This is a genomic window from Bacillus mobilis (assembly GCF_001884045.1).
Lineage (GTDB): Bacteria > Bacillota > Bacilli > Bacillales > Bacillaceae_G > Bacillus_A > Bacillus_A mobilis.
In genome coordinates, this window is record NZ_MACF01000068.1 from 1 (window position 1) to 57,671 (window position 57,671).

At 36.7% G+C, this 57,671-nt stretch carries 60 protein-coding genes, 1 pseudogene and 1 other annotated feature (1 of these 62 running past the window's edge); of the genes and pseudogenes, 36 read left to right on the forward strand and 25 right to left on the reverse strand.

All coding sequences use genetic code 11. From position 1 onward, the window contains the following. Positions 1-193, forward strand: a pseudogene (locus BAQ44_RS31270) (hypothetical protein); the annotation flags it as partial. Here BAQ44_RS31270 and BAQ44_RS10190 read toward each other — a convergent pair. Next, positions 162-953, reverse strand: coding sequence for a phosphotransferase (locus BAQ44_RS10190; protein WP_071721597.1), 792 nt, complete (start codon positions 951-953; stop codon positions 162-164). The pseudogene BAQ44_RS31270 and the gene BAQ44_RS10190 sit on opposite strands and share 32 nt — an antisense overlap. Before the next feature lie 364 nt (positions 954-1,317). Between BAQ44_RS10190 and cspA the strand changes: the two genes are divergently transcribed. Next, positions 1,318-1,521, forward strand: coding sequence for an RNA chaperone/antiterminator CspA (gene cspA, locus BAQ44_RS10195; protein ID WP_000301522.1), 204 nt, complete (start codon positions 1,318-1,320; stop codon positions 1,519-1,521). A 120-nt stretch (positions 1,522-1,641) separates the two neighbouring features. Here cspA and BAQ44_RS10200 read toward each other — a convergent pair whose 3' ends face one another. Then, entirely contained in the window at positions 1,642-1,827 is a 186-nt protein-coding gene (locus BAQ44_RS10200; protein ID WP_061676507.1) for a hypothetical protein, read from the reverse strand. Positions 1,828-2,111: 284 nt separating this feature from the next. Between BAQ44_RS10200 and BAQ44_RS10205 the strand changes: the two genes are divergently transcribed. The 7 genes from BAQ44_RS10205 to BAQ44_RS10240 all read left to right on the forward strand — a co-directional run bounded on the left by BAQ44_RS10205 (position 2,112) and on the right by BAQ44_RS10240 (position 12,890). Further along, positions 2,112-2,693, forward strand: coding sequence for a competence protein ComK (locus tag BAQ44_RS10205; RefSeq protein WP_071721598.1), 582 nt, complete (start codon positions 2,112-2,114; stop codon positions 2,691-2,693). Between the two features lie 388 nt (positions 2,694-3,081). Continuing rightward, positions 3,082-3,666 carry a DUF4306 domain-containing protein gene (locus tag BAQ44_RS10210; protein ID WP_071721599.1) on the forward strand — a complete coding sequence of 195 codons (585 nt, stop codon included), beginning with the start codon at positions 3,082-3,084 and terminating at the stop codon, positions 3,664-3,666. 356 nt (positions 3,667-4,022) lie between these two features. Further along, on the forward strand, positions 4,023-4,616 hold the full coding sequence (locus BAQ44_RS10220) for a TVP38/TMEM64 family protein (RefSeq protein ID WP_071721601.1): 594 nt from the start codon (positions 4,023-4,025) through the stop codon (positions 4,614-4,616). A 56-nt stretch (positions 4,617-4,672) separates the two neighbouring features. Then, complete coding sequence (gene lepB, locus BAQ44_RS10225) at positions 4,673-5,236, forward strand: signal peptidase I (protein ID WP_071721602.1); 564 nt, start codon at positions 4,673-4,675, stop codon at positions 5,234-5,236. A 116-nt stretch (positions 5,237-5,352) separates the two neighbouring features. Beyond that, a complete protein-coding gene (addB, locus tag BAQ44_RS10230) occupies positions 5,353-8,868 on the forward strand; it encodes a helicase-exonuclease AddAB subunit AddB (RefSeq protein ID WP_071721603.1) in 3,516 nt (1,171 codons plus the stop codon). Further along, the gene (gene addA / locus BAQ44_RS10235; protein WP_071721604.1) at positions 8,865-12,590 is read left to right on the forward strand and encodes a helicase-exonuclease AddAB subunit AddA; all 3,726 of its coding nucleotides are present in this window, start codon (positions 8,865-8,867) and stop codon (positions 12,588-12,590) included. Before addB ends, addA begins: the two co-directional genes overlap by 4 nt. Before the next feature lie 12 nt (positions 12,591-12,602). Next, on the forward strand, positions 12,603-12,890 hold the full coding sequence (locus BAQ44_RS10240) for an RNA polymerase alpha subunit C-terminal domain-containing protein (protein ID WP_071721605.1): 288 nt from the start codon (positions 12,603-12,605) through the stop codon (positions 12,888-12,890). Between the two features lie 48 nt (positions 12,891-12,938). Here the strand turns inward: BAQ44_RS10240 and gerPF are convergent, their stop codons facing one another. From gerPF to BAQ44_RS10275, 7 genes are all read right to left on the reverse strand, one after another. Further along, positions 12,939-13,154, reverse strand: a complete 216-nt coding sequence (gene gerPF, locus BAQ44_RS10245) for a spore germination protein GerPF (protein ID WP_001141570.1) — start codon at positions 13,152-13,154, stop codon at positions 12,939-12,941. Positions 13,155-13,196: 42 nt separating this feature from the next. Further along, positions 13,197-13,583 (reverse strand): spore germination protein GerPE, encoded by a 387-nt coding sequence (locus tag BAQ44_RS10250; protein ID WP_061676293.1) that lies wholly within the window; start codon positions 13,581-13,583, stop codon positions 13,197-13,199. Between the two features lie 15 nt (positions 13,584-13,598). Next, a complete protein-coding gene (gerPD, locus tag BAQ44_RS10255; protein ID WP_001052807.1) occupies positions 13,599-13,793 on the reverse strand; it encodes a spore germination protein GerPD in 195 nt (64 codons plus the stop codon). 6 nt (positions 13,794-13,799) lie between these two features. After that, entirely contained in the window at positions 13,800-14,414 is a 615-nt protein-coding gene (gene gerPC / locus BAQ44_RS10260) for a spore germination protein GerPC (protein WP_071721606.1), read from the reverse strand. Between the two features lie 68 nt (positions 14,415-14,482). After that, the gene (gene gerPB / locus BAQ44_RS10265; protein WP_001012508.1) at positions 14,483-14,689 is read right to left on the reverse strand and encodes a spore germination protein GerPB; all 207 of its coding nucleotides are present in this window, start codon (positions 14,687-14,689) and stop codon (positions 14,483-14,485) included. Positions 14,690-14,703: 14 nt separating this feature from the next. Next, the gene (gerPA, locus tag BAQ44_RS10270) at positions 14,704-14,925 is read right to left on the reverse strand and encodes a spore germination protein GerPA (protein ID WP_001111187.1); all 222 of its coding nucleotides are present in this window, start codon (positions 14,923-14,925) and stop codon (positions 14,704-14,706) included. 97 nt (positions 14,926-15,022) lie between these two features. Beyond that, entirely contained in the window at positions 15,023-15,202 is a 180-nt protein-coding gene (locus BAQ44_RS10275) for an aspartyl-phosphate phosphatase Spo0E family protein (RefSeq protein WP_029437819.1), read from the reverse strand. Between the two features lie 246 nt (positions 15,203-15,448). On the opposite strand from BAQ44_RS10275, the gene BAQ44_RS10280 reads away from it, so the two are divergent. Further along, a complete protein-coding gene (locus BAQ44_RS10280; RefSeq protein WP_071721607.1) occupies positions 15,449-16,348 on the forward strand; it encodes a fumarylacetoacetate hydrolase family protein in 900 nt (299 codons plus the stop codon). Between the two features lie 33 nt (positions 16,349-16,381). Here the strand turns inward: BAQ44_RS10280 and BAQ44_RS10285 are convergent, their stop codons facing one another. Then, positions 16,382-16,666, reverse strand: coding sequence for a hypothetical protein (locus BAQ44_RS10285; RefSeq protein ID WP_071721608.1), 285 nt, complete (start codon positions 16,664-16,666; stop codon positions 16,382-16,384). 110 nt (positions 16,667-16,776) lie between these two features. Continuing rightward, positions 16,777-17,967 (reverse strand): ornithine aminotransferase, encoded by a 1,191-nt coding sequence (rocD, locus tag BAQ44_RS10290; RefSeq protein ID WP_000616654.1) that lies wholly within the window; start codon positions 17,965-17,967, stop codon positions 16,777-16,779. Positions 17,968-18,117: 150 nt separating this feature from the next. On the opposite strand from rocD, the gene BAQ44_RS10295 reads away from it, so the two are divergent. Then, entirely contained in the window at positions 18,118-18,483 is a 366-nt protein-coding gene (locus BAQ44_RS10295; protein WP_071721609.1) for a YisL family protein, read from the forward strand. A gap of 58 nt (positions 18,484-18,541) precedes the next feature. On the opposite strand, the gene BAQ44_RS10300 is transcribed toward BAQ44_RS10295, so the two are convergent. Beyond that, the gene (locus BAQ44_RS10300) at positions 18,542-19,096 is read right to left on the reverse strand and encodes a DUF2777 domain-containing protein (protein WP_063260217.1); all 555 of its coding nucleotides are present in this window, start codon (positions 19,094-19,096) and stop codon (positions 18,542-18,544) included. Positions 19,097-19,336: 240 nt separating this feature from the next. On the opposite strand from BAQ44_RS10300, the gene asnB reads away from it, so the two are divergent. The 4 genes from asnB (at position 19,337) to BAQ44_RS10320 (ending at position 24,279) form a co-directional block, all read left to right on the forward strand. Next, positions 19,337-21,184 carry an asparagine synthase (glutamine-hydrolyzing) gene (gene asnB / locus BAQ44_RS10305; protein ID WP_071721610.1) on the forward strand — a complete coding sequence of 616 codons (1,848 nt, stop codon included), beginning with the start codon at positions 19,337-19,339 and terminating at the stop codon, positions 21,182-21,184. 187 nt (positions 21,185-21,371) lie between these two features. After that, positions 21,372-22,331, forward strand: coding sequence for a ferrochelatase (gene hemH, locus BAQ44_RS10310; protein WP_071721611.1), 960 nt, complete (start codon positions 21,372-21,374; stop codon positions 22,329-22,331). Between the two features lie 58 nt (positions 22,332-22,389). Continuing rightward, positions 22,390-23,856 (forward strand): catalase KatB, encoded by a 1,467-nt coding sequence (katB, locus tag BAQ44_RS10315; protein WP_063260220.1) that lies wholly within the window; start codon positions 22,390-22,392, stop codon positions 23,854-23,856. 117 nt (positions 23,857-23,973) lie between these two features. Continuing rightward, positions 23,974-24,279 carry a hypothetical protein gene (locus BAQ44_RS10320; protein ID WP_071721612.1) on the forward strand — a complete coding sequence of 102 codons (306 nt, stop codon included), beginning with the start codon at positions 23,974-23,976 and terminating at the stop codon, positions 24,277-24,279. A gap of 228 nt (positions 24,280-24,507) precedes the next feature. Here BAQ44_RS10320 and BAQ44_RS10325 read toward each other — a convergent pair whose 3' ends face one another. Beyond that, a complete protein-coding gene (locus tag BAQ44_RS10325) occupies positions 24,508-25,740 on the reverse strand; it encodes an ammonium transporter (RefSeq protein WP_071721613.1) in 1,233 nt (410 codons plus the stop codon). 213 nt (positions 25,741-25,953) lie between these two features. Between BAQ44_RS10325 and BAQ44_RS10335 the strand changes: the two genes are divergently transcribed. From BAQ44_RS10335 to BAQ44_RS10345, 3 genes are all read left to right on the forward strand, one after another. Continuing rightward, positions 25,954-27,255, forward strand: a complete 1,302-nt coding sequence (locus tag BAQ44_RS10335) for an alpha-amylase family glycosyl hydrolase (protein WP_071721614.1) — start codon at positions 25,954-25,956, stop codon at positions 27,253-27,255. A 47-nt stretch (positions 27,256-27,302) separates the two neighbouring features. Further along, entirely contained in the window at positions 27,303-27,530 is a 228-nt protein-coding gene (locus BAQ44_RS10340) for a hypothetical protein (protein WP_071721631.1), read from the forward strand. Between the two features lie 308 nt (positions 27,531-27,838). Further along, positions 27,839-28,741, forward strand: a complete 903-nt coding sequence (locus BAQ44_RS10345) for a helix-turn-helix domain-containing protein (RefSeq protein ID WP_071721615.1) — start codon at positions 27,839-27,841, stop codon at positions 28,739-28,741. Positions 28,742-29,242: 501 nt separating this feature from the next. Here BAQ44_RS10345 and BAQ44_RS10350 read toward each other — a convergent pair. Beyond that, entirely contained in the window at positions 29,243-29,734 is a 492-nt protein-coding gene (locus tag BAQ44_RS10350) for a YajQ family cyclic di-GMP-binding protein (protein ID WP_061678717.1), read from the reverse strand. Between the two features lie 359 nt (positions 29,735-30,093). On the opposite strand from BAQ44_RS10350, the gene BAQ44_RS10360 reads away from it, so the two are divergent. After that, positions 30,094-30,948, forward strand: a complete 855-nt coding sequence (locus BAQ44_RS10360) for a CvfB family protein (RefSeq protein ID WP_000281274.1) — start codon at positions 30,094-30,096, stop codon at positions 30,946-30,948. Positions 30,949-31,001: 53 nt separating this feature from the next. Here BAQ44_RS10360 and prsA read toward each other — a convergent pair whose 3' ends face one another. Then, on the reverse strand, positions 31,002-31,859 hold the full coding sequence (gene prsA / locus BAQ44_RS10365; protein WP_063260225.1) for a peptidylprolyl isomerase PrsA: 858 nt from the start codon (positions 31,857-31,859) through the stop codon (positions 31,002-31,004). Positions 31,860-31,987: 128 nt separating this feature from the next. Beyond that, a complete protein-coding gene (locus BAQ44_RS10370) occupies positions 31,988-32,119 on the reverse strand; it encodes a DUF3941 domain-containing protein (protein WP_001120851.1) in 132 nt (43 codons plus the stop codon). 100 nt (positions 32,120-32,219) lie between these two features. Between BAQ44_RS10370 and BAQ44_RS10375 the strand changes: the two genes are divergently transcribed. Further along, the gene (locus BAQ44_RS10375) at positions 32,220-33,077 is read left to right on the forward strand and encodes a YitT family protein (RefSeq protein ID WP_061678719.1); all 858 of its coding nucleotides are present in this window, start codon (positions 32,220-32,222) and stop codon (positions 33,075-33,077) included. 25 nt (positions 33,078-33,102) lie between these two features. Here the strand turns inward: BAQ44_RS10375 and BAQ44_RS10380 are convergent, their stop codons facing one another. The 3 genes from BAQ44_RS10380 to BAQ44_RS10390 form a co-directional block, all read right to left on the reverse strand. Next, the gene (locus tag BAQ44_RS10380) at positions 33,103-33,300 is read right to left on the reverse strand and encodes a DUF3813 domain-containing protein (protein ID WP_000527404.1); all 198 of its coding nucleotides are present in this window, start codon (positions 33,298-33,300) and stop codon (positions 33,103-33,105) included. Next, a complete protein-coding gene (locus BAQ44_RS10385; RefSeq protein ID WP_000516816.1) occupies positions 33,301-33,441 on the reverse strand; it encodes a hypothetical protein in 141 nt (46 codons plus the stop codon). Positions 33,442-33,546: 105 nt separating this feature from the next. Then, a complete protein-coding gene (locus BAQ44_RS10390; protein WP_071721617.1) occupies positions 33,547-34,356 on the reverse strand; it encodes a Cof-type HAD-IIB family hydrolase in 810 nt (269 codons plus the stop codon). A 492-nt stretch (positions 34,357-34,848) separates the two neighbouring features. On the opposite strand from BAQ44_RS10390, the gene BAQ44_RS10395 reads away from it, so the two are divergent. Together BAQ44_RS10395 and clpB are read left to right on the forward strand one after the other, a co-directional pair. Further along, positions 34,849-35,028 (forward strand): YjzC family protein, encoded by a 180-nt coding sequence (locus BAQ44_RS10395; RefSeq protein WP_000531421.1) that lies wholly within the window; start codon positions 34,849-34,851, stop codon positions 35,026-35,028. Between the two features lie 211 nt (positions 35,029-35,239). Then, positions 35,240-37,840 carry an ATP-dependent chaperone ClpB gene (gene clpB / locus BAQ44_RS10400; protein WP_071721618.1) on the forward strand — a complete coding sequence of 867 codons (2,601 nt, stop codon included), beginning with the start codon at positions 35,240-35,242 and terminating at the stop codon, positions 37,838-37,840. 37 nt (positions 37,841-37,877) lie between these two features. On the opposite strand, the gene BAQ44_RS10405 is transcribed toward clpB, so the two are convergent. Beyond that, positions 37,878-38,060, reverse strand: coding sequence for a YjzD family protein (locus BAQ44_RS10405; RefSeq protein ID WP_001211113.1), 183 nt, complete (start codon positions 38,058-38,060; stop codon positions 37,878-37,880). Between the two features lie 156 nt (positions 38,061-38,216). On the opposite strand from BAQ44_RS10405, the gene BAQ44_RS10410 reads away from it, so the two are divergent. The 7 genes from BAQ44_RS10410 (at position 38,217) to BAQ44_RS10440 (ending at position 44,302) form a co-directional block, all read left to right on the forward strand. Next, positions 38,217-38,951, forward strand: a complete 735-nt coding sequence (locus tag BAQ44_RS10410) for a lipase family protein (protein ID WP_071721619.1) — start codon at positions 38,217-38,219, stop codon at positions 38,949-38,951. Positions 38,952-38,980: 29 nt separating this feature from the next. After that, complete coding sequence (locus BAQ44_RS10415; RefSeq protein WP_116758356.1) at positions 38,981-39,853, forward strand: NAD-dependent epimerase/dehydratase family protein; 873 nt, start codon at positions 38,981-38,983, stop codon at positions 39,851-39,853. A gap of 53 nt (positions 39,854-39,906) precedes the next feature. Next, positions 39,907-40,083, forward strand: a complete 177-nt coding sequence (locus BAQ44_RS10420; RefSeq protein WP_001986215.1) for a ComZ family protein — start codon at positions 39,907-39,909, stop codon at positions 40,081-40,083. Between the two features lie 231 nt (positions 40,084-40,314). Then, complete coding sequence (gene fabH / locus BAQ44_RS10425; protein ID WP_001100533.1) at positions 40,315-41,247, forward strand: beta-ketoacyl-ACP synthase III; 933 nt, start codon at positions 40,315-40,317, stop codon at positions 41,245-41,247. 31 nt (positions 41,248-41,278) lie between these two features. Further along, on the forward strand, positions 41,279-42,517 hold the full coding sequence (gene fabF, locus BAQ44_RS10430) for a beta-ketoacyl-ACP synthase II (protein ID WP_000412652.1): 1,239 nt from the start codon (positions 41,279-41,281) through the stop codon (positions 42,515-42,517). Positions 42,518-42,623: 106 nt separating this feature from the next. After that, positions 42,624-43,412, forward strand: coding sequence for a DUF2268 domain-containing putative Zn-dependent protease (locus BAQ44_RS10435; protein ID WP_071721620.1), 789 nt, complete (start codon positions 42,624-42,626; stop codon positions 43,410-43,412). A gap of 143 nt (positions 43,413-43,555) precedes the next feature. Next, positions 43,556-44,302, forward strand: a complete 747-nt coding sequence (locus BAQ44_RS10440; protein WP_071721621.1) for a YjbA family protein — start codon at positions 43,556-43,558, stop codon at positions 44,300-44,302. 309 nt (positions 44,303-44,611) lie between these two features. Here BAQ44_RS10440 and trpS read toward each other — a convergent pair whose 3' ends face one another. After that, complete coding sequence (gene trpS, locus BAQ44_RS10445; RefSeq protein ID WP_061678727.1) at positions 44,612-45,601, reverse strand: tryptophan--tRNA ligase; 990 nt, start codon at positions 45,599-45,601, stop codon at positions 44,612-44,614. A gap of 75 nt (positions 45,602-45,676) precedes the next feature. Continuing rightward, positions 45,677-45,893, reverse strand: a binding site (T-box leader). A gap of 105 nt (positions 45,894-45,998) precedes the next feature. Continuing rightward, entirely contained in the window at positions 45,999-46,379 is a 381-nt protein-coding gene (locus tag BAQ44_RS10450) for a DUF3899 domain-containing protein (RefSeq protein ID WP_061678728.1), read from the reverse strand. A gap of 319 nt (positions 46,380-46,698) precedes the next feature. Between BAQ44_RS10450 and BAQ44_RS10460 the strand changes: the two genes are divergently transcribed. The 5 genes from BAQ44_RS10460 to BAQ44_RS10480 all read left to right on the forward strand — a co-directional run bounded on the left by BAQ44_RS10460 (position 46,699) and on the right by BAQ44_RS10480 (position 52,390). After that, positions 46,699-48,330 (forward strand): peptide ABC transporter substrate-binding protein, encoded by a 1,632-nt coding sequence (locus tag BAQ44_RS10460; protein WP_061678729.1) that lies wholly within the window; start codon positions 46,699-46,701, stop codon positions 48,328-48,330. 127 nt (positions 48,331-48,457) lie between these two features. Beyond that, positions 48,458-49,387: an oligopeptide ABC transporter permease gene (opp3b, locus tag BAQ44_RS10465; protein WP_063260236.1), complete on the forward strand. Its 930-nt coding sequence runs from the start codon at positions 48,458-48,460 to the stop codon at positions 49,385-49,387. Next, complete coding sequence (opp3C, locus tag BAQ44_RS10470) at positions 49,384-50,400, forward strand: oligopeptide ABC transporter permease (protein WP_063260237.1); 1,017 nt, start codon at positions 49,384-49,386, stop codon at positions 50,398-50,400. The genes opp3b and opp3C overlap by 4 nt, the downstream gene beginning before the upstream one ends. 18 nt (positions 50,401-50,418) lie before the next feature. After that, a complete protein-coding gene (locus BAQ44_RS10475) occupies positions 50,419-51,462 on the forward strand; it encodes an ABC transporter ATP-binding protein (RefSeq protein ID WP_000854348.1) in 1,044 nt (347 codons plus the stop codon). Then, complete coding sequence (locus BAQ44_RS10480) at positions 51,455-52,390, forward strand: ABC transporter ATP-binding protein (RefSeq protein ID WP_000166352.1); 936 nt, start codon at positions 51,455-51,457, stop codon at positions 52,388-52,390. The genes BAQ44_RS10475 and BAQ44_RS10480 overlap by 8 nt, the downstream gene beginning before the upstream one ends. A 132-nt stretch (positions 52,391-52,522) precedes the next feature. Here BAQ44_RS10480 and BAQ44_RS10485 read toward each other — a convergent pair whose 3' ends face one another. Continuing rightward, positions 52,523-53,968, reverse strand: a complete 1,446-nt coding sequence (locus tag BAQ44_RS10485) for an MATE family efflux transporter (RefSeq protein WP_071721622.1) — start codon at positions 53,966-53,968, stop codon at positions 52,523-52,525. Positions 53,969-54,320: 352 nt separating this feature from the next. On the opposite strand from BAQ44_RS10485, the gene BAQ44_RS10490 reads away from it, so the two are divergent. Continuing rightward, on the forward strand, positions 54,321-55,967 hold the full coding sequence (locus BAQ44_RS10490; RefSeq protein WP_063260239.1) for a peptide ABC transporter substrate-binding protein: 1,647 nt from the start codon (positions 54,321-54,323) through the stop codon (positions 55,965-55,967). A gap of 28 nt (positions 55,968-55,995) precedes the next feature. On the opposite strand, the gene BAQ44_RS10495 is transcribed toward BAQ44_RS10490, so the two are convergent. Beyond that, positions 55,996-56,199, reverse strand: coding sequence for a hypothetical protein (locus BAQ44_RS10495; RefSeq protein ID WP_071721623.1), 204 nt, complete (start codon positions 56,197-56,199; stop codon positions 55,996-55,998). A gap of 592 nt (positions 56,200-56,791) precedes the next feature. Between BAQ44_RS10495 and spx the strand changes: the two genes are divergently transcribed. Then, complete coding sequence (spx, locus tag BAQ44_RS10500; protein WP_000258267.1) at positions 56,792-57,187, forward strand: transcriptional regulator Spx; 396 nt, start codon at positions 56,792-56,794, stop codon at positions 57,185-57,187. Positions 57,188-57,236: 49 nt separating this feature from the next. Here spx and BAQ44_RS10505 read toward each other — a convergent pair whose 3' ends face one another. Continuing rightward, positions 57,237-57,671: the 3' portion of a TerC family protein gene (locus tag BAQ44_RS10505; RefSeq protein ID WP_071721624.1), read on the reverse strand. Its footprint extends 240 nt past the window's final position; the window shows 435 of its 675 coding nt (coding positions 241-675); its start codon lies beyond the right edge, outside the window; its stop codon occupies positions 57,237-57,239.

Genomic DNA, 57,671 nt, shown 5'->3' on the forward strand with positions numbered 1-57,671 from the left:
CGGAAGGGGCACCTCTTTGAAGGGTGCCCCTTATTATTTTTTAAACGATGCGCGAGTAAATGAAAATATATCGACGATTATTTCGATATATCAACGATTATTTCAATATATCGACGATTCGACAAAGGATATCGACTTACCGACAAAAAAAGACAATATGATTACATCCACTCAGCTCCATGATCACGAATAAACGCCATATCTTTTTCATAATGCTCTAAATGTCCTTCATCAATCATTCTTTGGAAATTCACATCGCCTTCTTGTGCTTTTCTTTTCATATATGTACATAACGCTTCTAATCGTAGTAACACCATTCCTAAGTAATCTTCGTCCATACTTTTACCATAGGACTGGACAAACAATTGTACTCTTTCTTTCATACGATCAGCATGTTGTGCTGATTCATAATGAACTGCCTCGCCTGATTCTGTATAATACACTCTACTTAAAGGCACACAAGTATAAAGTGTATAAGCGATATCCCAAATTCTTGGACCAGGAGCAGCAACATCGAAATCAATAATGCCTACTGGTTTTTCTTGATTAAAAATAATATTGTATATGGCAAAATCGTTATGGCATACAACTTCAATATTATTTGGAGTACAATCCATCGGTTTCCAATCATCTAATAAAGGAAAATCACTTACAGCATCATGGTACAGGCGAAGCATCTTTGCTATTTCTTTTAAAACATCATTAGACCGCATAGATTCTTTTAACGGATAATTCCCAGCTTCTCCTTCAATAAAGGATAAAATTTCTCTATCTTTTTCATCTACACCTAAAAACTTTGGAGCATGATGAAACCCTTTGTTTTCTAAGTGTTGTAATAATGTATGAATGTTTGCGCTACCTGGCTTTAATTCTCGCCGAACAGTATTTTCAGAACGATATACATTTGATACATTTCCCCCTGTAAGCTTTTCTTCGTTGGTGTAGTTCGACATATAATCCCCTCCAATATAATTATATTGTAACACTTCAGAACAAAGGTGTAATCGCATTCAAATGATGTGTGTGTTCATTTTAAAGTGAAATCCACACATACTAAAATCAATTATTTACGAATGTACAATCCAGTTGATTTGTCAGTTATTTTCAAAAAAGATTGTACATTTTATTTTAATGTGCTATGATAGTCCCAGTTGAATAGTTAAATTAAGCAATCCATATGTTATCAAGTGCTGAAAACGAACGAGAAAAAGTATGTGAGAATTAGTTTATGTTTCGTATTTGATAATGTGTGGATTCTTTTTTTAGACAGGAAGACTAAAAATTTAAAAATTTGTATTTTCTTAGGAGGAAATAATCATGGCAGTAACAGGACAAGTAAAATGGTTTAACAACGAAAAAGGCTTCGGTTTCATCGAAGTTCCAGGCGAAAACGATGTATTCGTACATTTCTCTGCAATCGAAACTGAAGGTTTCAAATCTTTAGAAGAAGGTCAAAAAGTTAGCTTCGAAATCGAAGAAGGTAACCGTGGACCTCAAGCTAAAAACGTAATCAAACTATAATTTTATAGTTTATTATGGAAAAAAGGGATGGCTGCTGCCATCCCTTTTTTTGTTATAATATACGATGGAATAGTATACAAAACGAAGAAGAGTAAAAGGCTTTCCAAAATGGAAGGCCTTTTACTCTTCTATTCCAATCTGTTTCTTTTCGCGTTTCTTACACTCAGGGCATTTCGATTTTCGAAAAGGCTTTACGAAGAATAGTAGAATGAAAAATAAGCCGAATATAATGCTGGATGAGTTTTTCACGATCACAATGCTGCTATTTTTCATTTGAATCGTTGGTTGAATTTCTTTTTCTTCCATAGTGGACCTCCATATATTGGATTTATCTTTTAATTATAGCAAAGTTAATTGTCGTAATGATGCGAAATGAGGAAGCAGTTGTAAATATTTATAGATAGTATAAATACATTTTGTATCGGTTTTTTATTTAAAAATCACTATATAATTATTTTATAATTTAAAAGATGTTTGATAAATGATAAAGTATTGTAAAAAAGCGGAATCTGTAAACCATTTCCTTTTCATAGATGCTAAAATTATATATGCAGCTGCTAATATAAATGGAAAAAAGGAGACAGTAGAATATGGAAAGTAAAGTAGAACGTTATGTTGAAAACTATGTGGTAAATAAAAATACAATGGCCTTACTTCCTGTTATTCTAAGTGAGAAGAAAATTGTTACACGAGTTGTTGAGAGGGAAGATTCCTTTTTCGTATTTCAAAAGCCTCTAGATATTATAGAAAGAAGTTGCCGCAAGCATGGTTCTAGTTTCTTAGGCAGAAAAGAAGGAACGAAAGAGTTAACTCATATTACACATAAAGCACCGATTGCGATTAGTCCGACAGATCAACTTTATTTTTTCCCCACTTATTCATACTCTAGAAAAGAGTGCGCTTGGTTGTCTCATTTTTATATTGAAAGTAATAAAGAGTCAAAGGACGGAAATGTTATTGTTAGATTTATAAATGGCTTTGCTGTGAAATTAGAAATATCAAAAAGTAGTTTTGAAAATCAACTAAATCGTACGGCAAAATTGCGTACTGAATATGAAGATCGTAGGAAAAAACAAGGGAGCCCCTGTTTTAAAGAGATAGATCAAAGGGATGAATCAACATTGAGGCCAGCTTATGAGAAAGTGTATTTTGTTAGAGAAGAGGATGTATGAGAGGAAAAGGATGGGGTGACTCATCCTTTTTTGATTTTATCCCGCTTTAATGGGCAGTAAGACCCCCACCTCAAAATTCAGCGAAAGCAAAGAAGTTAGGTGGGGGGCGGGCTGCCCATTAAAGTCCGATTGGTGAGGGCTAATAGTCAGTGGCGGATGAAGAAAACCCCCACTGATTAAAGTTTCACTTTATTATATATATCGTCACGCTGTAAGCTTCATAAAAAAGAAAATTCGGAAGATTTTGTTCTTTAGTGGTTTGGAATAGTGTAAAATTACATTAACAGTGTAATTTTACTTCATATATTTATTACACTGTTAATATATATCATTTTACATTAGTGGCATACATGATATTGCTTACCTTATTGTATAAAAAGGAGATGGTATGTTGAAAAGGACTATGTTATTTTGGGCGCAATATATTCTTGTTTTGCCTATACTATTGCTTACCTTTATGTTTACTGGTTTTGTTGGTAGTCAGTTAATGATAGGGGCTGACAAACAATATTTTATTTTTACGCCTCAAAATGCAACAGAATATAGTCAAATTAGTGAAATTGATAAATTCCTATTTTCTTTTTCAATTCAACCAGCTGTCACCATAGTATTTCTACTGTCGATCGTGTATGTACTGACACTTCTTGTTTTTCAAATTATGGAATGCAAGAAGCAAAGAAAGATATTACACAGCTTGCAATATATGATTCTTATCCCAATTTTTCTTTACGTGTGGTTAGGAACGATGAAGTTTTCCGCAGTTGATTTAACGTGGATAGATAATTGGAAAGATTATCTTATATTCACTCCTGCAACTATAACGAATGAGCAAGATATATATATGATTGATAAGTTTCTATACAAATTTCGAATGTTACCTATTCGGAGTACAGTATTAATACTATCTTTTATATACATGTTGATCCTAATTGTGATTGACAGTGTACGTTTGTTGAAAAAATGTAAGAAATAGAAAATAGAAAAGGATCATTGTTTGAAGGTAAATGATCCGCTGCTACTTATTTTTGTATAGGTAGAAATAACCCTACATGCAGTAGGATTATTCTTATGAAAAAGATTAATTATTACTTTCTCTATTTTCTTCTTTTTTATAATAATCATTGAGTGATAATCTGGGCACATTGTCTAAACTGACTTCATATCTTGTCGAATATTGATAGATTATCATAGCATAATAATGAAGGAATTCTAATGAAAGATATGGAAACTTAATAATTACATCTCCATATGTCGTATCTACCATTTCCTCTTTCATATAGGCAATGATACAGTAGAGGTAGTACTTAGAGTAAAGGGGTAAAGTGTAGAATGGATTTTCAGACAATCAAAGAGTATTTTTCACCAGAAAATATGGATCATATTGTTGAAAGTTATAAAGCGTTCGGACCACTTCTTGGTATTGGTTTACCGATGATAGAAGCGTTGATTCCGGCATTGCCACTCATCGTATTTGTACTGGCGAATGCTGTTGCATTTGGATTTTGGCTCGGTTTTCTTTATTCTTGGCTTGGATCAGTAATGGGTGCTTTGCTTGTCTTTTTCATTATCCGCCATTTTGGCCGAAGTCGTTTCTTTTCTTTTGTAAATAAGCATGAGAGAGTACGGAAGGCAATGGGATGGATTGAAAGGAAAGGGTTCGCGCCGATTTTCGTTATATTTTGTTTTCCGTTTACACCGTCTGCGCTTATAAATGTTGTTGCTGGTTTATCTCGCATTAGTATAAAACAGTTTGGCCTTGCGCTCGCGTTCGGAAAACTTGTAATGATTTTTATTTTAACGTATATCGGCCATGATTTAATGTCATTTATTCATAATCCGGTGAAATCAGTCATTGTAGCAATTGGTATTTTTATTTTATGGTATGTCGGCAAGAAAATCGAAGTAAAGTTAGAACTACAGTAAGAATAGTCTTCTTTGTAAAGGAAAGCTTCATTATTAAAGGATAAGGGGAGAAGCGGATGAAGAAAACTTTGAAAAAAGAAGGCATAGAGTGGATACGAACAATTTTAATTGGTGTATTATTAGCTGTATTTTTTCGAACGTTTTTCTTTTCAACGTACGTTGTAGAGGGGAAGTCAATGATGCCAACATTGCAAGATGGCAATATGCTCGTTGTAAATAAGGTGAGTTATCAAGTGGGGGACTTGAACAGGTTTGATGTTGTTGTGTTTCATGCGAATAAAAAAGAGGACTATGTAAAACGAATTATCGGTTTACCTGGGGATCAAATTGAATATAAGCATGATAAACTATATATAAACGGACAATTCTTGGATGAACCTTATTTAGAGACGTATAAGAAAGAGATAAATGGACGACAACTAACAGGTGATTTTAAACTAGAAGAGTTAACGAAAGAAAAGTCGGTACCACCTGGATATATTTTTGTAGTAGGCGATAACCGCCTCGGAAGCTGGGATAGTAGACACTTTGGATTTGTAAAAGCTGATACAGTTGTCGGTAAAGTTGATTTACGATATTGGCCAATTCAAGAGGTGCAAACGAATTTTTCAAAAGGTTGATATAATAGGTAGAAGTATAGTAAAAGACAAACTACTCCGTTTGTCTTTTTTCGTGTCCTATAATACAATTATAGTAGCAAACTAACGTTCGTTATGTAAGTGAAAGGTGGGGTTACATGTCACTTCGATTTGTGATTGGTAGAGCGGGAAGTGGAAAAAGTACACTTTGTTTACACGAAGTGCAAGAAGAGTTAAAGCAGCGCCCAAGAGGGGAAACAATATTATATCTTGTGCCAGAACAGATGACATTCCAAACGCAGCAGGCGTTAATTGGTAGTGAGGATGTTAGAGGTTCTATTCGGGCACAAGTTTTTAGTTTTTCACGGTTAGCGTGGAAGGTGCTGCAAGAAGTTGGCGGAGCGAGTCGTCTTCACATTGATGAAGCGGGCGTACATATGCTACTTCGTAAAATTGTAGAGTCTCGTAAAGATGGATTATCAGTGTTCCAAAAAGCAGCGGAGCAAAACGGTTTCTTTGAACATCTTGGTAGTATGATTGCGGAGTTTAAACGTTACAACGTGACGCCATCTAACGTATATGAAATGTGGCAACAATTAGATGCACATAGTAGCAGTGCCGAACAAAAGCTATTAGCGAATAAAGTGTATGATCTACAACTATTATATGATGATTTCGAACGTGCTTTAATCGGAAAATATTTAGATTCAGAAGACTACCTGCAATTGCTAGTGGAAAAGCTTCCGCAATCTGAATATGTAAATGGGGCTGAAATTTATATAGATGGATTTCATTCTTTCTCACCGCAAGAACTAGAAATTGTAAGACAGCTTATGATTTGCGGAGCGAGAGTTACAATCACGTTAACGATAGATGAAAAAACGTTAGCGCAGCCAGTAAATGAACTAGATTTATTTTATGAAACGACGTTAACATATGAAAAAATAAAGCAAGTAGCACGTGAAGAGAAGATAGAAATTGAAAAAACGATTCCACTTATGGAACAACCACGTTTTCATTCGCAAGCATTAGCGCATTTAGAAACGCATTATGAAGCGCGTCCGAATGAAAAGTTTTACGGGGAAGCAAGTGTAACGATTCATACAGCAGCGAATTTACGAGCTGAAGTAGAAGGTGTTGCCCGTGAAATTCGTAGACTTGTGGCGGATGAAGACTACCGTTACCGAGATATTGCGGTTCTTCTTCGTAATGGAGAAAGTTATTACGATGTGATGCGAACGTTATTTACAGATTATAATATCCCGCACTTCATCGATGAAAAACGCCCGATGTCACATCATCCGCTAGTAGAATGTATTCGTTCTGCACTAGAGATTATTAGCGGGAATTGGCGTTATGATGCAGTGTTTCGCTGTGTGAAAACAGAGCTTTTATATCCATTAGACGTAAGAAAAGAAACGATGCGCGAAGAGATGGATGAGTTTGAAAACTACTGTTTAGCGTACGGTGTACAAGGGAAGAGATGGACTTCAGAAGATCCGTGGATGTATCGCCGCTATCGTTCTCTTGACGATACAGACGGGATGATTACAGACAGTGAACGTGAAATGGAAGAGAAAATAAATCGACTACGCGACGTTGTAAGAACGCCTGTTATTCGTATGCAAAAAAGGCTGAAGCGTGCGGGAACAGTTATGCAAATGTGCGAAGCTGTTTACTTATTTTTAGAAGAGCTTGATGTTCCGAAAAAGCTAGAAGCATTACGTGTTCGTGCAGAAGAGAGCGGAGATTTCTTATTCGCGACAGATCATGAGCAAGTATGGGAAGAAGTAATGAGTCTTCTTGATACGTTCGTTGAAATGCTTGGCGAAGAGAAAATGTCACTTTCTATGTTCACAGATGTTATGTCGACAGGTCTTGAGGCGCTTCAATTCGCAAACATTCCGCCGTCATTAGACCAAGTGTTAATTGCGAATATTGATCGCTCTAGATTATCAAATGTGAAAGCAACATTTGTCATTGGCGTGAATGAAGGTGTGATTCCGGCAACACCGATGGATGAAGGTATGCTTTCTGATGAAGAAAGAGATGTTCTTAGCGCTGCAGGTATTGAATTAGCACCAACGACGAGACAAACTTTACTAGAAGAACAGTTTGTTATGTACCAAATGGTAACGAGAGCGACTGAGAAATTATATATTTCTTGTCCGCTAGCAGATGAAGAAGGAAAGACTTTACTTGCGTCTAGCTTTATTAAGAAAATAAAAAGAATGTTCCCTGATGTGAAAGATACATTTATTACGAATGACGTAAATGATTTATCACGTTCGGAACAAATTTCATACGTAGCAACGCCAGAAGTAACGTTGTCCTATGTAATGCAGCAACTTCAAACGTGGAAACGATACGGATTTGAAGGGAATTTAGACTTTTGGTGGGATGTATATAACTTCTACGTTACTTCAGATGAATGGAAGCAAAAAAGTAGCCGCGTATTATCAAGCTTATTCTATCGAAATCGTGCGCAAAAGCTAAGTTCAGTTGTAAGTAGAGATTTATACGGAGACACAATAAAAGGAAGCGTCTCTCGTATGGAACTATTTAACCGTTGCGCATATGCTCATTTCGCGCAGCACGGTTTATCGTTAAGAGAGCGTGATATTTTCAAACTGGATGCACCGGATATTGGCGAGCTATTCCATGCAGCGCTGAAGAGAATTGCAGACAGGCTATTACGTGAAAATCGTACTTGGGCAGATTTATCAATAAAAGAGTGTGAGCATCTTTCTGCTTTAGTAATAGAAGAAATTGCACCGTTATTACAAAGACAAATTTTATTAAGTTCAAACCGTCATTTCTATTTAAAACAAAAACTACAACAAATCATTTTCCGTACGTCAATCATTCTTCGTGAGCACGCGAAATCAAGCGGTTTCGTACCAGTTGATTTAGAAGTGCCATTCGGTATGGGCGGTACAGGATCACTTCCGCCGATGGAATTCTCATTACCAAATGGTGTGAAGATGGAAGTAGTTGGGCGTATTGACCGTGTTGATAAGGCAGAAGATGAAAGTGGTACGTTCCTACGTATTATTGACTATAAATCAAGCTCAAAAGCGTTAGACTTAACGGAAGTATATTACGGATTGGCACTTCAAATGTTAACGTATTTAGATGTTGTTACTTCAAATGCACATACGTGGATGAAAAAAGGCGGCACGGCATCACCGGCTGGTGTGCTGTACTTCCATATTCATAACCCGATTGTTGAGATGAAGGGTGATGCATCTGAAGCGGAAATCGAAAAAGAAATTTTAAAGAAATTTAAAATGAAAGGACTCGTGCTAGGCGATGCTGATGTTGTTCGTTTAATGGATAACAAACTTTCAACAGGAAGCTCTGATATTATTTCTGCGGGTCTGAAAAAAGACGGTAGCTTTAGTGCGCGTTCGAGCATTGCAAGTGAACAAGAGTTTAACGTATTGCAAAAATACGTACACCATACGTTTGAAAATATCGGAAAAGATATTACAGAAGGCGTTATTGATATTGCTCCTTACAAAAAGGGGAATAAAGCGGCATGTACGTTCTGTAACTTCAAATCTGTTTGTCAGTTCGATGAATCACTTGAAGATAATCAATTCCGTACGCTAAAAGATATGAAAGATAGCGAAGCGATGGAGAAAATTAGAGAGGAGGTTGGCGGAGAATGATTGAAAATTGGCCTAAAAAACCAGAAGGTAGTCAGTGGACAGATGACCAGTGGAAAGCAGTTGTAGCGAACGGACGTGATATTTTAGTCGCAGCAGCAGCTGGATCAGGGAAAACAGCGGTATTAGTTGAACGTATTATTAAAAAGATTATAAGTGAAGAAAATCCAGTCGATGTCGACCGCCTGCTCGTTGTAACATTTACGAATGCAGCGGCGCAAGAGATGAAAAATAGAATTGGGGAAGCGTTAGAAAAAGTATTAATTGATGAGCCAGGCTCTCAGCACGTAAGAAAGCAGCTGAGCCTATTAAATAAAGCATCTATTTCGACGATCCATTCCTTTTGTTTACAAGTAATTAGAGGATACTACTACATGCTTGATGTTGATCCTCGTTTTCGCATTGCGAATCAAACAGAAAACGAATTATTAAAAGAAGAAGTATTAGATGACATATTAGAAGCAGAGTATGGAATTGAAGATAATACGATATTCTTTGAACTCGTTGATCGTTATACGAGTGATCGTAGTGATGATGACTTACAGCGTATGATTTTAGCGCTTCATACAGAATCAAGAGCGCATCCAAATCCGGAAAAATGGCTCGATAAATTAGTAGAAGCATACGACGTGGAAGGAAAAACAATTGAAGATTTAGTGTATGCTTCTTACTTATTGGAAGATGTGAAATTCCAGATTGAAACAGCAGAACAGCATATTCGTAAAGCAATCGAACTCGCAATGCTTCCTGATGGCCCGGCGCCTCGCGTTGAAACCTTGCAAGCTGATGCAGTTTTACTTGGAACGTTATCATCAGCTGCTCGTGAATCGTGGACAAGCGTTTATGAAGCGATGCAAAACGTATCTTGGCAAACGTTAAAGCGTATTAAGAAAAGTGATTACAATGAAGATATTGTAAAACAAGTAGACTCTCTTCGTAATAAAGCGAAAGATGAAGTGAAGAAATTACAAGAAGAGTTATTTAGTCGCAAACCTGAAAGTTTCTTACGAGATTTTCAAGATATGCATCCTGTATTAGAAAAACTCGTACAGCTTGTAAAAGTATTTACAGAGCGTTTCCAAGCGATGAAACGAGATAAAGGAATGGTCGATTTCACAGATTTAGAGCATTTCTGTTTACAAATTTTAAGTGAACAAAGTGAAAACGGTGAAATGAAGCCATCAGCAGTAGCGCTTCAATATCGTAATAAATTTGCTGAAGTACTAGTCGATGAATATCAAGATACGAACTTTGTGCAGGAATCCATTATTAAATTCGTAACGAAAGATTCTGAGAGTGAAGGGAACTTGTTCATGGTAGGTGACGTGAAGCAGTCGATTTATCGTTTCCGACTAGCAGAACCAGGCCTGTTCCTAGGAAAGTATAAACGCTTCACACAAGAAGGATCAGGCGGCGGAATGAAGATAGACTTAGCGAAAAACTTCCGTAGTCGTCATGAAGTGTTAGCGGGTACGAACTTTATTTTCAAACAAATTATGGGTGAAGAAGTCGGAGAAATCGACTACGATGCAGACGCTGAATTAAAGTTAGGTGCTAGCTATCCAGAAGGTGAAGATGTAGCGGCAGAACTACTATGCATTCAGCAAACAGAAGAAGAAGTGCAAGACGGTGAAGAAGGCGCGGAAGTAGAAAAAGCGCAGCTTGAAGCTCGTCTTATGGCGCAGCGCATTAAAGCGATGGTTGATTCAGGTTATGAAGTGTATGATCGTAAAACGGATAGTATGCGCCCTGTACAATACCGCGATTTCGTTATTTTACTTCGCTCTATGCCGTGGGCGCCGCAAATTATGGAAGAGTTAAAGCTGCAAGGAATTCCAGTATACGCTGATCTTGCGACTGGTTACTTTGAAGCGACAGAAGTAAATATTATGATGAACGTATTCCGCGTGATTGATAATCCAATGCAAGATATTCCACTTGCTGCAGTGCTTCGTTCACCAATCGTTGGATTAAATGATGAAGAACTTGCGACGCTTCGTGCTCACGGAAAGAAAGGTTCGTTTTATGAAGTAATGAGCTCATTCTTAAAAGGGGCACCGCTTGAGGAAGAGCAAGAACTACATGATAAATTAGAGTGGTTCTATAATTTACTGCAAGGATGGCGTGAATTCGCGCGCCAACAGTCACTTTCTGATTTAATTTGGAAAGTATACGGTGAGACAGGTTATTACGACTTTGTTGGCGGTTTACCAGCTGGAAAGCAAAGGCAAGCAAACCTACGTGTACTTTATGACCGGGCAAGACAATATGAAGCAACATCGTTTAGAGGATTATTCCGCTTCTTACGCTTTATTGAGCGTATTTTAGAACGCGGTGACGATATGGGTACGGCGAGAGCTTTAGGTGAACAAGAAGATGTCGTTCGTATTATGACGATTCATAAAAGTAAAGGATTAGAGTTCCCAGTCGTGTTTGTTGCGGGGCTTGGTCGCCGTTTTAATACACAAGATTTAATGAAACGTTTCTTACTGCATAAAGATTTCGGTTTCGGTTCACAATTTATCGATCCTCGTAAACGTATTAAATATACGACATTATCGCAACTAGCAATTAAGCGTAAAATGAAAATGGAATTAATCGCGGAAGAAATGCGCGTATTATACGTAGCGTTAACACGTGCAAAAGAAAAGTTAATTTTAATCGGAACGGTTAAGGATGCAAATAAGGAAATGGAAAAATGGCTTGATGCTAGGGAGCATAGTGAATGGTTATTACCAGATCATATACGTGCCGGAGCGTCTTGTTATTTAGACTGGATTGCACCTTCATTATATAGACATCGTGATAGTGAAATGCTTCTTGAATTAGGACAAGGTAGTATTCCGGGTGAAATTTATGACTATGACACGAGCTGGAAAGTCGAAGTTGTAGACGGTAGCACGTTACTTGCGCCAGAACCGGTTCAAGAAGAGAAACAAGAATTACTAGAAGCACTTCGTGAGAAAAAAGCTGTTCCCCTGCAAAGTGAACGAAAAGAAGAAGTGTATGACAGATTAATGTGGAAGTACGGATATGAGGAAGCAACATCTCACCGTGCGAAACAATCTGTTACGGAAATAAAGAGAAATTATCAATCTGAAGAAGGTAGCGATAACGCCTTTATTAAAAAAATGCGTGCGCCAATTCAAACGCGTCCTCGTTTTATGGAGAAAAAAGGATTAACATACGCTGAAAGAGGTACGGCAGTTCACGCTGTCATGCAACATGTTGATTTGAAGAAGCCGATTACAGAAGAAGTGATTCGGGAGCAAATTAGTGGCATGGTTAATAAAGAACTATTAACATTCGAACAAGCCGAAGAAATAGCAATCGAAAAAGTCATTTCATTCTTTGACAGTGATCTAGGTAAAAGGGTATTAGCGGCGAAAAGTGTTGAGCGTGAAGTACCATTTACGATGATGCTTGCAGCAGAAGAAGCATATCAAGATTGGCAAGGACAGAGCGGGGAATCAATACTTGTCCAAGGGGTTATCGACTGTATGATTGAAGAGGAAGACGGCATTACGTTAATCGACTTTAAAACAGATACGATTGAAGGAAAGTTCCCAGGTGGATTTGATCAAGCGAAACCAATTTTAGAAGATCGATACAAAGTGCAGCTTTCGTTATATGCAAAGGCACTTGAAAAAAGCTTGCAACATCCTGTGAAAGAGAAATGCTTATACTTCTTTGATGGCAATCATATTGTAAAAATTGAAGAATAGAGGGACTTGAAAATGGCAACGGAAAAAACGTTAAGAACGTGTGAAAAAGGACATGAATACTATAAAAGTAGCGATTGTCCAACTTGCCCAGATTGTGAGAAAGAAAAGAAACCAACAACAGGATTTCTTTCACTTCTTTCATCACCAGCACGAAATGCGCTAGAGCATCATGGAATTCACACGATAGAAGAACTATCAAAGTATAGTGAGAAAGAAATTTTAAAACTGCATGGTATGGGGCCAGCGTCTATGCCGAAGCTTAGAAAGGCTTTGGAGGAAAGCGGATTATCATTTAAATAAAATGAAATTGTAATAAGAAAAAAGTAGGAGATATTCTCCTACTTTTTTTTACGCTGTTCCAATTTGATCTTGATCGGCCACATCAGAATCAAACGTATTTGTTGCACTAACGCCGCTAAAAGTATTCACGACAAATCCAACATTGGAAGCTCCGGATCCGTTATAAGCTTTCGTATTTTCTTTCGGAGATACGTTATAAAAATCCCCTAAATTAAAAGAACCATTACTGTTTTGAACGACGAGATTTCCAACAACGGAAGGCATACCATCCACCTACTTTACTAAGCTTTTTAATTACTATATGAATTATGGAGCGGAAGGTTCATCAGTAATATATTGGCGGATTTGCATAATACGAGAGTTATTGAAAGCATAATCAACATTTCCAATTTGAAAGCAACCAGAATTTAAGAGTGTTCGTAATTCAACGTCATTCACTTCAATAAAAGGACATTCATTTACAATGTTTAATTTTACATCTGTCGTTCGTTTTGGGATTGTGACATGTTCATCAGTAAAAATTTCAAATGCATCTAAGCGACCTTCGCCTTTTATATAACAAGGAATTTCCCTATGGACGGCAAGAGCTCTACTTTTTAACTCCATTTGATTTGCGTCCCCAACTTGAAATACGGCAGTAATCCCTAAAGAAATAATAGAAACATTTTGGACAACAGACACATGATGTAACATAATTTCTCAGTCTCCTTAACCTGGAGTAGGAGGGACATCTGTGACTAACGGTACAAATGGACCCTCTGTTACAGTTTCAAATGGTGTATCAAGAATAGAAGATAGAATGAGGAGGTTCGCATCCCCAATTAAAAAGAGTGCAGATGACGATACACCGTTCATTTTAATCTGCCCGACCTTTAATTCACGATTTACAACGTTAAGATTCATACATACTTACTCCTTTCGGAAATTGCCCGGTATGTGTTGAATAAAAGAGAGGAAGGCTTTGTCGATATCATGTTTCATTGCTTGAATAATAATATCTCGTAAATAGTCTGGGTCTGTTGAAATTCCTTCATATGATTGCGCTTGTGTTAAATAATAAGGAAGTCTATGCTCCATCTGTTTTTTTATGTCATCAACCATCATTTGTCGATACATTTCATCGAGCGGCGTTCTCTCTTCTTGTTCAAAATGGAGAATTCGATTATATGCTTCTTCATCTAAGTAACGATGCATTTCTTGAAGGATACCTTGGTAAAAGTCTGGATTTGTATCTGTTTCAGGATTTACTTTTAATGTTTCTGTATCCACTTGGAAATCTTCAATTTGCTGTCCTTTTGCTGAAAACGGATTTAAACCAATATTTAAAGTACCATTTAAATTTTCGACTTTTAATTGATCGAATTTGTATTCCACTTTTCCTACAGAAGAGGAGGGGCGATTTTTTAATTCGTTAAGCTCTTCTTGGAGTTGGCGCACTTGATCCTCTAAATTCAGGATGGATGCTTGTTGTATTTGAAGAGCTTGCTGAAGTTGGTGTAAGTAAGTATATATATCTTGATTCATTTTGTGAAACCTCCTTTTCAATAGGGAGGGTAAATATATTCCTGCTATATATTTATGACAAGGATGTCTTAAGAAGAACTAGTTGATGGTTTGATAGAAATAATTTGTCCTTTTGCCTGTAATGGGCGAAGGGGTTCTGTAAATCCGCCAGTATTAGAGAACTTAGATAGAGCTTTAATACTTCCAGCAGTACCAATTTGAAATACAGAAGAGGTTGTAATGCTATCAATTTTAATGCTGTTAATGATGATGCTTTGGTTTACGTAAAAATTCAATGCAATCGCCTCCTCTAAGTTGAACCAATTATCGCTTGATCAATTACATCGGAGTCATTAACAGTCGTTGCGCTTTGATAATTGTAGACAGAAACGTTATCTCCAACATTAAAAGAGCCGGCCCCGGCGAAAGCGCGTGAATAACTAATAGGCCTAATCGCAAATACATCTCCAATATGAAAAATACCACTTGATCCAATATTGACGATACGAATATGTCCGACCATAGCTGGCATACAAAACACCTTTCGTTTTTAAAATTTTCTTTTCTACTATTGTATGGGCGTTTTCAATAAAATGTGTGTTTTTTTTGAAATAAAAGAAACACACGCGTTATTGCGTGTGTGTTTCGAGTGTTTGATTAGGGTGAAAATCCGTATGTACATGCCAAATTGCATTTAAGAGCCTGTCCAGTTCTTGGCTACAATCCACTGTTTTTTGAGAAGTCATTCCATAGCGTTCAGCAAAATAAATCATTTTTTCACGTTTTTTTTCAATCGCTTGCTCAAACATTGAAATCGGCTCCATCTCTAAATGAAATTTTTAGTATATATGTAGTACATATTATACAAAAATCCCATAAAAAAGAAACACCTTCGCTAAAAAAAGTAAAAATTCTACATTTTATGCCAAATATAAAGGAGTAACGGATAGGATATGAGAAGAATATTGTAAAAATTAGCGTGCATGAGAAGGTTTTTTTCTTACGGATGCGAATACAATTAAATGGTATGAGTTTTAGGATGGAGAGTGGAAATATTGCGTTTGGTAACGGCGAAAAAAGATGAAAAGGTATTTGTTGGTGTTGTGGATGAAGAGGAAGAAAAGGTATTGCATGTAAGAGAAGCGCAAAGACAAAAAGGGGAAAAAGTTACGATTCCAATTACGATGTTAGAGTGTATTGAAAGAGGAACCGAGTGCTTTGAAAAAATATGTGATATTGTAAATTGGGCGAAGGAAAATGAAGGGGCGGCGTATTATCCGTTAACTGAGGTGAAAATATTAGCACCAATTCCAAGGCCGAGGAAGAATATTCTTTGCGTTGGAAAAAACTATCGTGAGCATGCGATAGAAATGGGCGGAGTAGAATCCATTCCGGAAAATATAATGATCTTTACGAAAGCGCCAACGACAGTTATTGGCATGGATGAAAAAATTAATAGTCATCCCCACGCAACGAATGAACTAGACTATGAAGGAGAACTAGCTATCATCATCGGTAAGCGAGGGAAACAAATAAAAAAAGAAAAAGCGCTTGAGCATGTGTTTGGTTACACCATTATAAATGATATAACTGCTCGCGACATTCAAAGGAAGCATAAACAATTTTTCCTTGGAAAAAGTTTCGATACATTTTGTCCGATGGGACCGTATTTAATTCATAAATCAATGATTGAAACGCCAAATGCGTTACACATTGAAACGGTAGTAAACGGGGAAGTAAGGCAAACTTCAAATACAAATAAAATGATTTTTTCAATAGAAGAAATTATTTCAACGATAAGTAAAGGCATGACGTTAGAACCAGGAGATATTATCGCAACAGGAACGCCGGCTGGAGTCGGAAAAGGTTTCACACCACCGAAGTTTTTGCATGCTGGTGATGAAGTTGTCATTACAGTAGAAGGCATTGGTACTTTGCGAAATGTAGTGAAATGAAAAAAGAGCTATCTTATCGAAGATAGCTCTTTTTTACGGTCTTGGGTTATAGAGGTAATCAATAATAGAAAAAATGTAAAGACCAATGAATGCAAGTGTACAAATGCCAAATAGTATAACGGTAAGTGCACTTTTTTCTCGTCCAAAACCAATGATGGTAAGAATAACAGCAGTCCAAAATGATGCTTTCAGTAGTATGAATGTAGTAGAAGTTGAGTAGTTAATAAGCAATGTTGTGGAAAGTAGGAAGCCAAAGAATGTAACTAAAATAAAAGATGTAGCCAAATAGTTAATGTGTTTGCCGTACCTTAATAACATATCGAATCTCCTTTACAATTTTAAAAGGCAGAAAATTACAACTTTATTTTAGTATAAATCAATATAAAAAGAAAGAGGTTGTCCCAACATGTAGGACAACCCCTCTATTATTACGATAATACCGCTTTAATTTTTTGGAATGCCCACTCTAAATCTTCTTCAGAGATTACTAGAGGTGGTGCGATACGAATCACATTTTCGTGTGTTTCTTTACATAATAGACCAGCTGCTTTTAGTTGTTCACAGTAGGGACGAGCTGGCTCGTTTAATTCGATACCGATGAATAAACCTTTACCACGAACTTCAGTGATCATTGGGTTATCAATCTCTTTTAATTGCCCAACTAATTTTTCACCTAATTGAAGAGAACGCTCTGTTAATTTTTCTTCTTCTAACACTTCAAGAGCTGCGATAGAAACAGCACATGCAAGTGGGTTACCACCGAATGTAGAACCGTGAGAACCTGGCTCGAATACGCCTAAAATGTCGCGGTTTGCTGCTACGCAAGAGATTGGGAATACGCCGCCGCCAAGTGCTTTACCAAGTATGTACATGTCAGGAGTTACATTGTCCCAATCACAAGCAAATACTTTACCAGTACGGCCTAAACCTGTTTGGATTTCATCTGCTACAAATAAAACGTTTTCTTTTTTACATACTTCAAGAGCTTCTTTTAAGTAACCAGCTGGTGGGATGTTAATTCCTGCTTCACCTTGGATAGGCTCTAAAATGAATGCAGCTGTATTTGGTGTAATAGCAGCTTTTAACGCTTCTAAATCACCGTAAGGAATTACGATAATGCCAGGAAGCATTGGACCGAATCCACGCTTGTACTCTTCGTTTGAAGACATAGAAACAGCACCCATTGTACGGCCGTGGAAGTTATCTTCACAAACGATAATTTCAGCACGATTTGCTTCTACTTTCTTCACATCATAAGCCCAGCGGCGAGCCGTTTTAATTGCAGTTTCAACAGCTTCTGCACCTGTATTCATTGGAAGTACCATTTCTTTATTAGTTAGTTTCGCAACTTTTTCGTACCAAGGACCCAATTGATCGCTATGGAAAGCACGAGAAGTTAACGTAACACGATTAGCTTGGTCAATTAAAGCGTTAATAATTTTTGGGTGACGATGACCTTGGTTTACTGCAGAATATGCACTTAATAAGTCCATATAGCGGTTTCCTTCAGGATCTTCTACCCAAACGCCTTCTGCTTTAGAAATAACGATTGGAAGTGGGTGATAGTTATTTGCCCCGTATGTGTCTGTAAGTTCGATAATATCCTTAGTTTGAATCATGATTGTTCCCCCTTTTGTTATTACAAGAAGTTTGTAAATACTCTAAATATTATAGCATTTAAATGTAAAAAAGCGAAACATTTCCTGAAAATAAATGAACATGTTATCATATAGAGTGAAAAAGTGTGAAAAGAGGAGGTAAGGGATACGATGGTACATATGCATATTACAGCATGGGCGTTAGGTTTAATTTTATTCTTCGTTGCATATTCACTTTATTCAGCAGGAAGAAAAGGTAAAGGTGTACATATGGGGCTTCGTCTTATGTACATTATCATTATTGTGACAGGCTTCATGTTGTACATGGGTATTATGAAGACTGCAACAAGTAACATGCACATGTGGTATGGTTTAAAAATGGTAGCTGGTATTTTAGTTATCGGTGGAATGGAAATGGTTCTTGTAAAAATGAGCAAAAACAAACCAACAGGGGCGGTTTGGGGCTTATTTATTGTTGCGTTAGTAGCGGTAATATACTTAGGTCTAAAATTACCGATTGGCTGGCAAGTATTCTAATAAAAAATAAAACCACCTTATAATCTCAAATGTTTGGGAGGTAAGGTGGTTTTTTATTTTAGGTTGCATCGATATGCAACTCTTCTCCGTTTGCTTTCGTAAAACGAAACATGTTTTTATTTGACGCAGCGTGACGAACGAAATGATGCTGCAATGTACAAATCATTTCTTCGTTATCGAACAAAAGAATATTTACTCCTTCGCATGCTTCTTCTTTCGGTAAGAAAGATAAATAATTATGACAATACATGCAATCATATAAAGAGTAGTGAAGGGATTGCAATGATTCGGTTAATAACGTAAAGACAGAGTCAGGTAATTCCTCAAGCCATTCCGTATAGCTAAGAAGTAATTTCTTTCGAATTCGTATCATTTCCCCGTTTTGCAGGTGGTGCTGTTCGTTGGCGATTTGTAATACATCTTGTTCATAGAAACGAGCTGGTAGCCAGTTGTTGTTATATAAAATCTCAAAACCATCTTCGGCAATATCTTCTAATAAAAATGCTTCATCATTTTCATCATCAAAGAATACCCATTCATTGTTTATATATTCTACATTACCGACTGTATGAGCGCGAGGCTGGTTATATAAAATATGGTTACGTTGTATCATACACGATTTCTCCTTTATGAAAAGTAGTTATTTCTGTTATAGACAGTTCGTGCATTCTTTATAACTAGACACATCTAGACATAGGTGGGCATACAATAAAACACGTTTTACTGAGTGAAAATGCTATTCCATATGTGGATAGTAGGTTATCGTCAAGTTTTTCGTTTTTTTGATCCGCACCTTGTAGGGTGGGGATTACTGCTCGTTTAGGAAAAGAAATAGGATGGAAGGATGATTTATATGTGCGGGATTACAGGATGGGTGGATTATAAACGCTCATTAGAAGGAGAACGGGACGTCGTTACGAAGATGGCTGAGACGTTAGCAAAACGTGGCCCAGATGATAATAAAGTTTGGATTAAAGGCAATGTCGCATTTGGGCATAAACGGTTAATCGTTGTGGACCCTGAGGGCGGGAAACAACCGATGACTTGTTTAAAAGATGAAACGAATTATGCAATTTGTTATAACGGTGAACTGTATAACACAGAGGATATTCGAAAGGAATTATTAAGAAGAGGATATACGTTCAAAGGGCATTCTGATACGGAGGTGCTATTAGCGTCGTATATGGAATGGAAAGAAGAATGTGTCGATCATTTAAACGGTATATATGCGTTTGCTGTATGGGATGAACAGAAAGAACAAGTATTTATTGCGCGAGATCGATTAGGTGTAAAACCGCTATTTTATAAATACGATAGTGGACGATTACTATTTGGTTCAGAGTTGAAAGCGATACTGGCTCATCCAGATGTGAAGGCAGAAGTAACGTTAGAAGGATTATCCGAAATATTCGGTCTTGGGCCGTCTAGAACGCCTGGTCATGGTATTTATGCTGGTATAAAAGAATTACGTCCAGGTCATGCGATGACATTTTCAAAGAACGGTTTATGTATATGGAGATATTGGAATGTGGAAAGCAAAAAACATGAAGATTCCTTTGAAGAAACAGTAGAGAAAACACGCTTTTTATTACAAGATGCGATTACAAGGCAGCTCGTTTCTGATGTACCACTATGCACTTTTCTATCAGGCGGTGTAGATTCGAGTGCTATTACAGCAATTGCTGCGAAAGAATATGCAAGGTCAGGAAAAGGGCAATTACACACATATTCTGTTGATTATGAAGATAATGACAAATACTTTAAAGCGAATGCGTTTCAGCCCAATTCAGATGCGCCATTTATTCATTTGATGACAGAGACGTTTCAAACAATCCACCATCGTTGCGTCATTTCAAATGAACAATTAGCACAGTATTTAACAGAAGCAGTACTCGTTCGTGATTTGCCTGGTATGGCAGATATCGATTCGTCATTATTGTGGTTTTGCCGTGAAATTAAACAAGATTTTGTCGTCGGTTTATCTGGGGAATGTGCAGATGAAATATTTGGTGGTTATCCGTGGTTTTATAGAGAAGATGATTTACAATCGAGTGCCTTTCCGTGGATGCGATCTACAGAAGCACGTGAACAACTGCTAAAGAAAGAATGGAGAAATAAATTAAACTTACAACAATATGTACAGCAGCGCTATGAAGAATCCATTCAAGAAGTTCCTGTTTTAGAGGGAGAAAGCCCAATTGAAGCGAAGAGACGACAATTATTTTACTTGAACATGGTATGGTTTATGACAACATTATTAGACAGAAAAGACCGTATGAGTATGGGGGCAAGCTTAGAAGTACGTGTTCCATTTGCAGATCACCGACTTGTCGAATATGCGTGGAATATTCCTTGGGAAATGAAAATGTATAAAAACCGCGAAAAAGGTCTATTGCGTAAGGCGTTAGAAGGATTACTTCCAAATGACATCTTATATAGAAAGAAGAGCCCATATCCGAAAACGCATAATCCGCACTATACGAAAGCAGTCACAGTATGGCTACAAGATTTATTAACGGATAAAGGCTCAATTTTGCACGAGTTATTTGATAAAGAGCAATTGAGCGGCTTGATTGAGTCAGGCGGCAGTGCATTTCAATCGCCTTGGTTCGGTCAATTAATGACTGGGCCTCAGCTTTTAGCTCATTTAGCGCAAATTCACGTTTGGTTTAAAGAGTATGGGGTAAATATTAAGGAATAGAAGAAAAGCGACTTACTTTTATGTAAGTCGCTTTTTATTAAATAAATTGTCAAATAAAATTCAAAATCATATTAGAAATAATATTTATTTATAACAATTATCTTTACGTACTTATTATTCATTGTTATAATTGGAAACAAATGTTCTTGAAAAAGATTCTCATTTACAAAATTGAGGTGTTATATAGATGACAAAGAAAAAAATAGGTTTACTCGTAATGGCGTATGGAACACCAGAATCATTAGATGATGTAGAAGCGTACTATACACATATTCGCCACGGGCGTAAGCCTTCAGAAGAAGCACTCCAAGACTTAATCGGGCGCTATAAAGCGATTGGTGGAATTTCGCCACTTGCAAAAATTACGAAAGAGCAGGCGCATAAATTAACAGATTCAATGAATAATATATTTACAGAGTATGAATTTACTTGTTATTTAGGATTAAAACATATAGCGCCATTTATAGAAGATGCAGTAGAAGAGATGAAGAGCGATGGAATTGAGCAGGCGATTAGTATCGTATTAGCGCCGCATTATTCTACGTTTAGCATTAAAGCGTATAATGATCGTGCGATTCGTCTTTCAAAAGAAATCGGTGGTCCTGTTATTGCTCCGATTGAACAATGGTACGATGAACCGAAATTTATTTCCTATTGGGCAGAGCAAATAAAAGAAACATTTACAAAGATTGAAGATAAGGAGAAAGCTGTCGTAATTTTTTCAGCGCATAGTTTACCAGAGAAAATTATTGCAGCAGGGGACCCTTATGTGGAGCAATTGCAGCATACAGCAGATTTAATCGCAGCAGCTGCAAATATTCAAAACTATACAACTGGTTGGCAAAGTGCCGGAAATACACCGGATCCATGGATTGGACCGGATGTGCAAGATTTAACGAGAGATTTATTTGAAGTGCATGGATATGAATCTTTCGTATATTGCCCAGTTGGGTTTGTCGCAGAGCATTTAGAAGTTTTATATGACAACGATTATGAGTGTAAAGTTGTAACTGATGAATTAAATGCTCGATACTTTAGACCAAATATGCCAAATTCACAATCTGTATTTATCAATTGCTTAGCTGAAATTGTTTCCAAAAAAATGAAGGAAATAGTTGACAAGAACTTAATTTTGAATAATAATTAATTTATAATAATTTTAAATAAATAATTATTACTATGAAAGAAAGAGGAGGATCCCCCAGATGAATCCAAATAATCGCTTAACAACAAACCAAGGTGCTCCGGTTGGAGATAACCAAAATTCTCGTACAGCTGGTCGCCGTGGACCGGTATTATTAGAAGACTATCATTTAGTAGAAAAACTGGCTCACTTTGATCGTGAACGTATTCCAGAACGCGTTGTACATGCACGTGGTGCAGGTGCTCACGGTGTATTCGTAACGAAAAACAGCATGAAGCAATATACAAAGGCAGCGTTTTTACAAAATGAAGGAACTGAAACGCCTGTATTTGTTCGTTTCTCGACGGTTATTCATGGTCAAGGTTCTCCAGAAACAGCTCGTGACCCACGCGGGTTCGCTGTTAAATTTTATACAGAAGAAGGAAATTACGATATTGTAGGTAACCATTTACCGGTCTTCTTCATTCGTGATGCAATTAAATTCCCTGATATGGTGCATTCTTTAAAACCAGCACCTGATACAAACGTTCAAACGCCAGACCGTTACTGGGATTTCATGACGTTAAGTCCAGAATCTACACATATGATGACATGGGTATTTTCTGATTACGGTACACCAGCTAGTTATCGTGAAATGGAAGGTTTCGGTGTTCATTCATTTAAATGGATTAATGCAGAAGGTAAAATTGTCTACATTAAATATCACTGGAAACCACAGCAAAGTGTACGTAACTTAAGTGCAAAAGAGGTGCAAGAAGTACAAGGAAAAGATTTCAACCATGCAACTCGTGACTTGTTCGATGCAATCGAAAAAGGAAATTATCCGAAGTGGGATTTACACGTACAAGTGATGCAACTAGAAGAAACGGATTCTTTAGATTTCGATCCATTAGACCCAACGAAAGTATGGCCGGAAGATCGCTTCCCATTAATTGAAGTAGGGACGATGACGTTAAATCGTAATCCGAAAAACTTCTTCGCAGAAGTAGAGCAAGTGGCGTTCTCTCCAAGTGCAACTGTAAATGGTATTGAACCATCAGAAGATAAATTATTACAAGGTCGTTTATTCTCTTATCCAGATACACAGCGTTACCGTCTTGGTGCGAACTACTTACAAATTCCTGTAAACTGCCCGTACGCAGCTGTTCATAACCAACAACGTGATGGTGCGATGCAAATAAATCAAAATCCATCTACAATTAACTACGAACCGAGCCGTCATACTGAAAATCCAGTTGAAGACCCGACTTACCGCGATTCAACTATGAAAGTAGAAGGCTATGTATCTCGTGAAAAAATTGACAAACCAAATGATTTCAAACAAGCAGGTGAGCGTTACCGTTCGTTCTCTAAAGAAGAGCAAGACAACTTAATTGCAAACTTAACAAATGACTTAAAAGACGTAAATGAGCGCACGAAATTACTAGCTGTTTGTAACTTCTTCCGTGCAGATCAAGAGTACGGAATGCGTTTAGCGCAGTCTTTAAATGTTGATATTACGCAATATGTAGGGAATGCTCCGAAATAAATAGGAAAAGACGACTGTTTAACAGTCGTCTTTTTGCGTGTAAAAGATGTTTTACATGCGGGGCGAAAGATGTTAAACTGTTGTCAAATAAGTTTTACATATAAGAGGTGTATTTTGATGGATGTTTTGATTTTTATTATTGCGTTAAGTGTCTTTTTATTTGTAGTGTTTGCTATTATAAAAATGTTTATAGCGATTGAGAAACAAGGTGATGAGCGTGCTACGTTTATAAAAAACAAAGCGATGGCTGAGACGTTTCAAATTGCGATGGGGCTAATGGTACTTGAGATGATCCCGTTTATTTATCATCGTTTTAATGAAACGGTAGGAACGCCGTTTAATCCAGTTCGCTTTTTAGCTGTAATAGCTGTGGCATTTCTTATTATTTTAAGTACGAATAAAAGAAAGTACGGCGATTCGTAAGTTACGCCGGGGCAGGGTATTTTTCGGGTTCATTATGTCGGAATTTGTTGATAAATCGATATGTTGTGTCGAAACGTCGATATATTGAAATAATCGTTGATATATAAAAAAATCGTTGATATATCCGGAGAATCGCCGATATATTCACTGCAATACTAGGTGGGGTATACCGCCAACAAGTGCAATAAAAAGAGATGCAATCTACTACCAATAGATTGCATCTCTTTTTTAGTTCACCCGCTCCGTATACTCATAAGCTTTCTCCCCGTGCATCGAAATATCAAGTCCCATATGTTCTTCGTGCTCATCTACCCGAACAGTGAGGAAGAAGTTGATTGCTTTAATAATGGCATACGTCATGATGATCGTGAATGCATATGTTGCGCCGATTGCTATCAGTTGTTTAAACAGTAAAGCCGCGTTTCCATAAAATAATCCGTTAGCGCCATCACTGTTTACCGTAGTAGTTGCAAATAGTCCTGTCGCAATACCGCCCCAAGTTCCGCCGATGCCGTGGCATCCGAATGCATCAAGTGTATCATCGTATCCGAATTTTGTTTTTAAGAAAAAGACTGCTCCGAAGCATAATACGCCGCCGATTGCTCCGATAAGAAGAGCCGAGAAAGGTGTAACGAACCCGCAAGCTGGTGTAATAGCGACTAGACCGGAAACAACTCCGCAAGCAGCTCCCATCGCAGTCGGTTTTGATTGGAAGAACCATTCTGAAAGCATCCAGGTTAATGCGGAGGCAGCTGCGGCTATATTTGTATTAATAAATGCGGTTAAAGCTACATCATTTAAAGATAATGCACTTCCGACGTTAAAACCGAACCAGCCGAACCATAGTAAGCCTGCGCCTAACATCGTAAATGGTAAATGGTGAGGAGACGAACCGTTTATGTTTTTTCGTTTTCCGAGAAAAATAGCTAATACAAGGCCAGCCACGCCAGATGTAATATGAACGACATTACCACCAGCGAAGTCTAACGCGCCAAGCTCTCTAAGCCACCCGCCAACGCCCCATACCCAATGAGCGACAGGATTGTAAACGATTGTTGTCCATAGAAGGATGAAAATAAGGAAAGCGGAAAATCGCATTCTTTCGGCGAATGCACCTGAAATTAAAGCAGGAGTTAAAATGGCGAACATGAGTTGGAACATCATAAATAAGTTGTGAGGAATAGTAGATGAGTAGTCTGGATTTGGTGCGTAGGTAACGCCGTTTAAACCGAACCAATCGAGTGTACCGATAAGTCCGTGCCAATCTGGTCCGAATGATAAAGAATAGCCAATCAAAATCCACTGAATCGAAACGATAGCCATTGCGCTATAACTATGCATTGTCGTACTGAGTACGTTTTTACTGCGAACCATGCCCCCGTAAAAAAGTGCCAATCCTGGTGTCATTAACATGACCATTACTGTCGTTACAAACATAAAAACCGTATCTCCTGTATTCATTCTCTCTCCTCCTATAATGTTAGAAAAAATAACATCAACTCGTTATGTTTCATATCATATTCGAAACGAAGTGTAAAATCAACTAAAAATTCAGAAAATTTTATAATTCATGTTAGGAAATATGACATGAAGTATTTTGCGGAGAAAGAAATCAACGTATGCGATTCGTCTAGATAATTGGTATAATATTCTTACAATTAAAAAATATGGGGGATGCGTGTGAGGAAAATACGGACTAGGAAACTATTCATTTGTTTTTGTTTAGCTGTCGTTTTGTTTGTACCAATACATACGTTTGCGGATGAAAAAAGAGAGTGGCGAGACGAAGTTATCTATTCCATTATGATTGATCGCTTTAATAATGGAGAACCGAAAAATGACAAACAGTTAGAAGTTGGTAATCTAGAAGGATATCAAGGTGGAGATATAAGAGGGAGTATAAAAAGACTGGATTACATAAAAGAAATGGGATTTACCGCTGTTATGCTTTCTCCACTTTTTGAAAGTGGAAAGTACGATGGATTAGACGTGCACAATTTTCAAAAGGTAAATGAACATTTCGGAACAGAAAATGATGTGAAAGAACTTGTACAAGCTGCTCACGCAAAAGGAATGAAAATTGTACTTCAATTTCCGCTTGGAGAGAACGAACAACAAGTCATCGACGCGATGAAATGGTGGATCAAAGAAGTCGATTTAGATGCAAGTTATGTAATACATAGTGAAAAAAAAACGCGTTCTTTCTGGGATGACGTGCAAAAAGATATGCAAGCGATAAAGAAAGATTTTCGTATTATGACAAAAGAAGATAGTGAATACAATGAAAAAATAGTAGAATCGTTTTCCAAAGCGGATGTATCGGTGAAACCTTTATATGATGTGAGTAAAAAAGACGGAGAATCAGCTACATTTTTAGATGATCAAGATACGAAAAGATTTGCTCGTATTGCAAAAGAGAATATGAATTATCCGCCATCTCGCTTGAAACTAGCTCTTACATATTTATTAACATCACCGGGTATTCCGAATTTTTATTACGGGACTGAAATTGCATTAGATGGAGGAGGTACTCCGGATAATAGACGATTAATGGATTTCAAATCAGATGAAAAATTTATGCAGCACATAACGAAACTCGGTGAGCTTAGACAAGCAAGACCATCTTTACGACGCGGTACGTTTGAGCTTCTATACGATAAAGATGGAATGAGTGTACTAAAGCGAAAGTACAAAGATGAAGTGACAGTAGTAGCGATTAATAATACGAAAGAAACGCAAAAAGTTGCTTTACCAGTAAGTGTGATTGGTGAAAAACAAGAGTTAAGAGGATTGTTAGAAGATGAAATTATAAGAGAAGAAAACGGAAAGTTTTATCTCGTTTTAAAGCGCGAAGAATCAAATGTGTATAAAGTTAACGGGGAAACAGGTGTGAATTGGTTGTTTATCTCCTTAATAGTCGGTGTGAATGTATTATTTATTGCGTTTTTAGTTGCGGTTAAAAAGAGACGGAAATGAGTAACGTTTTTTTAGTAGTTCTTCTTCAGTTTAAGGTGGTGAGGTATTTGCGGAAAAAGAAGTGGTTCGCTCTATGCTTATGTGTTTTTATCGTATTCGTAAGTTTTTATTTTTGGGACAACCGTGATGATGGGGAATTTGTTCGGTGGGGCGATAGTGTTCATTCTGTTGATACGGCAGTTTTGAAGAGAAACGATATAAAGTACAAAATCAAAAATGATAAAGTGTATATTCCGGAAAAATCATTTAATAAAGCGATATGGTGTTGCTCTTAATAAATGTGAAATCTCGGGGGACAGGCTAAGGAGGAGACTTTTCCCCTAGCCTGTTTTTGTGTGGGAACCGATAAAAAATCCTTATGATGTATACGCATTAGTCTCTATAGAAGGATTAGTTCCGCAAGCTCATTTTCATTTCATTCTACTATTTGTGTGAAGTAAGACTCTTACCTCGAAATGCAGCTGAGCAAAGAAGTGAAAAGACCTTTAGAACAAACAATAATTGCAACTATACTAATTTTACATTACATTAAAGGGTGAAAAATATTCTGATACTCATTGAGGGCTATATTTGAGGAGGAACAATGGAATTTTACGATTTGGGTATTACCATTAAAGAACTTAGAATGAAAAAGAATATATCACAATCTGAATTGTGTCATGGAATATGTTCACAAAGTCAAATTAGTAAAATAGAAAAAGGTATGATTTATCCATCTAGTATATTGTTATATCAGTTATCTGAAAGACTTGGTATTGATCCAAATAATATTTTCGCACTAACTCAAAACAAAAAACTAAAATATGTAGAAAATGTAAAGTATGTAATGAGAGATTGTACAAAACAAAAACAATATAATGAACTTTACGAAATAGTGAAACAAGAGAAAAACGAAAATAATTTCCAGTTAAAAGAAGATAAACAATTTCTAATATGGCATGAAGCAATTGCTATATTTTATGTAAATAAATCAATAAAAACTGCTTTAAATCTTTTACATAGTGCGTTAAAACTAACTGTAACGAATGGTAATTTTTTATCAGAAAGAGAAATAGATATTATGCAGTCAATGGCTATATTTCATTGGGCAAATAAAGAATATGAAAAGAGTATTACTATATTAAGAAGATGTTTAACTAATTTTAATAAGTTAGATTTTCCTAGGGATAAAGAGATTAAATTAAAAATTATTTTTAATTTAGCAAAAATTTTAGGTCATGCAAATCAACATGAAGAGGCAATAAAATACAATGATATGGGTATTAAATTAGCTATTAATTTAAACACTTTATATTTATTAGGTGAATTATATTATGGAAAAGGTTGGAATATGCTAAAACAAAAACAATATAATGAAGAAGATATAGCTGATAACATGAAAAAAGCATTATTTATATTTGAACTAACAGAAAAAGAAAATCTAATAAAAATAGTTAAAGAAAATTATTTTGAAAATCAAAATAAAAAAATTACTCATAATTTCTGATGAACATCGTATTATTTTCTATAAAAAAAGGCACCTTATGGTGTCTTTTTTTATGACTTATACTATTAAATTGCATTATATATGTTTCTTATACCAAGCTTTGTTGATGTATTTACACTTCGCAGGTGTTGAAGTTTTAGACTTATCATTAAGCGTATCCATATTATTAGAACATCCTGCAATATGTAGGCAGAATGTAGTTAATAAAAAACATAGTATTAATTTCTTCAAATAACCACTTCTAACTCTTTTTTAATTAACATTTTTTCATAAAATAAATTCCTTACTAATTTTACATCACATGAAAGGGTGGAAAATATTCTTATACTCATAAATTGTTACATTTGAGTGGGGCGGGAGGTTTTTTCCTCGATTTTCAAAAGGGCCTTCTTGATTTATGCATAATAATCAAATCCCCATTCTAACTATCCGATTGCGATGTAATATTCTCCCTACACGCTAAAAAGAAAAACATCCTCTACACAGAGGATGTTTTTCTTTTTAGCGGTAGTTAATGAACTGTACGTCAATCGGTAAGTCAGCGCTACGAACTGCTGCGATAACTGCTTGTAAGTCATCACGGCTTTTCGCTGTAACACGTACTTGGTCATCTTGTACTTGTGTTTTTACTTTTAATTTCATTTCTTTAATGATGTTGTTAATTTTTTTCGCGTTATCTTTATCGATACCTTGTTGAAGTGTTGCGCGTTGGCGAACAGTGTTACCAGTCGCAGCTTCAACTTTTCCGTAATCCAAGTTTTTAATTGGAACGTTACGTTTTACAAGTTTAGCAATTAGAACGTCTTTTACTTGGTCTAATTTGAACTCATCGTCAGAAGTTAAAACTAGTACTTCTTTTTCTAATTTAATATCACTTTTACTTCCTTTAAAGTCATATCGGTTTTGGATTTCCTTTAATGCGATGTTAATTGCGTTTGTTACTTCAGGTAATTCTACTTTCGAAACGATGTCAAAAGAACTCTCTTTTGCCATAGTTAGCACCTCCAAATAAATTTCTAATCTTTTTATGTACTGTACATACTAAAGTATAGCTGAAAACGAGCTTAGACTTAAGTGTTTTCATACTTATAATCATGTAACCTCATTTTATTATAGTGAATTTTGGGCAGTTGGACAAATAAAGGAGAAATCGTGTTATAATTAACTTTTGTTTGGAATGATAAAAAAGATAATTTTATCCCGCATTAACGGGCATTCAGTTAGAACAAAGAAGTTAAGTGGGAAATCCACTGCCGTAAACGCCCGATTGGTGAGGGTTGATAATCAGTGGGAAGGAACAAAACCCCCACTGATTAAAGTTTCACTTTATATAGAGAAGGGAATTAAAAAATATGTATTTACAATTAGGAGCGATTGAACAGGTAACTGTTTTACGCGAAACGGAAATCGGATATATGGTTGGGAATGAAGAAGAAGAAATTTTCCTACATAAAAACGAATTAGTTGGAGAAATTGAAGAAGGCGATAAGATTGATGTATTCTTATACCTTGATCATCAAAATCGTGTTTCAGCAACAATGAAGGAGCCACTTATTACGACTTTTGATTGGAACTGGGTAAAAGTTGTAGAAGTTATCCCTAGTTTAGGTGTGTTTGTTGATATTGGTGTATCAAAAGATATACTAATCCCAGCTGATGAGTTCCCGATTTACATGCCAGTATGGCCAGAGGTTGGAGACGAATTATATTGTACGTTAAAACTAACGAATCGTGATCGTCTTATTGCTCTTCCGGCAAGAGATAGTGATATGCAAGAAATTATCGTAGATGCGACACCATCTATGCGTAATAAAAACGTAAATGGACGTGTGTATCGTTCACTTCAAGTTGGTTCATTCATACTAACTGATGAGCATTTCCGTGCTTTCTTACACCATACTGAAAGAAAAGAACAAGTACGTATCGGTGAACGTGTAACGGGCCGTATTATTGACGTAAAAGATGATGGTACAATTAACATTTCACTTCTTCCTCGTAAAGAAGAAGGAATGGAAGATGATGCTGCTGTAATTTATGCATATATGGAAGAACGAGGCGGAGCAATGCCGTTTTGGGATAAGAGCCACCCAGAAGACATAAAAGAACGCTTCAACATGAGTAAAGCTGCATTTAAGCGCGCGCTTGGTAAGTTGATGAAAGAAGAAAAGATTTATCAAGAAGAAGGCTGGACGTACTTTAAGAAGTAAATGAAATAAAAAGCACCGTCTTATTTTGTCATAAAAAATAAGACGGTGCTTTTTTAATTTCCTTGCTCATGCGCAAGAGTAAACGTATCTTCCAAGTCACTATCATTTATTTTAATATTTGCCTTTTTTAATTCCTTTTGTATTAATTTGTGACTGAATGTAGGGTCCGCCATACGTTCTGCTTCCAAGTTTTTGCGGATGGAGTCTTTCACTTCATCGTAAGGTTGTAAATCTTTTTTACCAGTTAGTTTAATAATGTGATAGCCATTTGGTGATTTGACGGGTTCACTAATTTGGTCGATTTTTAGCTTGTAGGCAGTTGTTTCAAATTCAGGTGTCATTGTACCGGAATGGAAGTATCCAAGGTCTCCGCCTTTATCTTTTGATAGTAGATCTTGCGATTCTTGTTTTGCTAATTCTTCAAATGAAGCACCAGCATCTAATTTTTTCTTTATTTCTTTCGCTTCATTTTCGTCACTTACTAAAATGTGACTCGCTTTAATTTCTGGCTTATAGTGATCTTTCACGTCTTTTTCTGTAACACTTTTCTTAATCGCTTCATTCATAGCAAGTTTGAACTTAATTTGATTTTTGAAATCAGCTTCATCTTTTAAACGATTATTTTCTAGTACAGCTGAGAATTGATCGCCGTATTGCTTTTTCGCCTTTTGTACTTCTCTATCTACATCATCGTCAGATACTTTATATTTTTTCGTGATAACGTCTTGCGCCATCATTTCGTATAACATGTCTTTTCCGTAACGATCTTTCAACTGCTTTTCGAAGTCGCTCTTCGTAATGGCTGAGTCTGTTGCCGTAGCGACTGTAGCTGAGCTGTTTTTTTGTCCACAAGCAGCTAGCATTAATATACTTATTAGTGCAGTAATAATGAAAATGTGTTTCCCTCTCATGCCAACACCTCATCCGAATATGTTATCGCTATTGTAGAATATAGAAGTGAACATGAAGTGAATTTTCAATGTTTTTTCCTGTAAAATGTAAAAAAGTACATCAACAATATTGTTGATGTACGATGGAATCAAAGGTGATCGGTCTTTTTAGAATAGGCACGTTTACCTTGCTGAATATTTTTTTGTTCTTGCTCATTTTTTTGCGTACGCTTTGCATTATTATCGCGTGCTTTTTTGTCGTTATCACTCGTATGTGGCATATGTATCAACTCCATTTCTAAACGTTGTACGTTTATCATTTCCTTTTTCGTAAAGACTATGTATAGCGGTGCATTCATGAATAATAAAGGTGGATTAGAAATGGATTTGAAGTTGAATTATACCGAACTTATAAAGAAGTTAATCGTTGTAATCGTCGCAGGTTTGTTAAACGCGATTGGAATGAATTTATTTTTAACGCCAGCGAAAGTGTACGCGAGTGGCTTTGCTGGGTTGTCTCAATTATTATCACAAATATTAGGTGACTTTTTATCTATTCACATATCAACGGGGGTATTGTTTAGCTTGTTTAATATTCCAGTCGTTATTTTAGCATGGAAAAAGGTTGGAAAGGCCTTTACTTTCTTTAGTTTTCTTTGCGTTATATTTATGACTTTATTTTTAGAAATTATCCCAGTTAGAGCGGTTTCAAACGACATCATATTGAATGCGATTTTTGGCGGGATTATTTCAGCAATCGGGGTAGGTATGGCGTTGAAGTGGGGGGCTTCTACAGGTGGTTTAGATATTATCGCCATGATTTTATCTAAAATAAAAGACAAGCCTGTCGGTACATATTTTTTCTTCTTTAATGCACTAATTATTATCGCTGCTGGCTATGTGTATGGCTGGGAAAAAGCATTATATACTTTGGTGACTTTGTATGTCTCAACGCGAATTATCGATGCGATTCATACGCGGCATGTGAAGATTACAGCATTAATCGTTACGAAGAATGGGACGGATGTACGAAAGGCGATTCATTCACGCTTAGTGAGGGGGATTACAACTATCCCAGCAACAGGTGCTTATACAAATGAAAATAAGGAAATGTTAATGATCGTTATTACTCGTTATGAACTGTATGAATTAGAGAGGGTTATTAAACAAGTGGACCCAGGTGCATTTACAAATGTACTGCAAACGGTCGGGGTGTTTGGATTATTTAGAAAAGATTAAAGAGGACCAAAGCTGGTCCTCTTTTTTAATGCAAATTCGTAATGTTTTGCAACTGCTCCTGCATTTCACGTAGCTGAACTTTTTCAGCTGTTGAAGAGTTTGCATAAGCAGAGTGCAAAGCGTTTTTTGCTCTATATACGAGATCTTGTTGCTCAGCACCGCTTGAACAAGTTACGGCATTTGCAACAGCATCTCTAGCTTGTTGGAATAGTAAGTTCCCCATTTAAACCCCTCCAAAAGAAGAGTTACTTCTCGCTTTTTCTGCCTCAGCTAATGTACCTCTGTACGGGAATCTTGCATCATGCTTCATTACAGCATCGGCTCCTTGTTGGATAAAACGTTTTGATTTGTTCTTTTTACCCATTCGAAAAACCCCCTTTATTTAGCTGAAAACAATCGACGCGCTGACTTTTGCGTCTAATAATAGTATGAGCGTTTAGCGAGAAACTATAAGCAGGGAATTTTTAGATTACAACCCAAGAACCTCTTCTAAATATAGTGCAATACCATCTTCTTCATTCGTTAACGTTGTATGGTTTGCGAGTGATTTTAATTCAGGGATAGCATTCCCCATTGCGATGCCGTGACCAGCGAATTCAATCATTTCAAAGTCGTTATCTTCATCACCGAAAGCGATAATGCGCTCTTGTGGAATGTTGTAATGACTAGAAATTTTTTGTAATCCGACAGCTTTATTTAACCCGCTTTTTACAATTTCAATAATTGGCCAAGGTGCGCCCCATTTTCTATGGTCGATTACTTCAGCATGCATATCAGTTAAATGTTGACGAATTGCGCTAGAATGCTCATCATGTGCGTCAATTAATAAGCAAGTTGGATGATCGTTTAAAGTATTTAATAAGTCTCCTGTAAAAATCTTCGGAGAACCGAATTCGAAAATATGTTTTTTATCTTCATCAATTTCACGAACATACACATCGTCCATTACTTCAGCGTATATATTTTTTACACCAAAATCAAAGCAAGCTCGGACAATTTCTTGGGCTGTTGCTAGCTCAAGAGGAGAGTGATGTGTTCCCCATTTTGAATCAAGAGGATGATGTACGTAAGCGCCGTTAAAGTTTACGATTGGTGTATTCAGACCAAGTTCTTTATAGTAATCAAAACTAGCACGGAATGGACGCCCTGTTGAAATAACGACAATATGTCCTTGTTCCTTTGCTTTTGCAATTGTATGTTTCGTTCGAGTGGAAATTATTTTGTTGTCTGTTAATAAAGTACCGTCTAAGTCTAATGCGATTAAATGTTGTTTATTCATAATTTCACCTCTTATAATAATTTTTTTGTTTCTATCTGTATTTCCGTTTTTAATATGCAGAAATAAGAGGTTGAGCTGGGTGAGACCACCAAAGATGGAAACTTCACTATATATCCATCTTACGTCGCAAAGCGCTACGGTGTCTACTATTTCTCGTTGGAAATTAAGAAAAGTCAACGTCTTTTTAGAAAGTTCAAATAATGTTTCTTTCATTATGTACAAATTGTGAAAAGGGTTACATTGCTCATGTGAGGGAGCTTATAATGAACATGTAATCTTCTCGTATATGTTTGACTCTCCTTTGAAACTGGCCTATAGTAGGTTGGTTTCTTTTTTTTCTACAAATAGGAAAGAAATCCCTTCCTAAGCTTGTGTCATTCATGTATATGTACAAGAACGAAATGTAGTACTTGTTTCCTAAACATGACAGAAAAGCTTTCTTTGAAAATGGATATACTAATGAGGCAAAGACGTCATGGAAGGAGAATGGAAATGGGACAAAATCGCAGGTTTCGTTCTGGACAAAAAGCGCCAAATGATGGGATTTATGTAGAGATTGGTGAAACAGGAAGTATGGTAAAAGATCCGCAAATGGTGAAATTAACTGCCGGTGAAAAGTTTCCAGATAACACAAATCATAACCGTCAGTGGACATATAAAAGAAAACCGTAACAGAAGCCGCAATCATTATTGCGGCTTTTTTGTTATGGGGCATTGTAATTACATTTACCTTAACTTTTTAACTTGTATAATGAATGCACTCATTTTCTTTTTCCAATAATAAGTTTGGAAATACATAAGCAAAATTATTGTATAAAAAAGTCAGTTGGCGTATAATCAAATCAAAGGTCAAAGAAAGTCAAACATTTGGAGGACTGTAAAGATGGACTTAAATCAAATGACAACAAAAACACAAGAGGCGATTATGAGTGCCCAATCTTTAGCGGTATCTCATCATCATCAAGAAGTAGATACTGTTCATCTCTTGTTTACATTATTAGAAGAGCAAGATGGGTTAGCAGTGCGTATTTTTCAAAAAATGAATGTCGATATAGAAGCGTTAAAACAAGGAGTAGAAAGTTTAATTAAGAAAAAGCCTTCTGTAACAGGAAGCGGTGCAGAAGCAGGTAAATTATATATAACAGGTGCTCTGCAACAACTGCTTGTAAGAGCAGGAAAAGAAGCAGAGAAATTGCAAGATGACTACATTTCAGTTGAACATGTACTGCTTGCTTTTTCTGAAGAAAAAGGCGATATAAATCAATTACTTACAAGATTTCATATTACGAAAGATAACTTATTACAGTCTTTAATGACAGTTCGGGGGAATCAAAGAGTGACTAGTCAAAATCCAGAAGCAACTTATGAAGCGTTAGAAAAATATGGCCGTGATTTAGTGGCGGAAGTAAGAGCGGGGAAAATTGACCCTGTTATCGGCCGTGATAGTGAAATTCGCCGCGTAATTCGCATTCTTTCACGTAAAACGAAAAACAACCCGGTTTTAATTGGTGAGCCAGGTGTTGGTAAAACAGCAATCGTTGAAGGATTAGCGCAGCGTATTGTGAAAAAGGATGTACCAGAAGGGTTAAAAGATAGAACAATCTTTGCATTAGATATGAGTGCGCTTGTAGCTGGAGCAAAATTCCGTGGTGAGTTTGAAGAGCGCCTGCAAGCTGTATTAAATGAAATTAAAAAGAGTGAAGGCCGCATCTTATTATTTATTGATGAACTTCATACAATCGTCGGCGCTGGTAAAACAGAAGGTGCGATGGACGCAGGAAATATGTTAAAACCGATGCTTGCGCGTGGTGAACTGCATTGTATTGGGGCGACAACATTAGATGAATATCGTAAATATATTGAGAAAGATCCAGCGCTAGAAAGACGTTTCCAACAAGTATTAGCAGAAGAACCAACTGTTGAAGATACAATTTCCATTTTACGTGGTTTAAAAGAGCGTTTTGAAATTTATCATGGTGTAAATATTCATGACCGCGCGATTGTAGCAGCATCTGTTTTGTCAGATCGATATATTTCGGATCGTTTTTTACCAGATAAGGCAATTGATCTTGTTGACGAAGCGTGTGCAACGATTCGAACAGAAATTGATTCTATGCCAACAGAATTAGATGAAGTAACGCGCCGCATTATGCAGCTGGAAATTGAAGAAGCAGCTCTTGGAAAAGAGAAGGACTTTGGTAGCCAAGAACGTCTAAAAACGTTGCAACGTGAATTATCGGATTTAAAAGAAGTTGCAAGTGGTATGAGAGCGAAATGGGAGAAAGAAAAAGAAGATATTCACAAAGTTCGTAACTTACGTGAACATTTAGAGCGTCTGCGCCGTGAATTAGAAGAAGCAGAAGGTAATTACGATTTAAATAAAGCAGCGGAACTTCGACATGGGAAAATTCCTGCAATTGAAAAAGAGTTAAAAGAAGCAGAAGAAATGGGCGCACATAATAAACAGGAAAATCGTTTATTACGTGAGGAAGTAAGTGAAGAAGAGATTGCTGATATTGTTTCACGCTGGACGGGTATTCCGGTCGCAAAACTCGTAGAAGGCGAACGTGAGAAATTACTACGCTTAGAGCAAATTTTATCAGAGCGTGTCATCGGACAAGAGGAAGCGGTAAGCTTAGTGTCAGACGCAGTTCTTCGTGCACGCGCTGGTATTAAAGATCCGAATCGTCCGATTGGTTCCTTCATCTTCTTAGGACCGACAGGTGTTGGTAAAACAGAACTTGCAAAAACGTTAGCGCAGTCTTTATTCGATAGTGAAGAGCAAATGATTCGTATCGACATGTCTGAGTATATGGAGAAACACGCTGTGTCACGCTTAATTGGTGCGCCTCCTGGATATGTTGGATATGAAGAGGGCGGTCAATTAACAGAGGCGGTAAGACGTAAACCGTATTCCGTTATTTTATTAGACGAAATCGAAAAAGCACATCCAGAAGTATTCAACATTTTATTACAAATGTTAGATGATGGACGCATTACAGATTCGCAAGGACGTACAGTAGACTTTAAAAACACGGTTATTATTATGACTTCAAATATTGGATCTGCTCATTTGTTAGATGGATTAGAAGCAGATGGCGCCATTAAAGAGGAATCAAGAGAACTGGTAATGGGGCAGTTAAGAGGACATTTCCGACCAGAGTTCTTAAACCGTGTCGATGAAATTATTTTATTCAAACCTCTTACAACGAATGAAATTAAAGGTATTGTTGATAAAATTGTAAAAGAATTACAAGGTCGTTTAGCTGACCGTCATATTACAGTAGAATTAACAAATGCAGCGAAAGAATTTGTTGTAGAAGCTGGCTTTGATCCGATGTACGGAGCTCGTCCGTTAAAACGATATGTACAGCGTCAAGTTGAGACGAAATTAGCGAGAGAATTAATTGCAGGAACGATTACTGATAACAGTCACGTAGTGGTTGATGTAGAAAATAACGAATTATTCGTTCATGTAAAATAAAATAAAAAAGAGTTCGGATAAAATCCGGACTCTTTTTTTAGTGTTGTTCTACTGGCTCGTTTGGAATTGTAGCTGAAATTGCTAGTACTAATACCGCAAGAACAACTGAGAAAATAGACGCTTGGTTAAAATCGTATGTACCGCCAGTCATAGAGCCGATTACGTAGCTCATCATATGTACAAGCGCGAACGACCAAATTAATGCCCAAATGAAACGCATATTTTACACCTCTATTCGTTCAATCTGTCCTTATTGTAACACAATTGAAAAAAGAATATAGAAAAATATTTGTAGATTTTTCAACGCAAATTTGCATTCCGTTCATACATTATAGAAGAGTACTTTTATACGTTTAGAAAATAAGGCGGGGGAAAAATGAGTATTACAGAACGTTTTTTTTATTTAGAAAAAGAACCATGTGTCATTTATTTACCGGAGAAGCCAAATGGATTTTCTGTAATGCTTCTTGGTGATTACAATTACTTTATTGAGAATGGTACAAGTTTATGGACACAGCATGCAGGTAGATCCTATTTTTTACATGGCCTTATTGAGAAAGGCTACACGGTCTTTTCTTCTAATTTATACGGAAGACATTGGGGAAACGACCAATCTGTTCGTCTAGCAAAACGCTTATATGACGTTGTTTTGAGAAAAGAGACATTAAATGCGAAAATGCACATTATGGCAGATGGTATGGGTGCACTTGTAGCACTTGAAATGATGAACAAATACCCTGAATGTATACGCTCAGTCATTATGTTAAATCCGTGTTTAGATTTACCAGAATATGTGGAGTTTGAGAAAGAGCATAAGTTTTTTTACAAAAGATTAGTGAAGGAATTAAGTTTAGCGTATGACTCCAAAGAAGAGGAGTTAGAATCCAAAATAAATAAGAAAACATTTACGCTTCTTCCGTCTTGTGTACCTGTTAAAGTTTTCGTATCAACACAAGAAAAAAGAGGAAGAAAACAGTTGTTACGTAAATATGAGAAAATGAGGCAATTCAATCAATGCGATACTTCTGTCTTATTCCATCTGCAAGATGTGAAATATAAAATGGTTAGGCAAACGACTGATTTCTTTAAAAAATATGAAGAAGAATTGTGAAGCTCCCATATACATAAATGAGGAGCTAGTTGTTTCAAGGAGAAAGGGTTGGTGGTATGGAGCGCGTGCTAATTGTAGGTGCACTTACGTTTGTAGGTTATCACCTTGTGAATAAAATGATGGCAGAAGAAGTAGAAGTGTACGGTCTTGATTTTGATGAATTCGAGAATATGACAAAAATTAATGAAGAGAAGTTATTGTTAATTGGGCGAAATGCGTTATTTACGTATTACTCGATAAGAGATGAAGATGGATGGAAATCAGTAGAAGGAGAGAAGTTCGATACGGTTTACTTTTGCCTGTATGAGCCAAATCAACAAAGTGGCTTTCGGAATGAAAGGGTCATATTACAGTATTTAAAGCGGATTATAAGATTGTGTGCAGAACATAAAGTGAAGTTAAATCTAATTTCTTCTATTAAAGTAGGAAACGCAGATGAATCCGAAAATAAACGTTTATTTTCGAAAGTGGAAGAAGGGTTGAAAAAAGGAGAGGTACAGTATAGTGTATTTCGAGTTCCTACATTATATGGGCCATGGCAACCATCTTTTATGATGTATCATCAGCTCATTTTATCAGAACTGGATGAGAAAGAGTGCCATTATGCGAGTGAGGAAAACGGAAGTGATCTACTGTACGTGGAAGATGTATGTGAATACTTATGGGAAAATGGAATGAACGAGGAGCATCTCGGTATATACAATTTACTTAGTGGGAAAAAATCATTATGGAAAAAAGGTATGAACCTTTTACGTGCAGAGGATAAAGTGAACAAAGAGAATGAGGAAGAAAGAGATGATACTGTCGAGATTATTTCGATAAAAAGAAATACTCCGTTAGAATACGGTTTAAATAAACAATTGGCACATATGAAAAAATATAAAGAGTTATACGAAGGATAGCGAGCGTGTTACACTATGTATGTGAAAGTTTTAATGGAGAGGAAGAACATAATATGAATGAGAAAAGCATGCAATTTTTACAAATCGCAATGAAGCATTTACCAGAAGCAAAGGCCATTTTAGATGATAATGGAATTGCGCTTGATATGGAGAAAGCACAACCAGTATTAGAGTTATTAATGAAAGTTATGAACGAAGCATATGAGCTTGGGAAAGCAGATAAAGAATAAAACCTTCTTTTTTTGAGGGAATAGAGGCTCGAACCGTGAATAGAAGCGGTTTGGGCCTTTTTATATTTCAAAAGAAATAGGAAAGGTATGTTTCTGTTTCTTTTAATAAACAATAAAGTGAATAATGCCTAGCTTTATGTTTTAGCTGAAATATATTCTAGACAAAAATACATTTATGTTTTAAAATTAGTACCAAGTCATAATAATTGATATAAAACGGAGGGCTGCGATGTGAACGTGGGCATTTTAGGGATCGGAAGATATGTGCCAGAAAAAGTAGTCACAAATCACGATTTAGAGAAAATAATGGATACATCTGATGAATGGATTCGTACGAGAACGGGAATTGCAGAAAGACGCATTGCCGATGATACAATAGATACTTCATATATGGCCGTAGAGGCTGCTAAAAAAGCACTTGAAGATGCAGGGGTCAGCGGAGAAGATATCGATCTTATTTTAGTAGCGACAGTAACACCAGATCGCGCGTTTCCAGCAGTAGCTTGTGTCATTCAAGAAGCAATTGGAGCGAAACATGCGGCTGCAATGGATGTAGGTGCAGCATGTGCTGGTTTTATGTACGGAATGATTACAGCGCAGCAATTTATTCAAACGGGAACTTATAAAAATGTATTAGTAGTTGGTAGTGATAAACTTTCTAAAATTGTAGACTGGAATGATCGCAATACAGCAGTACTATTTGGAGACGGAGCCGGTGCTATCGTAATGGGGGCTGTTTCAGAAGGAAGAGGCGTTCTATCTTTTGAATTAGGAGCAGACGGAAGTGGCGGTAAGCATCTATATCAAGACGAGTATGTTATGATGAATGGCAGAGAAGTCTTTAAATTTGCCGTTCGTCAACTTGGTGAATCTTGTCTTCGCGTGCTGGATAAGGCTGGTCTTACGAAAGAGGATGTGGATTTCTTAGTACCGCATCAAGCGAATATTCGTATTATGGAATCTGCAAGAGAGAGATTAAATTTACCACAAGAAAAAATGAGTATGACAATTGAAAAGTTTGGTAATACATCAGCTTCTTCAATTCCAATTGCAATGGTAGAGGAATTGCAAAACGGACGTATTCAAGATGGTGATTTAATTATACTTGTTGGTTTTGGCGGCGGATTAACATGGGGAGCAGTCGCTCTTCGTTGGGGTAAATAAGGACTGAGAGAAAAAAAGGAGTGTATTTTGTATGGAAAAAAAGAGGGTCGTAATTACAGGACTAGGAGCTGTTACACCGGTCGGTACAGATGTTGAAACAGCGTGGGAAAACATTAAAAAGGGTGTATCTGGAATCGGACGACTTACAAGAATTGATCCGGAACTATTTCCAGCAAAAGTAGCAGCAGAAATTAACGACTTTGAAGTCGAGAAATATATTGATAAAAAAGAAGCGCGCCGTATGGATCGCTTTACACAATATGCAGTAGCAGCAGCGAAAATGGCAGTTGCAGATGCAAAGCTTGAAATTACAGAAGAAAACGGACCTCGAATTGGTGTATGGATTGGTTCTGGTATTGGCGGTATGGAAACATACGAAGAACAATTTAAGATTTTTACTGAGAAAGGCCCGCGCCGCGTGAGTCCATTCTTCGTACCAATGATGATCCCAGATATGGCAGCAGGTCAAGTATCGATCGCAACAGGAGCAAAAGGAATTAACACTTGTTCAGTAACAGCTTGTGCATCTGGTGCAAACTCAATTGGTGATGCATTTAAAGCGATTCAGCGCGGTGATGCTGATGCAATGATTACAGGCGGAGCAGAGGCGCCGTTAACAAGCATGGCATTCGCAGGATTTAGCTCAGCGAAAGCATTAACATTCAATGAAGATCCAGCAACAGCTTGCCGTCCATTCGATAAAAACCGTAGTGGTTTCGTAATGGGTGAAGGTTCAGGTATTTTAATTCTTGAAGAATTAGAGCACGCATTAGCTCGTGGTGCTCACATTTACGCGGAAATCGCTGGTTACGGTGCAACTGGTGATGCGTTCCATATTACAATGCCAGCTCCTGGCGGTGAAGGTGGCGTGCGTGCAATGCGTCAAGCTTTAGCAGATGCAGGTCTACAGCCAGAAGATATTGATTACATTAATGCGCATGGTACAAGTACGGATGCGAATGAAAAGTATGAAACGATGGCAATTAAAGAAACGTTCGGTGAGCACGCGTATAAAGTAGCAATTAGCTCAACGAAATCAATGACAGGTCACTTATTAGGAGCAGCTGGTGCTGTTGAAGCGATCTTCTCTATTAAATCAATTACAGACGGAGTAATTCCTCCAACAATTAACTATGAAACACCAGATCCAGAATGTGACTTAGATTACGTACCGAATAATGCGAGACATCAAGAAGTAAACGCGGTTTTAAGTAATTCACTAGGATTCGGTGGTCATAACGCAGTATTAGTATTTAAATCGTATAAATAATAGATGAAATAAGGAGTTTTTTCGTAGTATATTGCGAAAAAACTCCTTATTTATTTTTACGCCTTTTCCTCCTTTTGCATATAAATAAGAAAAAGGAGGGATAAAGATGGGGATTGTTGAAACTGCCGAGTGGTTACATCTATATTATGGACGGCCAGAAAAGTTGTGTGAGAAGTTTACGAAGTATATCCCGTTGCCAAAAGAAAGATTGTACCGCTTTTTAATTTCTAAAGGTATGTATCGCCCGGTTATGCGAGGAGAACAAGAGATTAAAGAGTTAGAGAAAAAGGAAATCTGGAAAGAGTTACGTATGGAGTATGAGAAACTGAAAAATTGGTTGAAAGGTCCGGATGTCCCTGTCTTTATTTTATTATCAGATTCCTATAATCGAACTGTACAAGAAGAGTATAACGGCAGGGCTGGATTATCTATGCGTCACGTTATTTTCTTATTCGTATGCGGACGGAATTCGGTAGAAGAATTAAAAGTGTTATTGGCGCATGAATATCATCACATATGCAGGTTACATCAAATTGAGACGAAAGAAACAGAATATACATTACTTGATACGATGATTATGGAAGGGCTAGCTGAGCAAGCAGTAACGGAAAGATATTCAGAAAAAAACAATGCACCGTGGACGACGTATCTTTCAAAAGAAGAGGCTATTTATTATTGGGAAAACGTTGTACACGAAAGAATAAGTATAAAACGAGGAACAAGGGAGCATGACATCTTATTAAATGGATTTCATTCTTATCCGAAGATGCTTGGCTATGCACTTGGATTTCATATTGTCAAAGATTGTGTAACTTCCGCATCTATAGATACACTTTCTCTATTATCTATAGATGCGAAAGAAATATTGAATAAAGCAAATACATTTCATATATAAAAAAACAGGAATTCTATTTCCTGTTTTTTTACTATTAATAGAAGAAAAAATAATAATTAGAATATATTTCCTAAGGTGGAATAAAGTTAAGCAAAATTGAACATAATGATTGATACAAACAGTAGTGAAGTGAGGGGTAGTGAATGTTATATCTACATGATGTATGGGTAAATTGGTTTGAAGGTGAAGAGAATGGGTATAACGTTTGTCATTTTTACGAATGGCGAAAAGATGATACGATTGAGCTATTAGATCAAGTGCCATTATTAAAAGTAGATTCCACATTATATCATTACATCGAAGACGAATTGTTAGAGCTTCCGCAAAAATTGTTGGAAGACGTACATCATAAGGCTTATATTCGTAAAAATCATGAACGTTTGCAGCAAGAGTATTGCTTTGTAGTTACAGATGGAAAAGGAATTATTGCGATTGACACAATTGGTTACAATGTGCCAATTCGAAAGAGTAGACTTATACCGCGCCAAGAGCAGATGGTATATGAGATGGTAGAAAACGTACAAGCAGAAAAGTATGAGTTCCAAGTAGAAGAAATGGAAAAAGAACATCATATTTTATCACCATCACCTTTCATTATGAATGGCTTAACTCGTAAAGAACGACAGCTTAAACAATTATTATTTATGGCGTTAGATCAATTACATACAACGAAAAATACAGCAGAAATTCGCTATTGGTTCACAGAGTGGGATCCATCAGCATACGGAATGGTTCAACATATGGAATTTGAAGATATTTGGGCTAAACTGTATGATGAAGCGAAAACAGGCTGGTCTGAGAAGCACGAGCAATTATGTGAGCGTCTCGTAAAAGGACAGCCATTCTTTGAAAAGTTATGGGAAATGGAAAACGAGCAGAAGGTAAATTAAAAAACCGCCAATTGGCGGTTTTTTTATTTGTTGTAACTTGGCTTCAGCGAGCATTCTAAGAAATCCAGCTCCGGTAGCAAGTCCTTCGCGTCTAAGAACCTTCCCCACGAGAAGGTAAAAAGCACCTTCTGTGGGAAAGAACCTTAGCCAGTCAGGGCTGAACGAGCTGCCTCCGCTTTATATAGTAATCCAGCTCCGGCAGCAAGAATGTTCGGTGGCTTCGCGCCTTCCTGCGAGGCAAAAAGCGCCTCTACGTCAGGAGCTCCATCCCCCTCACATTCTGAACGAGCCGCCTCCGCTTTATATAAGTTACCTACGTTTTCTACTTAATCCCATTGCGTTTTCTACTTTGCGTAGTTGTTTGAATGCAACGCGGTTTGCTTTTTCTGCACCTTTGTCTAGAATTTCGTCTAGTTCTGGTGAGCTGATTAGTTCGTTATATTTGTCTTGGATTGGACGAATTGCATCTACGACTACTTGTGCTAGGTCGCCTTTGAAGTCTCCGTAGCCTTTTCCTTCGTACATTGCTTCGATTTCTTCTACTGTTTTTCCAGAGAATGAAGAGTAGATTGTTAATAAGTTAGAGATTCCAGGTTTGTTTTCTTTATCAAATTTCACAATACCTTCAGAGTCTGTTACAGCACTCTTAATTTTCTTTTCAATTGTTTTCGGTTCATCAAGCATACTGATCATTGATTTTGGATTCGGATCAGATTTACTCATTTTCTTCGTAGGTTCTGTTAATGACATAACGCGAGCTCCTACTTTTGGAATACGAATTTCAGGAACAGTGAACACTTCACGGAAGCGTTTGTTGAAACGCTCTGCTAGGTCACGTGTTAATTCCATATGTTGTTTTTGATCATCACCAACAGGTACGATTTCAGTGTTGTAAAGTAAAATATCAGCAGCCATTAATGGTGGGTACGTTAGTAATCCAGCTGGAACTGAGTCTCTACCTGATGCTTTATCTTTATATTGCGTCATACGCTCTAATTCTCCAACGTAAGCAACTGATTGCATAATCCATCCTAGTTGAGCGTGTGCGGGTACTTCTGACTGTACAAATAAAGTAGCTTTTTCAGGATCAATGCCGCATGCTACATAAAGTGCAGCAAGACTGCGGATGTTTTTACGAAGTTGTACGGGATCTTGAGGTACTGTAATCGCATGTTGGTTTACAATACAGAAATAACAGTCGTGTTCATTTTGAAGCTCTGTAAATTGCTTCATAGCTCCTAAATAGTTTCCAAGTGTAATCGTTCCACTCGGCTGAATACCAGAAAAGATAACTGACATAAGTAATTCCTCCTAAATTTGAATGTGTGATAGGGAAGAGAAGGCAAACAAAAAAGCCCATTCATCCCAAAAAACTATAGGGACGAATGGACCGCGGTACCACCCTAATTATTTCACTACTGTGAAATCTCTCTAATCCATAATAACGTTTGGATATAACGCCAAAGCCTACTACTTTCGGTTCGGTTTGGTGCTCAAAAGCCCATTCCACACTGCGCAATTACTTGTTCACACCAGCCACAAGCTCTCTGAAATTGCCTCAATATGTACTCTTCTTTATCATCGCATACATATAAATTTATTTATTGTTACCTGAGCTCTTTTAATATGAAAGAACTAAAGTTTTATAACAAAATGTTTTGCTGATTATTATATCATATGGGATAGTGTTTGCAAACTACATCAAAATAGTAAAGCTAATGAGGGTCGAGAACAACCCAAGAACGATACCTGTAATACAAATTGGATACGTCCATTTGAATGAATATGTTTTATAAATACGTTCTTTCTTATCGGCAGGTTCCTCTACTTCTTCAATTAAAGACTCAATTTTTTTGTTCGTACCAAATACTCTTTGGAATGCGTAAATTGTTACATTGAAAAATCCATTTTGAAATATGAATAAAAAACCGCCGACAAGAATAAAAAGTAGTGCGGCATAAAACGATATATTGACAAAATTCAACAAAAATTGCGATGAAATGAGGATTGCGCCAATACTAGAAGCGATTATCGCTATGAAAATTAGTATACAAGTATGAAAAAAAACTTTATTCAAAATGTTCCCCTCCGTCAAAATATTACTAGAATTATTATACTATAAAAGCTATAATATGTACTAGAATTAATTTTTTGAAAATTATACGCAATTAAAGGTCTGATTTCAAGATGATGGTAGCAATGTTAACGTATCCCTTTACAAAAAAATAAAAAAATAAACATTTTATTAAAAATTTTAACAAAAAAACAAAAAACTATATTCACAATTGTTATATTATATGTATAATGAAAATTGTAGAAACTTGGAGATTATTCTTTCAATTCTACTTTTTTACAAGTGAGGGTACAGGAAGTGCAATTAGGGGAGGCAACACAACATGAAGAAAAAGATACCGTTATTACTTGCATCGACGTTGACGGTCAGTATGTTAGGAGCTTGTAGTTACCAAAAAGAGGATAATAAAGCAGGCGCAAAAGAAAAATCCTCAAACAAGCAAGTGTTAAATCTAACCGAGACAGCTGAAATTCCAACTATGGATACGACGTTATCAACAGATGCAGCATCTTCTAACATCATGAATAACACAATGGAGGGATTATATCGTCTGGGGAAAGACGATAAACTTGTTCCAGGTGTCGCTAAATCTTATGAGAAATCAGAAGATGGCAAAAAGTATGTGTTCAAGTTACGTGAAGATGCGAAATGGTCTAATGGTGAACCTGTAACAGCGAAAGACTTCGTTTATTCTTGGCGAAGAGCTGTAGATTCAAACACAGGTGCCAAGTTTGCTTACATACTATTTGATGTTAAAAATGCGGAGAAAGTTAACAAAAAAGAATTGCCAGTTGAAGAGCTTGGTGTAAAGGCAATTGATGATCATACACTTGAAGTGGAATTAGATAACCCTGTTCCTTATTTTGTAAGTTTAACAGTCTATCCAACATTGTATCCTTTGAATGAGAAGTTTGTAACAGAACAAGGAGCAAAATTTGGATTAGAATCCAATACGACACTTTATAATGGTCCATTCGTATTAAATGAATGGAAGCATGAACAAAGTTTCCAACTTAAGAAGAATCCAACGTATTGGGAAAATAAAGAAGTAAAACTTGAGGAAATAAACTTCAATATTGTTAAGGATCGTTCAACTGCTATAAATTTATATGAAACGAAAGCAATTGATCGTGTAGTCTTAACATCAGAGTTTGTAGACAAATACAAATCAGATGCTGACTTTAAAACGATTAAGAGACCATCTACACAATTTATTCGCTTAAATGAAAAGAATAAATTTTTAGCAAATAAAAATATCCGAAAAGCAATTGCAATGTCCTTTGAACGTGAAAATATCGGGAAAGTTATCTTAAACGATGGTTCAGAGGGGATATATGGTTTTGTTCCGAAAGGCTTAGCAAAAGGTCCGAATGGAAAAGACTTCCGTGAAGAGAACGGAAAGCTTATAAAAGAGGATATTAAAGAAGCTCAAAAATATTGGGAAGCTGGTAAAAAAGAACTTGGTGTAGACAAAGTAGAGTTAGAGCTATTAAACTTTGATACTGATGATGCTAAAAAAATCGGAGAGTATTTAAAAGGCCAATTTGAAAAGAACTTACCAGGTTTAACAGTTTCCACAAAAATGCAGCCATTTGCACAAAAATTAAAACTGGAAGCAAGTGGAGATTATGCAATGTCATATGCGGGATGGAGTCCAGATTATATGGATCCAATGTCATTCCTTGAAATGTATACGACAGGTAATGCGCAAAACAAAGTAAATTATGCAAACCCAGCGTATGATGACCTAATTAAAAAAGCGAAAACAGAAGTTGATGTACAAGCTCGTTGGGATGCATTATTACAAGCGGAAAAACAACTGCTTGAAGATGCAGCGATTGCTCCAGTATATCAACCAGGAAAAGCTTATTTACAACGTGGCTCAATAACTGGCCTATTAGAACATAAATATGGCGGAGAATTTAGCTATAAGTGGGTTGAACTCAAAAACTAAAAATGGTTTCCATCATGAATAAGGGTATATGCCTATGATGGGCATATGCTCTTATTTTAAAAAAATAAAAGTAAGAATATTTTAAACTATCTTATTGCTTTTGAGAAAAACGGGGAGGTGCTTGACTATGGGACGTTATGTATTAAAACGTTTCGTGTACATGGCTTTGACATTATTTTTAATTACTACACTGACTTTCTTTTTGATGAAATTACTTCCGGGTTCTCCGCTTAAAAACCAGGAGAAACTATCACCGGCACAAAAAGAAATCATTCTTGAAAAATATGGTTTGAATGATCCAGTACCAGTTCAATATGCACGTTACTTAGGTAACTTAGCAAAAGGTGATTTAGGGGTATCATTCCAATATGATAACCGTCCAGTAACAGATATGATCGTGGATCGCATTGGACCATCCGCACAACTTGGTTTACAAGCGATTATATTAGGAACATTTATCGGTTTACTTTTAGGAATCGTTGCGGCACTTCGTAACAATACGTGGGTCGATTATGGGGCGACAATTATTTCCGTACTCGGGATGTCGGTACCATCGTTCGTATTCGCCGCATTACTACAATATTTCGTAGGGGTAAAACTTGGTTGGTTCCCAGTAGCCTTCTGGAAAGGGCCAGAGTTTACAGTGATGCCTACGATCGCTTTATCGATGGCAGTTATAGCAACAATCGCACGTTTCTCTCGTGCAGAGTTAATTGAAGTTATGCAAGCTGACTACATTTTAACAGCGAAAGCAAAAGGGATTAGTCAAGGCGTTATCATTGTAAAACACGCACTTCGTAACGCGCTAATTCCAGTTGTAACAATTTTAGGACCAATGGTTGCGGCATTAATTACAGGAACACTCGTTATCGAGCAAATTTATGCAGTACCAGGACTAGGGGAACAGTTCGTTAAATCTATTACAGTGAATGACTATACAGTTATTATGGGAACTACAATTTTCTATAGTGCGATTTTCATCTTAGTTATTTTCATTGTTGATATTTTATACGGAATTATTGATCCTCGAATTCGTTTAGCGGGAGGGAAAAAATGATGAAAGATGTACAAAAATTATCTCCAGATTTATTTCAACAAGCCAATCAAAATAATGTGGATAATGAAGTCATTGCCCGTCCAAGCTTAACGTTTTGGCAAGATGTAAGAAGACGTTTGTTCCAACATAAAGGAGCAATGTTAGGTTTCGTTTTATTAGCGCTTATTGTATTACTAGCAATTTTTGGGCCGATGGTAAGTAAACACTCGTATAAAGAGCAAGACTTAGGTCGTGCGAAATTACCACCGAAAATTCCTGTTATTGAAAATGTTCATTGGCTACCATTTGACGGTACAGATCAATATGGTGTTGACCAATATGAAAAACGTGATATTAAAGAGTATTTCTGGTTTGGTACAGATGATCTTGGACGCGATTTATGGACAAGAACATGGGAAGGTACGCGCGTATCGTTATATATCGCTCTTTTAGCAGCGGCGATTGACTTAGTAATTGGGGTTGCATACGGAGGTATTTCAGCGTTCTATGGCGGTAGAGTAGATAATATTATGCAACGTGTTATGGAGATTATTAACGGTATTCCATACTTAATCATCGTTATTTTAATGGTAATCATTATGGGATCTGGTATATGGTCAATTACACTTGCAATGGCGATTACAGGCTGGATAGGGATGTCGCGGATTGTTCGTGGACAAATCTTAAAGTTAAAAAATCAAGAATATGTATTAGCATCTCGTACATTAGGTGCAACAAATACACAATTAATTGTGAAACATTTAATTCCAAACGTAATGGGACCTATCATCGTAATGACAATGTTTACAATTCCATCAGCGGTGTTTGGTGAAGCGTTCTTAAGTTTCATCGGTTTAGGAATTCAGCCACCATTTGCGTCACTTGGTTCTCTTGTAAATGATGGTTATAAATCAATTCAAACGTATCCACATATGATGTTCATCCCAGCGGTTGTCATCAGTATGTTAATCTTAGCATTCAACTTAATGGCAGACGGATTACGCGACGCGTTAGATCCAAAAATGCGTAAGTAAAAGAGGGGAGAAGTAAAAATGAAAACATTGCTAGAGGTAAAAGATTTGCAAGTCTCCTTTGATACACATGCAGGTGAAGTACAAGCTGTACGCGGTGTTACTTTTGATTTGAAAAAAGGAGAAACATTAGCGATTGTAGGAGAATCTGGTTCTGGTAAATCAGTTACTTCTAAAGCGTTAATGGGATTAATTCCGAATCCTCCAGGACGTATTAAAAACGGTGAAATCGTATTTGAAGGTCGTGACTTAACGAAATTAACAGAAAAAGAAATGCAGCAAGTTCGTGGTAAAGATATCGCAATGATTTTCCAAGATCCTATGACATCATTAAATCCAACGATGACAATTGGGAATCAAATTATGGAAGGCCTTATTAAACACCAAGGGATGAGTAAAGCAGATGCACGTAAAGTTGCATTAGAATTAATCGACCTTGTAGGTATTCCAAATCCAGAAGCACGTTTAAAACAATATCCTCACCAATTCTCAGGTGGTATGAGACAGCGTGTAGTTATTGCGATGGCGTTAGCTTGTAACCCCAAATTATTAATTGCCGATGAGCCGACAACAGCGCTAGACGTTACAATTCAGGCGCAAATTTTAGAACTTATGAAGGACATTCAGCAAAAAACAGAAGCAGCAATCATTTTCATTACGCATGATTTAGGTGTAGTGGCAAACGTTGCGGACCGCGTAGCAGTTATGTACGCTGGTAAAGTTGTTGAAATCGGAACTGTAGACGAAATTTTCTACAATCCAAAACATCCATATACTTGGGGCTTAATCGCATCTATGCCAAGTTTAGATGGTTCAGAAGAAGAGTTATATGCAATCCCTGGAACGCCTCCAGATTTATTAAAGCCGCCAAAGGGAGATGCTTTTGCACCACGTAACCCACAGGCATTGAAAATTGATTTTGAAATGGACCCACCTTTATTTAAAGTAAGTGATACACACTATGCGGCAACTTGGTTACTTCACGAGCAAGCTCCAGAAGTAAGACCGCCGGCAGTTGTTGAAAAACGCATTCTTCAAATGAAAGCAGGTGAACAACATGACTAAACAACGTGAGAAATTAATTGAAGTAAAAAATGTAAAGCAGCACTTCGACGTGAGTGGTGGTGTTGTCAAAGCGGTTAATGATATTTCATTTGATATTTACCGCGGAGAGACATTTGGTCTTGTAGGAGAATCAGGTTGTGGTAAATCTACAACTGGAAGAACGATTATTCGTTTATATGATGCAACTGCTGGTGAAGTATTGTTCGATGGTGAAAATGTACATGGTAAAAAATCACGCGCACAACTGAAGAAGTTCAACCGTAAAATGCAAATGATTTTCCAAGATCCATATGCATCATTAAACCCTCGTATGACAGTAGGGGATATTATTGCAGAAGGTATTGATATTCACGGACTAGCAAAAGGCAAAAAAGAGCGTATGGACCGTGTTCATGAATTATTAATCACAGTTGGTTTAAATAAAGAGCACGCAAACCGTTTCCCTCATGAATTCTCGGGTGGACAACGTCAACGTATCGGTATAGCACGCGCACTTGCTGTAGAACCTGAATTTATCATTGCCGATGAGCCAATCTCAGCACTTGACGTTTCAATCCAGGCGCAAGTTGTAAACTTACTGAAAAAGTTACAAAAAGAAAAAGGTTTAACATACTTATTCATTGCCCATGATTTATCAATGGTAAAATACATTAGTGACCGAATCGGCGTAATGTACCGTGGTCAAATCGTTGAGCTAACAACAAGTGAAGAGTTATATGCGAATCCAATTCATCCATATACGAAATCACTATTATCAGCAATTCCGCTTCCAGATCCAGATTATGAGCGCAATCGTAAACGTATCGTATACGATCCATCTCAGCATGATTATGCTAGTGAAGCACCAACAATGCGTGAAATTCGCCCAGGACATTTCGTATTATGTTCTGAAGCAGAGTATAAGAAATATAAAGAGATTTATCAATAAGAAAAAAGAGCCATTCTTCCGCTACAGAAGGATGGCTCTTTTTCTATTCTATAAACAGTTGTATTGTTAACATTTGTCGGTAAGTGAATATAAATGTTATTTTCCAATGAATGCATTTTAATTAAACGAGTATTACTGTGCCTGAACAGAAATACTCTCCTCTTGTTCTTCTGGTTTAACGAGTGCATAACGTTCCCACGCTCTACTTTTCCAGCGGAAGAACATAATGATGGCACGTGTCCATTCATCAATAGCAATCGCTAACCAAATACCAACGAGCCCCATATCTAAATGGAAGGCGAAAAAGTAACCGAGTGGTAAACTCATTAACACCATAGAGAATGCTCCGATTAAAACGGGGTACTTTGCATCGCCAGCCGCGCGAAGTGAATTGATAATGACGATGTTCATCGTACGTCCCGTTTCAAGTAGTACGCTTAGTAAAAGAACTGACGCACCTAACGCAATAATGTGCGGATTATCTGTAAATAGTCCCATTAATTGTGTACGGAATGTAATAACGAGAGCGACCATACATAAAGTGACTCCAATTGCCCACTTTACACTTTTCCATACGCGTTCATACGCTTCGTCTTTTTCACCACCGCCAACGAGGCGTCCGATAATAATGGCTGTTCCCATACCGATCGCAATCGCGAATAAATAAGTGAACATAGAAATATTCGTAGCGTATTGTCTAGCCGCTAATGATTCCGTTCCTAAGTATGTTGCATAGTATAAGAAGACAATTTGGCAAGCTTGATACATAACCTGCTCAAATGCAGATGGAATCCCGATTTTTAAAATTTTTCCGATGTATTCCTTTGATAAGGTGAAGTAATATTGTAATTTCACACGGTATTCCATAACGCGGTACAGTAACCAGAAGAAAACGATAAGTGCGATTAATCTGCTGACAGCAGAAGAAATGGCAGCCCCTTGTACACCGAGCTCAGGGAAACCAAATTTCCCAAAAATGAGTACGTAGTTTCCAGCGATATGAATAATATTCATTCCAAGTGAAATAAACATCGCTTGCTTTGTGAAGCCATGTACGCGGATAATTGCGGCTAATGAATTAATAATAGCTTGAAGGAAAATAGCGCCTCCGACGATGGATAAATAGCCTTGCGCATACATGAGTACATCGCCTTGTAAGTTCATTGCCATCATCATATGTTTTGAAAATAAAAGAAAACCAGCGCTTATAATGAGTCCGACCACTAAATTTAATGTGACGGCTAAAGCTGATATTTTTGATGCTTCCATAAAACGTTTGGAACCGAGGTATTGAGATACGACGATAGCTGCGCCGTTCCCGATGACTTCAAGTACCAAAATAGCGATATGGAGGTATTGATTCGCTGCACCAACCCCAGATACAGCATCGTCTGATAATGCACTTAACATGAAAGTATCAGCGATCCCCATTAACATAAATAGAAAAACTTCTAGAAAAATAGGCCATGTTAATAAGAATAAACTTAATTTCTCTGTCGGTCCGTTTTTTGCCTGAATTGCTGTCATGTCCGTCCCCTCTTTACCGATATCTATTTTTAGCAAAGTGTATCGTAACATACTTTCTTATCCTTTGCACTCATTTTAACCTACATATCTTTATTATGAAGGGAGCGCTATTTTATGATAAAAAGAGAAGGATAATTATGCACAAAGTATTATAAAATATAAAATTTATTTTTCTCTGATAATTTAGAAAAATATAAAAATGGTTATTTTCAACACTTTAGTAAGGATAATCAGCAATATGAAACGTTTACAAAGGTTTATTTTTTAACAGAAAATTTTAATAAAATAGAAATATAAATATACAAAAAATATATTTGTGTGTATAATATGAATTGTTAGAACATATATATATTTCTATTTGTTTGAAAATGAAAGGGCTAACATTTTTGTGGAGGGTGGAAGTATGAAAAAAAAGATACCAGTTTTTGTAGCGTCAACAGTAGCGATGAGCATGATGTTAGGGGCATGTAGCTACCAAAAAGATGAACCGCAAGCGAACGCAAAAGGGGATAGCGGGAAAAGCGGTGCGAAGCAAGTTATTAACTTAATTGAAACACAAGAAATTCCAACGATGGATCCAGCGTTATCAGCTGATGCAGTTTCTTCAAGAGTAATGACTAATACGATGGAAGGCTTATACAGTTTAGGGAAAGATGATAAGCTAGTTCCTGGTGTAGCGAAGGAATTCCAAAAGTCAGAAGACGGTAAAAAATATACATTTAAATTACGTGAAGACGCAAAATGGTCAAATGGTGAGCCTGTGACGGCGAAGGATTTCGTATACGCATGGCAAAGAGCGATTAACCCAGATACAGCTGCGAAATCAGCGTACATTATGTATGATATAAAAAATGCAGAGAAAATTAATAAAAAAGAGATGAGTCCAGATCAATTAGGCGTGAAAGCGATTGATGATCATACATTAGAAGTGGAATTAGACAATTCAATTCCATACCTTGTAGATTTAATGGTATATCCAATCTTCTATCCTGTGAATGAAAAGTTTGTGAAAGAGCAAGGTACGAAGTTTGGTTTGGAAGCGAATACAACACTTTATAATGGACCATTTACATTAAGTGATTGGCAACATGAACGTAGCTTTAAAATGACAAAGAGCGCGTCATATTGGGACAATAAAGAAGTGAAGATTGAGGAAGTAAACTTTAATATTGTAAAAGATACGTCTACGCCAATTAATTTATATGAAACAAACGCAGTCGATCGAGCGACGTTATTAGCAGAGTTCATCGATAAATATAAAGGAAAACCGGATTTCCAAACAGTAGAAGATACATCTGTATTCTTCCTTCGTTTAAATCAAAAAGACCCAGCTTTAGCAAATAAAAATATTCGTAAAGCAATTTCACTTGCTTTTGAACGTAAGCCGTTCGTTGATACATTATTAAATAACGGTTCTAAGCCAGCAACAGGATTAATTCCTGATAACTTCATTAAAGGGCCAGATAAGAAAGACTTCCGTGCTGTAAATGGAGATATTGTAAAACCAAACGTGAAAGAAGCGAAGAAGTATTGGGAAGCTGGTAAAAAAGAACTTGGTAAAAATGAAATCGAATTAGAGTTATTAAATGAAGATGTTGAATTATCGAAGAAAACAGGTGAATATTTAAAAGGTGAGTTAGAAAAGAATTTACCAGGTTTAACAGTGAAAATTAAACAACAACCATTCGCGCAAAAACTAAAACTAGAAGATGCGGGCGATTATGTGATGTCATTCTCTGGATGGAGTGCAGACTTCCCAGATCCAGTTACATACCTTGATATGTTTGTGACGGACGGATCGCAAAATAAAATGAAATACTCTAATCCGAAATATGATGAAATTATCATGAAAGCGAAGAAAGATGGAAGCGATGTAAATGCCCGTTGGAAAAACTTACTAGAAGCAGAGAAAATGTTACTTGATGACGCTGCGATTGTTCCAGTATATCAACGTGGTAGAGCATATATACAAAGAGAATCAATTAAAAATATGTACAACCATAAATATGGCGGCGATTTAAGCTTTAAATGGGCGTCAGTAGAGAAATAAGAAAAAAGCAGGTGATTGCCTGCTTTTTTTAATACGTACGTTTCTTATAAATACCTTTCCCGCCAACTTGATTCCAGCCGGATTGCACATCCAAACTTTTATTAACAAACTTCATCTTTTCTTTTCCGCCAAAGAGTTTTTCACCAATGTTATTTGTAATGACACCAATCAATGCTGTTATTCCGATGATGAGGGCAGCAACCGTGACAAAATCAATAAAAAAAGCAATCATTTGCAAATTCCCCCTTTGCCTGTCTGTATGTTTATTGTATGAGATAAAAGACAAAAAAGAAAGAAATGTCAGAAAAATAATGGATTTATTTTAGAAATCGTATAGACACGAATGAGAATGTTTGTTAAAATAAGAACAAACGTTCCTTTTCATTCTCACTTGTATAGTCTTACATTTCTTAATTGATTTATCAAGAAAAGGTAAGAAAACGTTCTCTTTTTCATAGGAAAGATTCTGGAACAATAACTATATATCATATGAATAATCTATGAAAAGCAAGCGTTAAGAGGGTTGGAGGTATTGTTAAAGTACAGATAAAGCGAGTGTGATCATGTTACATAGCAGTGGAATGCACGGAAGAGTTTTCTCAATTAGAAGGAAATTTACTGTATATTTCTTGCAAAATCTATTGTATAATGATTATAGAAGTTACTTATTAAAAGTAATTGTTGTTTGCTAAAAGTTGTTGCTTACATGAAATGCGATTTTTGCACTTTGTTTTAAGACAAGGTATCGCAAAAAATTGCTGAATTTAGAAATTTAAACTGTAATTAGTACAGAATTTGTACTCTTTAAGGAGAGTGAGCTTTGTATGGTAACATTATATAGTTCTCCAAGCTGTACGTCTTGTAGAAAGGCGAAATTATGGCTAGAGGAAAATCATATTCCTTATACAGAACGTAATATTTTCTCAGATCCATTAACGATTGAGGAAATTAAAGAGATTTTACGTATGACAGAAAGCGGAACGGATGAAATTATTTCTACTCGTTCGAAAGTTTTCCAAGAATTAAATGTAAACTTAGAGTCTTTACCACTTCAAGATTTATATAAGATGATTCGTGACTATCCAGGGATTTTACGTCGTCCAATTATGATTGACGAGAAACGCCTTCAAGTAGGTTACAATGAAGACGAAATCCGCCGTTTCTTACCACGTACTGTAAGAACGTTCCAATTACGTGAAGCACAGCGTCTTGTAAATTAATTATAATAATATGAAAACCTTCTACTTATTATATAGTAGAAGGTTTTTTTTAATGTTTCACATTCCGTAATCGAACTTGTTGCACGATAATACCGATGCATAAAATGGTGAAAATAAATAAGTAAGGAATGCTTGCAGTGAAACTTGGGTTGTTATGAAAAAAGGTTGCAAGTCGGTCTTCATGTGTGACCATTTTTCCTGCTGTATAGGCGAGAATCGCTGCCCCGCAATAAATGAGGAATGGAAAGCGTTCCATAAGTATTAAAATGAGTTTGCTGCCCCAAATAATAATCGGGATAGAGATGAGTAAGCCGATTATTACGAGTAATAATCTTCCGTGAGCTGCCCCTGCAATGGCAATAACGTTGTCAAATCCCATAACAAGGTCCGCGAATACGATTGTACGCACAGCTTGAAATAAAGTTGTTTTTCCTTGAATAGAAGAAAGATCGTTGCTATCATCGGTTAGTAAATTTACTGCAAT

Coding starts and splice junctions, on each gene's coding strand:
- BAQ44_RS10205 (WP_071721598.1), top strand. CDS start 2,112: ATGGAAAGTAAAGTAGAACGTTATGTTGAAAACTATGTGGTAAATAAA.
- opp3C (WP_063260237.1), top strand. CDS start 49,384: ATGATGAAAGATGTACAAAAATTATCTCCAGATTTATTTCAACAAGCC.
- spx (WP_000258267.1), top strand. CDS start 56,792: ATGGTAACATTATATAGTTCTCCAAGCTGTACGTCTTGTAGAAAGGCG.
- prsA (WP_063260225.1), bottom strand. CDS start 31,859: ATGAGAGGGAAACACATTTTCATTATTACTGCACTAATAAGTATATTA.
- BAQ44_RS10490 (WP_063260239.1), top strand. CDS start 54,321: ATGAAAAAAAAGATACCAGTTTTTGTAGCGTCAACAGTAGCGATGAGC.
- BAQ44_RS10320 (WP_071721612.1), top strand. CDS start 23,974: ATGGATGTTTTGATTTTTATTATTGCGTTAAGTGTCTTTTTATTTGTA.
- BAQ44_RS10325 (WP_071721613.1), bottom strand. CDS start 25,740: ATGAATACAGGAGATACGGTTTTTATGTTTGTAACGACAGTAATGGTC.
- BAQ44_RS10460 (WP_061678729.1), top strand. CDS start 46,699: ATGAAGAAAAAGATACCGTTATTACTTGCATCGACGTTGACGGTCAGT.
- BAQ44_RS10210 (WP_071721599.1), top strand. CDS start 3,082: ATGTTGAAAAGGACTATGTTATTTTGGGCGCAATATATTCTTGTTTTG.
- BAQ44_RS10375 (WP_061678719.1), top strand. CDS start 32,220: ATGGATTTGAAGTTGAATTATACCGAACTTATAAAGAAGTTAATCGTT.
- katB (WP_063260220.1), top strand. CDS start 22,390: ATGAATCCAAATAATCGCTTAACAACAAACCAAGGTGCTCCGGTTGGA.
- BAQ44_RS10395 (WP_000531421.1), top strand. CDS start 34,849: ATGGGACAAAATCGCAGGTTTCGTTCTGGACAAAAAGCGCCAAATGAT.
- BAQ44_RS10300 (WP_063260217.1), bottom strand. CDS start 19,096: ATGATACAACGTAACCATATTTTATATAACCAGCCTCGCGCTCATACA.
- BAQ44_RS10435 (WP_071721620.1), top strand. CDS start 42,624: ATGGGGATTGTTGAAACTGCCGAGTGGTTACATCTATATTATGGACGG.
- BAQ44_RS10240 (WP_071721605.1), top strand. CDS start 12,603: ATGGCAACGGAAAAAACGTTAAGAACGTGTGAAAAAGGACATGAATAC.
- fabF (WP_000412652.1), top strand. CDS start 41,279: ATGGAAAAAAAGAGGGTCGTAATTACAGGACTAGGAGCTGTTACACCG.
- asnB (WP_071721610.1), top strand. CDS start 19,337: ATGTGCGGGATTACAGGATGGGTGGATTATAAACGCTCATTAGAAGGA.
- opp3b (WP_063260236.1), top strand. CDS start 48,458: ATGGGACGTTATGTATTAAAACGTTTCGTGTACATGGCTTTGACATTA.
- BAQ44_RS10390 (WP_071721617.1), bottom strand. CDS start 34,356: ATGAATAAACAACATTTAATCGCATTAGACTTAGACGGTACTTTATTA.
- BAQ44_RS10335 (WP_071721614.1), top strand. CDS start 25,954: ATGCGTGTGAGGAAAATACGGACTAGGAAACTATTCATTTGTTTTTGT.
- BAQ44_RS10420 (WP_001986215.1), top strand. CDS start 39,907: ATGAATGAGAAAAGCATGCAATTTTTACAAATCGCAATGAAGCATTTA.
- BAQ44_RS10360 (WP_000281274.1), top strand. CDS start 30,094: ATGTATTTACAATTAGGAGCGATTGAACAGGTAACTGTTTTACGCGAA.
- BAQ44_RS10350 (WP_061678717.1), bottom strand. CDS start 29,734: ATGGCAAAAGAGAGTTCTTTTGACATCGTTTCGAAAGTAGAATTACCT.
- BAQ44_RS10485 (WP_071721622.1), bottom strand. CDS start 53,968: ATGTTACGATACACTTTGCTAAAAATAGATATCGGTAAAGAGGGGACG.
- BAQ44_RS10275 (WP_029437819.1), bottom strand. CDS start 15,202: ATGTTTGAGCAAGCGATTGAAAAAAAACGTGAAAAAATGATTTATTTT.
- gerPD (WP_001052807.1), bottom strand. CDS start 13,793: ATGAATCTTAACGTTGTAAATCGTGAATTAAAGGTCGGGCAGATTAAA.
- BAQ44_RS10385 (WP_000516816.1), bottom strand. CDS start 33,441: ATGGGTAAAAAGAACAAATCAAAACGTTTTATCCAACAAGGAGCCGAT.
- addB (WP_071721603.1), top strand. CDS start 5,353: ATGTCACTTCGATTTGTGATTGGTAGAGCGGGAAGTGGAAAAAGTACA.
- trpS (WP_061678727.1), bottom strand. CDS start 45,601: ATGTCAGTTATCTTTTCTGGTATTCAGCCGAGTGGAACGATTACACTT.
- clpB (WP_071721618.1), top strand. CDS start 35,240: ATGGACTTAAATCAAATGACAACAAAAACACAAGAGGCGATTATGAGT.
- BAQ44_RS10475 (WP_000854348.1), top strand. CDS start 50,419: ATGAAAACATTGCTAGAGGTAAAAGATTTGCAAGTCTCCTTTGATACA.
- BAQ44_RS10440 (WP_071721621.1), top strand. CDS start 43,556: ATGTTATATCTACATGATGTATGGGTAAATTGGTTTGAAGGTGAAGAG.
- gerPC (WP_071721606.1), bottom strand. CDS start 14,414: ATGAATCAAGATATATATACTTACTTACACCAACTTCAGCAAGCTCTT.
- BAQ44_RS10220 (WP_071721601.1), top strand. CDS start 4,023: ATGGATTTTCAGACAATCAAAGAGTATTTTTCACCAGAAAATATGGAT.
- gerPF (WP_001141570.1), bottom strand. CDS start 13,154: ATGCCTTCCGTTGTTGGAAATCTCGTCGTTCAAAACAGTAATGGTTCT.
- BAQ44_RS10190 (WP_071721597.1), bottom strand. CDS start 953: ATGTCGAACTACACCAACGAAGAAAAGCTTACAGGGGGAAATGTATCA.
- BAQ44_RS10250 (WP_061676293.1), bottom strand. CDS start 13,583: ATGTTACATCATGTGTCTGTTGTCCAAAATGTTTCTATTATTTCTTTA.
- gerPA (WP_001111187.1), bottom strand. CDS start 14,925: ATGCCAGCTATGGTCGGACATATTCGTATCGTCAATATTGGATCAAGT.
- BAQ44_RS10345 (WP_071721615.1), top strand. CDS start 27,839: ATGGAATTTTACGATTTGGGTATTACCATTAAAGAACTTAGAATGAAA.
- rocD (WP_000616654.1), bottom strand. CDS start 17,967: ATGATTCAAACTAAGGATATTATCGAACTTACAGACACATACGGGGCA.
- BAQ44_RS10410 (WP_071721619.1), top strand. CDS start 38,217: ATGAGTATTACAGAACGTTTTTTTTATTTAGAAAAAGAACCATGTGTC.
- BAQ44_RS10480 (WP_000166352.1), top strand. CDS start 51,455: ATGACTAAACAACGTGAGAAATTAATTGAAGTAAAAAATGTAAAGCAG.
- BAQ44_RS10405 (WP_001211113.1), bottom strand. CDS start 38,060: ATGCGTTTCATTTGGGCATTAATTTGGTCGTTCGCGCTTGTACATATG.
- BAQ44_RS10380 (WP_000527404.1), bottom strand. CDS start 33,300: ATGGGGAACTTACTATTCCAACAAGCTAGAGATGCTGTTGCAAATGCC.
- BAQ44_RS10495 (WP_071721623.1), bottom strand. CDS start 56,199: ATGATTGCTTTTTTTATTGATTTTGTCACGGTTGCTGCCCTCATCATC.
- cspA (WP_000301522.1), top strand. CDS start 1,318: ATGGCAGTAACAGGACAAGTAAAATGGTTTAACAACGAAAAAGGCTTC.
- addA (WP_071721604.1), top strand. CDS start 8,865: ATGATTGAAAATTGGCCTAAAAAACCAGAAGGTAGTCAGTGGACAGAT.
- lepB (WP_071721602.1), top strand. CDS start 4,673: ATGAAGAAAACTTTGAAAAAAGAAGGCATAGAGTGGATACGAACAATT.
- BAQ44_RS10295 (WP_071721609.1), top strand. CDS start 18,118: ATGGTACATATGCATATTACAGCATGGGCGTTAGGTTTAATTTTATTC.
- BAQ44_RS10200 (WP_061676507.1), bottom strand. CDS start 1,827: ATGGAAGAAAAAGAAATTCAACCAACGATTCAAATGAAAAATAGCAGC.
- hemH (WP_071721611.1), top strand. CDS start 21,372: ATGACAAAGAAAAAAATAGGTTTACTCGTAATGGCGTATGGAACACCA.
- BAQ44_RS10285 (WP_071721608.1), bottom strand. CDS start 16,666: ATGTTATTAAGGTACGGCAAACACATTAACTATTTGGCTACATCTTTT.
- BAQ44_RS10370 (WP_001120851.1), bottom strand. CDS start 32,119: ATGCCACATACGAGTGATAACGACAAAAAAGCACGCGATAATAATGCA.